Origin of the sequence: Arthrobacter sp. MYb23 (assembly GCF_002979775.1) — a bacterium.
GTDB lineage: Bacteria > Actinomycetota > Actinomycetes > Actinomycetales > Micrococcaceae > Arthrobacter.
This window is the reverse complement of sequence record NZ_PCPR01000004.1, coordinates 225,389-283,059: the sequence shown is the minus strand read 5'-3', so window position 1 is coordinate 283,059 and position 57,671 is coordinate 225,389. Positions and strand designations below refer to the sequence as shown.

The following is a 57,671-nucleotide window of genomic DNA, read 5'->3' as shown; positions in this document are numbered from 1 at the left end:
CGAAGACGTAGCCTGCCAGCGGTTGTCCCACCGCGAGGACCCAGAGGGCCACCGTCAGAGCGGACCGGACACCGGCATCGGAGGTGAAGAGGTACCCGGCCCACGGTGCCGCAATGGCCAGAAGTACGCCGGTGATCACCCCGAACCCCAGGCCCCAACGGATCATGGTTCGGGTTAGTTCACGGACGCGTTGGGCGTTCCTGGCGCCCAGTTCCTTGCCGATCAGGGCCTGTGCCGCGATGGCAAGTGCGTCCAGGGCAAAGGCGAGGAAGGAGAAAATGGTCATGGCCAATTGGTGCGCGGCCAAGTTCACGGCGCCTTGTGCGGTCACCACCAGGACGGTCGCCAGAATGGCCAGGCGGAGGCTCAGCGTACGCAGCATGAGCCACGAACCCACCTTGGTCATGGCCCGGATACCGTGCCAGTCGGGCTTGAGGGACACCCCATGGTGCCGTGCGTTCCGGCTGACCATCACCAAATAGACGGCGGCCATGGCCCATTGTGCGATGCTCGTGCCAATCGCGGAGCCAGTCACGGACATATTCAACCCGTACACGAAGAACAGGTTGAGGACGATGTTCACGGCGAAGCCCGCAGTTGCCACAACCAGCGGCGTCCGGGTGTCCTGCAATCCCCTCAGGACGCCGGTGCCGGCGAAGATGAGAAGCATCGCGGCCAGGCCAGGCATGGACCATCGCAGGTAATCGACGGCGAACTGCCGAACGTCTCCAGTGGCTCCCATGAAGCCGACCAGGGGTTCGGCCGCCACAAAACCAACCACGGCGAGCGCCACTCCGAGCAGCAGTGCCAGCCACACGCCGTCGCGCCCTGCCGCCAAAGCCTTCCCCAGTTTGCCGTCACCGATAGCGCGGGCCACCGCCGGCGTCGTCGAATATGCAAGGAACACCATGAGCCCCACAGCGGTGTGCAGGATGGTGGATGCGAGGCCGACGCCTGCCAGTTGGTCTACGCCCAGGTGCCCCACAATGGCGGAGTCGGCCAGGAGGAACAGCGGCTCGGCAATGAGCGCACCGAAGGCGGGGACGGCCAGGCGCAGGATCTCGCGGGCATTGGAGCGGGTGGATGTGGTTGTGGTTTGAGGCACTAAACAAGCCTAGTCCGCCGATGGCCGGGTACATTTGGCCCGTGTCACATGAGCATCCCGTCACCGTTTCCGTAGCCCGCACCATCCTTCCCGGGTACACCCGGCAAGCCAACGCCTGGGCTCATGCCGGCCAGGAGCTCGCCCGTGAATGGCCTGGATATTTGGGCTCGGGCTGGGTACGCAATGGGGTGGATTCCACGGAATGGCACATGTTGTACCGCTTCGCTGATGCCGATTCGCTGCAGGGGTGGGAGGACTCCGAGGAGCGGCGCTGGTGGATCGATAGCGCCAGGGACATGATGGAGACCACTCGGGTGGAGCGGCACACGGGGATTGAGGGCTGGTTCTCGCGGCCGGGAGATGTCTCGGTGGTGGTGCCCGAAACGGTGGTGCCGCCCCGCTGGAAGCAAGCCGTCAGCATTTTCCTGCCGTTCTTCCCGCTGAGCCTGCTGGCTAATTTCCTGCTGCACCCTTTGACTCAGGACTGGCCGCTGGTGTTCGCGGTCCTGTTGAACATCGTTATCCTCACGCCGCTGATGACGTACATCTTCCTGCCCATCACCACCCGGCTCCTGCAGCCATGGCTTCAGGCGAAGCCCCGCAGGAAGCGCGGGCACAAGCCTGGCAGCTGAGGTTTTGGTCATAAAGAGCCGCAATTAGTTGACACTTCAACTTACCTCCGGAATGGTTGAAGCTATGAACAAGTCCAGCTTGACCACCACAGCCCTGACCATCCTGCGTGTTATTGCAGGATTTCTCTTCGCCGCGCACGGTTGGCAGAAGTTCAACGAATTCACCATTGCCGGAACGCAGGCATCGTTCGCCCAAATGGGCGTACCCGGCGCTTCGGCAGTAGCCCCCATCGTGGCAACACTCGAGCTGGTGGGCGGCATCGCGCTGATCATCGGCTTCCTGACCCGCGTCTTCGCCGCCCTCCTGGCCGTCAACATGCTCGGCGCCCTCTTCCTGGTGCACGCCCCGGCCGGCGTTTTCGTCGGCAACGGGGGGTATGAGCTGGTGCTGCTCTTCGCGGGCGCCGCCTTGGCCCTCGCATTGGCCGGCGCAGGGAGAATCTCCGCCGACGCCGCACTGTTCGGCCGCCCCAACTCCAAGCTGCGCGTCCTGGCTTAAGCGCTACCCCCCGCGTCCGCCGCGCCCGCACCGACGCTCTCTCACGGAATAGCCCCTAAACGCCAACGGTCTCTCACTTCCTTCAGGAAAGTGAGAGACCGTTGGCGTTTAAGCATCGGGACGTGAGAGAGAATTAGCCTTTGACGCCGGTGAGCTCGTTCGGCACGTGCTCCAGCTGAGCGGACTTCTTCACTTTGCCCGACTTCAGATCCACCGCATGGATGGTGCTGGTGGCCGGTTCGGTGACGAACGCCGTCGAGCCTTGAACGAAGAGCGTGGGGCGCGGGTCCTGCCACGTGGTGGACTCTTCCCAAGCGCCCACCACGGGGATGGTGGAGGTGATCGCTCCGGCGATCGGATCGATCACGCGCAAGCCACCGTCAGTGCCGAGCACCAGCGCCTCACCAGCCGGTCCGCGACCCAGGGAACGGAAGGAGTAGCTGGCCCCAAGGTCCACCAACTTCAGCGCGGCTGTTTCGGTGTTGACGAGCGAGATCCGGGTAGGCCGCTCAAGCTCTGCGGCCTTGTCCACTTTGTAGTCACCGAGAATGACGGGCGACTTTTCTGAGCCCGCCTGGTTTCCCATCCGTCCGTAGGCGTCAGGGCTCGCCACCTTGGTGATGGCGCCGTCCTTGTAAATCAGCATTCCGTTTTCGCATCCGACCACCACAGCCTCGTTGGCGGCTACGGCCTCGCCGTGAACACCAGGGCACTCCTCATTGCGCACCACTTCCGTGCGGTCCTGGCCCTTGCCCGCGGAAAGGACTGCGATTCCTGAGCGGCCTTCCTCGTTGCCCAGGGTCACCAGCAGCTTGCCGTCTTCAAGCTCCACAGCCACACCGTGATGCGCCTCGGGCGTGGTGTAGACGTCGGCCGAAGGAAGCTTTCCGTCCTCCACGGCAGCAGCCAGCGCGGAGGTTTCGAAGCTCTCCACCTTGCCGGAACCGTCGTTGAACAGCACGGTCTTGCCTCCGTGCAGCACCACGTGACCGGCCTTGTCCGCCGTAAACGCGAGCTCAGTCAGCTTGGGCTCAGCCACGTAGTGGTGGCTGTGATCACCATGCGGCTCGGTCCAGGCGCCTGCGTCGAAGAGACGGAAGGAGTCGCCTGTGGAGACGAAGACGTGCCGGCCGTCACCGGCGGGGTTCAGGCGGTTGAATCCGGACATTTCCGCACTTCCCACCTGCTCAAGCGAGGTTGCATCGAGAACTGAAATGCCGGCGTCGTGGGTGAAAACGAGGCGCGGCGTCGGCGCGCCGGCCTCCTTTGCGCTGGCCTCCTTTGCGCTGGGCGACGATGCGGCCGAAGGCGTTGCGTCAACTGCATTGCCGGCTGAGCCGCCGGGTGTGGCGCAGGAGGTCAGCAGCAGGGCAGAGAGTCCGACGGCGGCAATCGGCCGGGCGCGGAGGCGGCGCCTTCGCGCGGAGGGGACAGGGGACATGAAGGTGGGGTGATGAGGCATGAGTTAATGATATTGATTCTCATTTATGTGGCAAATCGACGCCAGGTGGCCCAGTCATACTTCACGACATCGAACACAAAACAACAAATACTCCCGTCAATTCCTTGACTGGCGATTTCAAACACTGGTAAACATGTCCCACCGGGCAAGCGTTTTCCAGCAGCTCAACTCACATCCCTCAGCCGGCGGCCTTCCACCGTCACATCACCTTGGATGCGTCTTCCCGGTAAATGAAACGATACAAAGTCCGACCGCGTGGTTGGTACCCACCCCATGCGTCATCAAAGGAGATGTTCGGTGAAACACCCCCCTCAACGCGCGGTCAGAACAGGCGCAACAGCCCTGACTGCCGCCGTCGCCTCGGCCGCCCTGGCCTTAACCGGGCTTCCGGCAGCGCACGCCGAGACGTCACTTCCCCCGACCGGAAGCGGCTTCAAGCTCGACTTCGGCCCTGGCGTCGTGGCCGACGGCTACACGCAAGTCAACGCAGGCAGCGCCTATAGCCCCACCGCAAAGTTCGGTTTCACGGACACCGCCGTCACCTCCGGGACTGACAGGGGCACCCAGGACGCCTTGCGCAGCGACTTCGTCCAAGCCCAGGGCAGCTCCTTTCAGGTAGACCTTCCCAATGGGGACTACACAGTGAAGCTCATCGCCGGCGACGCCGCTGAGGCAACGAACATCGCCATCACGGCCGAGAAGATGGCCAAAGTGCAGGCCACCGACAAGCCGGCCGGCCAGTTCCTGGAGATGGAGTTCCCCATCTCCTTGGTGGACGGTCAGCTCAATCTGGACATCACAGGCACCGCCGCCAAGATCAATTCGCTGGTCATCGCAGCCCGCGCTCCCCGCGCCGCAACAGCGGACCCCGGCGTGTATCTAGCCGGTGACTCCACCGTCCAGACGTACGACCCCGGCTACGCTCCCCAGGCGGGTTGGGGGCAGATGATCGACCGCTACTTGGACGACAAAGTCCCCGTGTACAACCACGCAATCGGCGGCCGCAGCTCCAAGAACTTCATCAGCCAGGGCCGCCTGGACGAGATTCTCCGCGTCATCAACCCCGGCGATTACCTCATGGTCCAGTTCGGCCACAACGACGCAACCATCGGCGTCGATGACCGCTACGCGTCCCCCGCGGACTACAAGGAATACCTCCGAACCTACGTCAATGGTGCCCGCCAACGCGGCGCCACCCCCATCCTGGTGACCCCGGTGGGCCGCCGGGACTTCGACGCCGCCACCGGGACGTTCCGCGTCAGCTTCCCCGAGTACGTGGACAAGATGAAGGATCTCGCCGCCGAAGAGAACGTAGACCTGGTGGACCTGTCCGCCCTCAGCCGCGGCTACTACAACCAAATAGGACCGGAAGAAACCAAATCGGTCTTCCTCCACGTCGACGCCGGCGTGTACCCCGGGCGCCCGAGCGGCACCGCTGATGACACCCACTTCCAGGAATACGGTGCCATCCAGATTGCCCGCCTCCTGGCCGGGGGCATGAAGCAGCTCAGCGTTCCGCTGGCATCGCGCGTCCAGGAGGTCACGCCGCCGTCGAACGTTCCCGCCAAGCCACAAGGCCTGGTGGCCGGCAGTGTCTCCAACGCCGGTGCCCTGCTCAAGTGGCAGCAGGTGGAGGGCGCGGACATTTACAAGATCTACCGCAAGCTCACCTCGGAACCGGACACCGCCTACAGGCTGGCCACCACCTCCACCATTCCCACCACCAACCTCAACGGTCTGGCGGAAGGCACCGCCTACGACGTGCGCGTCGCGGCGATGAACGGCAAAGGCCTGTCCGAGTACAGCGATACCCTGGCGCTGACCACCAAGCAGGCAACGTACAAGTTCGACTTCGGACCCGTCGGCGCCCCCGTGGAGGCCGGCTACACCGAAGTCAACCGCACCATGGCCTACTCTGCCGAGCGCGGTTACGGTTTCAAGGACGTCACGGTCCTCAGCGATCGCGACCGCGGCGCAACCACCACCAACCTTCTCCGGGACTTCGTCCTCAGCGGTGCCAGCTTCGAATTTCAGCTGGACGTTCCCAACGGCACCTACGCCCTGAAGACGTACCACAGCGACTGGATCGGCTCCACGCGCACTGACATCGCCGTGGAAGGCAAGGGCTTCGGTACTGTTACCTCGGGCAAAGCCGCGTCCGCCAGCAAGGTCATCAACGAGGTCCTGGTAACCGACGGTCAACTCAACCTGAGCATCAGCGGATCCGGCCAGCGCCTCAACGGGCTCGAGGTCACTCCGCTCCTGGTGGGCCCAAGCAACCTCAAGACCACGTCCGTTGACGCAGCCGCCCGGCCTCCCGTCGTCGGGCTTTCCTGGGACGCTGTTGGCGACGCCGCCAGCTACCGCGTCTTCCGTCAGGCACCGTTCGAGACGTCCGCGCAGCTGATTGCGGAGAACGTTGCGGAGCCGGCGTATTCGGACACCACCGCTATCGCGGGCTTGCCCTACAAGTACTACGTCACTGCCGTAGACCGCACAGGGTTGGAGTCCGTCCCCTCGAACACCTTGGACGTGCCGCTGATCGACCCCGCAATCGCAGCGCCCGCGGCCCCTGGAAAGCTGAAGACCAAGAAGGTGGAAAAGACCAGCGTTTCGCTTCAATGGGGCGAGGTTAAGGGCTCGACGGCGTATCTCGTCTACCGCTCAACGGCAGCTGACGGGGCATTCACCTACGTAGGTAAAACGGACGACAAGAAGTTCACCGACACCACCGTCCTGACCACCATCAAGTACTACTACCGGATCACGGCCCTGAACGCCGGCGGAGAATCGGCTCCGTCCGAAACCGTCGGCACCGAAGACGTGGTGGTCCTGGACCGCCAGATGGAGAAGCTGGACCGGGCACCTGTCGCGATTCCAACAGCAGAGGGAATCCGAATCGGCTGGCGCATGCTGGGCCTCGATGAAGACAAGATCGGCTTCAACGTATTCCGTGACGGCAAAAAGATCACCGCCTCACCCATCACCAACAGCACGAGCTACCTGGACACCACCGGGACGGCGGCCTCGAAGTACGTGATTAAGGTAGCCGGCGGCGGAAACAGCGGCGAAAAGGAGACCAAGGAATTCAGCCCTCTCGCGCAGGACTACCTTGCCATCAAGCTGGACAAGCCGGCAGACGATTACACCAAGGACGGGCAGCCTTACAGCTACTCGGCCGGCGACGCCACAGTTGCCGACCTTGACGGTGACGGCCGGTACGAGATCATCCAAATGTGGTCTCCGTCCAACTCCAAGGACAACTCGCAGGCCGGCTACACGGGCACCGTTTACGTGGACGCCTACACCATGGAAGGCAGCAAGCTCTGGCGCATCAACCTTGGACCGAACATCCGGGCCGGTGCACACTACACACAGGTTCTGGCCTACGACTTCGACGGTGACGGCAAGGCTGAAGTGGCCATGAAAACCGCCGATGGAACCCGGGATGCTGCCGGGACCGTGATCGGCAATGCCAACGCTGACCATCGCAACAGCACCGGCTATGTCCTCACCGGCCCGGAATTCCTGACTGTCTTCCACGGGCAGACAGGAACCATCATGGACACCGTGGCTTATGACCCGCCGCGGGGCGACGTGGGCGCCTGGGGTGACACCTATGGGAACCGCGTGGACCGTTTCCTCGGCGCCGTTGCGTACCTCGACGGCGAGCACCCGTCCATGATGTTCAGCCGCGGCTATTACACCCGTGCGGTCCTGGCCACCTATGACCTGGTGGGCGGAAAAATCGTGAAGCGCTGGGTGTTCGACTCCAACGTTTCCGGCGATCAGTACCGGAGTATGGGCAACCACAACCTGTCCGTGGCTGACGTGGATGCCGACGGCAAGGACGAGTTCATTTTCGGTTCCATGACCATCGACGACAATGGCCAGCCGCTCTACACCACCGGCCTCGGCCATGGAGATGCCATCCACACCAGCGACCTTGATCCTTCCCGCCCGGGCCTGGAGACCTTTGCAGTCCATGAAGACATGGCATCCAGCGGGAATCTCGGAGCCACCTTCCGTGACTCCGCCACGGGTGAGGTGCTCTGGAGCATTCCGGCGGCCAGGGATACCGGCCGTGGAGCCGCCGGTGATATCGACCCGCGCTACCTGGGTGCTGAAGGGTGGGCGGTCGGCGGCGACGCGGCGTGGAACTCTCCGGTAGGTGAACTTCGCTCGGCCAAGGGTGAGCTGATCTCCACCAACATCCCGGCGGCAAACTTCCTGGCGTGGTGGGACGGCGACCTGCTCCGCGAAATCGTGGACCACGACTGGGACGTTGCCAGCAACACCGGGACACCGAGCATCAGCAAGTGGAACTGGAACACCCAAAGCAGCGATCGTCTGCTGACGGCCTCCGGTGCCCTGACCAACAACAGCACCAAGGGGAACCCGGCTATCCAGGCCGATCTCCTGGGCGACTGGCGGGAAGAAAGCGCCTGGCGGTCCGCAGACAGCACGGAACTCCGGATCTACACCACCACGTCCGGAACTGATGTCCGGCTTCGCACCCTGATGCACGATCCCCTGTACCGGCTTTCGGTTGCGCGCGAGAACGTCGCCTACAACCAGCCGCCGCACCCGGGCTTTTATATCGGCGTGGGCATGGATACCCCTTCCATGCCGAATATTGCATATACGGGAGGTAAGTGAGTCCGGCTCCTCAGTCGAGCACTGCCCCGGCGCCGCTTGGTGCCGGGGCAGTGCTTATCGCGGATAAGTGCTTTTCGATGGTAGAACTAGCCAGATGATGACCATCCTTAATGGAGTCGGCGCAAGCACGGGTAGAGCCCTCGGCGCTGCCCGGCTCATCCACGGTCCCGACGAGTTCAGCCGCTTCCTATCCGGCGATGTCCTGGTGTGCCGCACCACCGACCCCGCTTGGACGCCTCTCTTCGGAATGGCGTCAGCGGTGGTCACGGAAACCGGCGGAATGTTGTCACACGCTGCGATCGTCGCCCGGGAGTTCGGGATACCTGCCGTCCTGGGTGTCCGGGATGCGCTGGACCTGCTCGCCGACGGGGCGCCCCTTGCCATCGACGGAGCCCAAGGAACCGTCACCCTGATGGACGGCAAATGACGCTTCTCACCTTGCACGCTGTCCGCCTGCTGGGTTTCGCTGACACACACTCTGTGGCGGTCCGCTTCTCGCAAGACCCCGGCGTGGTGGAGTCCCAGCTCATCGACGCCGGGGTGAACGGCTTCGTTTCGCACAGCACCTTCGCCGGGATCAGCGGTTGGTCGTTGTCCAGTCTCGGGAGACGCGAAAACGAGCGGTTGTTGGCGAAGGAACTGGACGGTGCGCGCGCACGGGACGCGGTGCAGGCCGTGCACGACGATTTCGCGGACATCAACACCGGCGTCGTGGAGGCCTGCAGTGCCATCCAGCTTCAAAATCCGGCCGCTGAAGGGGCTATGGATGTCCTGATAGGCGCCTTGGCGTCGTGGCGTCCGCTCGAAGCTCAGCTCATTGGTGCGCTCCCCCGCTTCGAGGGCTACTCCGAGCGCCTGCTGCGCGCACTCAAACACGCTGTCCTGGACACATCGTGGCTCACGGCCACGGATCGCGACTCCTTCCACAAGGTCTGGTTCGAACTCCATGAGGATCTCATCGCGACCCTCGGCATCCAACGCCGATAGTCAGGCCGCCCCCTACAGACTTAGTCACGTAACAGAAACCTGGCGACAGTAAGATTCCAAGCATGAGCGATGACGCCGCCAATTCAGTGACCCTCCGCTTCCTCGCGGCTCCCATGGACATCGGACACAGCGGGTCGGTCGACGCCGGCACCGTCCTTGAATGGGTGGATAAAGCAGCCTACGCCGCAGCGGTAGGGTGGTCGAAGTCGTATTGCGTCACCGCGTATGTGGGCAACATCCACTTCACCGATCCGGTGAACAGCGGCGACATGGTGGAAGTGACCTCCACCATCGTTTACACCGGGCGCTCCTCCATGCACATCCACACTGTGGTCAGCTCCCGGGATCCAAAAGGCGGCCCGGAGACGATGCACAGCCAGTGCATGGTGATCTTTGTTGCCGTCGGTCCGGACGGCAAACCAATTCCCGTTCCGCAGTTCGAACCGTCCACGCCTGCGGAGATCGAGCAGCGGGACCATGCCTTGGCGCGCATTGAGGTCCGGGAACAGATCGTCAACGCGATGAACGCGCAGGAATATACCGACGCCGGGACCGCCGAGCGCGTCGTCCTGCGGTTCATGGCCGCCCCCACTGATGTGAACTGGGGCGGTAAGGTCCACGGCGGCATTGTCATGAAGTGGATCGATGAAGCCGCCTACGTTTGCGCCTCCCGCTACTGCGGTATGGACACCGTTGCGGTGTTCTCCGGCGGCGTCCGCTTCTACCGGCCCCTGCTGATCGGGCACGTCGTCGAAGTGGAGGCGCGCTTGGTCTACACCGGTGCCAAGGGAATGCACATTGCGGTTCACGTCCGCTCGGGTGACCCCAAGACCCGGGTCATGAACCTGACCACCTATTGCCTCACGGTGATGGTGGCGCGCGATGAAAGCGGGACGGCAGTCCCCGTCCCCGTCTGGGAACCGGTTTCCGATGAGGACAAAAAGCTGCACGCACATGCGCGCGAACTTCTGGAAATCCGCGGGCGGGCCCCGGGAAACCGGCTGCCGGACCATCTTCAAAACCTCGCTGGAAGCTAGCGCAGACTTCACTCCTGTTTAACTGCCGTGGCTTAGGTGCCGGGGCTGCTTCGCTGTGCCCACCGCTGCCATTCAAAAGTACTAGGAACATCACCGTTCAACGACACGAACCACGTCAGTAGTGCACTTGGACTTCGAGTGGTAGCTGGATGGGGCTGAGGTATGGCTTGAGGGACCTCCAGCAACTGCAGCTAAAGCACACAGGAATTTGCGTCCATAGTTCATTCCAGAACCCGGCTCCGTTGGTGGAAGAGCCGGTATTTTCCTTTCTTCGATAGCTCTTGGACTAAAGAGATAAATCGAACAGAAGTAAGGCTTTTTGGCAGCACCAAGTGGTCGAACAGCCGTGTCCATAAGGGGTCAGTTGTTGTATCAGCGAAAGATGAAAAGTGTACTGAACTATGTCGCCAAAGGTCTAGGTGTCAGAATCGTGGGCGCACCCGGCAGTGGCCGCACCAGTCTCCTCAAGAGCGTCGTTGCGAAACTGGAGGAGGACGGCGCCACGGTCTACACCATGTTCGCTGCGCCGGCTCTTTCCACCGTTCCTTTTGCTGGTGTTCTTTCCCTGGGCTTGGACCTTCGTTCCCGGACTATCGGAATTCTCGGCATCGTGGACCTCCTCTCGGTCCAGATGGCCAGGACCGGGGTTCACCTGATTGCGATCGACGACCTCGAAAATCTGGACCGTGAATCATTGGCAGTAGTCGATGTTTTACGGAGAAGAAACAATGTTCCGCTGATCACCACCATGAATGACCGACCGTTCCAGACCAGAACCTCCGCGTACTTGGGCAGCATTCCAGAAGCGACCGTCTCCCTTGCACCGTTGGAATACGAACAAATCAGCAAACTCATCACAAAAACCCTGGGGCATCCGGCGGAAGTGAATGTGGTGGCACGTGTTCTTACTAAATCCGGCGGCAATTTACGGTTGGCTGTCCGAATCATCGAAACATCCGTCCTCAGCGAGCGCCTGGTGCTCAAGGATGGTTGGTGGTGCATGAATGGCAGCAAGTTGATGAACGAACATCTACACGGGACAGTAGAGGCGCTGCTCCAGGGTTTGCGGCCGGAAGAAGTCCGGGCGCTCAACAAATTGTCCCTTCTTGGTCCCAGCCCCGTTGACCGCCTGGTCGCAGCTGTAGGTGAGGACATCCTCGACAACCTTGAATACAACGGCTTAATCTCGGTCATTGAAGGTCCGGATGAAACTCTCCTTGCTACCGTCTTTCCGCCGATAGTTGACGATTACCTTCGAGCCCACACGCGCAGCTCCCGGAGAATTCTCCAAAGCGCCGTGACCGATCACGTCGATGCGGAACCTGGCGTTCACCCCGTGTCAGCAGCCACAGATGACATTTTGTCGGCTGCCATATCCGTACTTCGCAAGGAGATGGGCAGCAATCACGCAGCTGCCACACGGTACTTTCAGCAGCGCCGCGACGCCTTTGAAGAATCGTGCTACCAGAAGTGGGAGCGCGATCGCACCCTATCCAATGCCGTCGCCATACTGCGTGTCTATTGGGGAGCAACTGCCAACCCGCATCGAATCCAAGAGGTTCTGCGGCGAACCGACTCTCTTTCCGGCGACTCAGGAGATCTCTTCCTGTTCACTATGTCCTTGGCTTGGTGGCAGTTTTCACAGGAGAAAAACCTGCCCGGCGCACTTGCGACCATGCAGGATCTGTCGTCCAAAGAACCGGACCTTCGGCATCAAGCCGAAGCGGTCCTGGCTTTCCTTCGCGCATCCCATGGCAGCAACTCGGGCAGCCAGCATGAGGGCTCCCCTATCACCGTGGAGCCTGGGCCACAAGGCGGCATTATCGCAACCATCACGGGGATGCTGGAGCTCTATCGCCTCCAACCCCTGGACGCGCAAAGCGCCATTGATTCAGCTGAAGGAGCCGCCGTTTACCCGCAATTTGAGTCCTTCATTCGCGGCATGGCAATGCTCTCCCGCGGTGGTGAAGAAGAGGCCCTTGTCATGGCACTCAGCAGCCGGGAAAAGGCCTTACAGGATGTGGACCAGTTCGCGTTCGTCAGCCAGAGTTACATAGCAGCGCTCTCACTTCTTCATCACGGTCTGTTTGATGAAGCCGAATATCTCATGGGTCGCGCCTTTTCCCTGGGTAAACCTGGATTTCTCGTGGACTCACTGCATGTGGCCATGTTGCGGCTCTCCTCACTGCGGGACGCGATTCCGGCTACCTCCGTGGGAGCGACCGCGAGGCCCGGCGGGATGGATAACGGGCCGTTCCCCGGTTTGGGAACGGGCTTGCACGATCTCGCTGCCAGCCGCCCTGCCAGCGCCAAAGCATTCGACGAGCGAGCCAGCCGAATCATGGAAAGGTCCCTTGCCCGGGGCTACGTCTTCGAAGCAATGCATACGGGGATTTTCGCGCTGGGACTCCTCCCCGGCCCGCGTGTCCAGGAGCTTCTCCACAATATTCTGGAGGAGCGCGGCATGACAGTCCACCAACAGCTCCTGACCGTCGCGGGTGCCGCCATAGAGATGGACCTGCCCCGTCTTCGTCACTTGCTGGATACCTACGTGCTGGACGGCGATACGTTTCAAGTGGCCATGGTCCTTCGCGGGGCAGAGCAGAGAAGTCAGCTCAGTGGAGAGCCTGCTGTTGCGAGTGAGATCCGGAGCGCGGCCAAGGATTTTTCCGTGCGCTTCGGCGTGGTGGGGACGTTGTTTGATTTCAAGTCAGAGCCTCCCGGTTCTTCCTTGACCCTGAGAGAGATAGAGGTTGCGCTCGTCGCCGGGCAGCAGAGCAACCAAGACATCGCCGAGGAATTCGGCATCAGCATTCGGACAGTGGAGAGCCACATCTCCAACGCGCTGCGGAAAACCGATACGACTACCCGGAAACAACTCGCCGATCTCATTCGCAATGCGCCGAACTCTTTGGCCTCTGGCGCCATGGAGGCTTCGAAAGCCAACTCATAACGACGTCGCAAGCAGATGTCAGCGTACCCAACCGTTCGGCCCGACGATTCCAGGACTACAAAGTCGTGAACAGTTGATCCGCCAAGACAGGAGACAAAGCATTGCCCCAAGTACTAGTCGTCAGCCGGCACCGGCAGTTCACGGCCCTTATCCATTGGGCTACAAACACGCTGCGGGCCGTTTCAGTGGGCAGCGTAGCGGTAGTGGATGGGACGTTGCCTGAGCTGGAAAACGACGTGGTGGACCTGATCCATGACAGTTACAGGGTGCTTGTCTACGGTGGCGTGCTCCATAGCTCCCGCGTCCTCCGTTTGATGGATCTCGGCGTACGCGGCTACGTACCTGAAACAGCCACGCTGCACGTCCTCCTGACCGCCGTAAACAACATCGCCGCGGACGGGACGCACTTGCCGTTTGATCCTGCTTCCGGCCGGAACTATATCCCCCTCACCACTGCTGAGGAAGTAGCCGCCGATGCCTATTTCCTGAACGACGAGGAACTGCCCCGGGTTGAGGTAGCGAAAAGCCTGGGTATAGCTGACTCAACCCTGCGTAATCAGTTGGCGTCGGTCCGACGCAAACTAGGGATCCCCCCGCAGGCCAGCCGCACCGCGGTGAGCCGACGGTACCGCGCCACCGTAAGGCACGCGGCACCGTCGAGGCAATCGGTTTAGTCCAGCCTTACGCGGCAGGACCAGAACTCAGCTGAAGTTGCTCACCGAGTGGCTCCTCTGTGGCATGCTCCGGAGGGTAGCGGTGGCCGAGTGCAGCAAGGGACCATCCTGAGTCTTCCCACACCCGGGTCTGCAGAATATTTCGGCCATCAATGATCTTCCGTGTTTCCGTTTGGGCTGCAAGACCTTCGGGTGTCAAGGCTTTGAACTCGTCCCACTCGGTGAGGACAAGAATAAGGTCCGCACTCTTTACGGCGTCCTCCATGGATGTCACGTAATGGTGCTGTGGCGATCGCTTGGAGGCGTTGACGTTTCCTGCCGGATCGTACACCGTTACCTCGGCGCCTTCCTCGAACAAGCTATTGGCGATGTCCAGCGCCGGTGAGTCACGAACGTCGTCGCTGTTTGGCTTGAAGGCAACGCCAAGAATGGCGATCTTGCTGTGCGAAAGTGAGCCAAGCATCACGCGGGACAGGTCAACAGCCCGCTCCCGGCGCCTGAGATTGATCTCATCCATTTCATCAAGGAAACGCATGCTGCGCTCCAGGCCAAGCTCGGCCGCACGTGCCTGCAGGGCACGGATGTCCTTGGGCAAGCACCCACCACCGAACCCAATGCCGGCATTCAAAAAGCGGCGTCCAATGCGTGCGTCCAATCCGATCGCATCCGCCAGCGTGCCGATGTCTCCCCCAATGACCTCCGTTATCTCCGAAAAGGCATTGATGAACGAGATCTTTGTGGCGAGAAAAGCATTGGCAGCAACCTTGACCAATTCCGCGGTCTCAAAGTCCGTGACGATCAGGGGCACGTCGCGGCCGAGGGCCCTCGCATAAACCTCACGCAGGGTTAATTCGTCCTCAGGCGATTCCACACCAATAACCAGCCGGTCCGGGGTCAAGGTGTCCACCACGGCGAAGCCTTCCCGGAGGAATTCGGGGTTCCACGCAAGGTTCACTGAGACATCGGGGCGTTTGTTGTCCCGAACCAGGGCTTTCAGGCGCCTGGTGGTCCCTACCGGCACTGTCGACTTCCCGACAATGAGGGCATTCTTGGTGATGTTTCGCGCGAGGGAAATGGTGGCTGCATCAACGAACGTCATATCGGCAGCGCCTTCCCCGGCGCGCTGCGGAGTACCCACTCCGATGAAGTGCACATCCCCCCAAGCTCCCACTTCCTCATAGGAAGTAGTGAAGCGAAGCCGTCCGCTCTTCACATGCTTTCGCAGGAGTTCCGGCAGGCCCGGCTCGTGGAACGGCAGAAGTCCTTCGGAGAGCGACTCGACCCTCAGGGGATCTATATCGAGTCCAAGGACCTCGAAGCCGAGTTCGGCCATGCAGGCGGCGTGGGTAGCACCTAAGTATCCGGTGCCTATGACGGTAATACGCATGAGTTCTCGCTTTTCGGTGTGACAACGATGATCAGAACTGTGGTGGCCGGAAAGGACCGGACCTGTCCGGCTATTTCTTGATGCGGGCACGGATTTCGCGTACCTCCTTCAGGGTCTGGACGCCTTCGGCCAAACTCCGCCTTAGTCGGCGGAACCTGAACGAGGTTTGCTGCCAGTAGCTGGTGTCGCGAAGTTCAAGGTCATGCCAACTGATCGAATCCCGGGACGGAAACAGCGCTTGCCAGAGCGCTGCCGGCTTTTTGGACCAGGGGATTTCGAGAAGATGGAAAAGACGGAGCGTGGCGGACCTTTGCGCCGTCGTCCGCAGTACCCAATCAAAAGGCGGCTCGCCAAGATCCAGTGCCCGCGTCTCCGGCAACATCTCAAACACAGGCCCCAGCGGGCCTAAAGCTCCCAGCTCAATCGCCCGGTCATAGTGCTCCTGCGAGGACGCGGCGATCTCTTGGAGGCCAAAGGTGACGTCTTCGTGAAGGACACCTTTGACTGGGCTGCGGAGTGCGTGCAGGAGTGTGACGAGGAGGCCGTCATTGCGCGAGAGGGTCCAGGCCTGGCGACCTGCGAGCTCAATGCTTTGCCTGGCAACCCAGAGGCGTTCGAAAACCGCTGACTCATCCTCGTAGAACCCCGGAAACCTCCAGTGAACATCGACGTCGGACGGCCACCTTGGGTTGATCAGCGTCGTGGAATGATCCGGGAACGCTTCAGAGACTTCACTGATCCTCGGCTCCCACCCTCGTCGCCCCAGTGCATCCAGCAGGGTCTGTAAATCCGAGCGAAGGAGGAGGACGTCAAGATCCAGCGACGGTCTTACGGGGCGGGCACCGATCAGGGCAGCCGCCGGACCCTTGATGAGCAGCACCCGGATGTTGCACTCCGCCGCTACATGGGAAACCAAAGCAGCAGATAGCAGGACCGACTCGTTGATTCTGAGAACTTCGCCCGAAGGTGCCGCCTGGGCCGGCAACCTCATGGCGGTCAGCAGAAAGGGAAGCGGCGACACAGGCTAGCTCCTGAAGCCGTTCCGGTTCTCCTTGAACCAGGCGTACGTGGACTCGATCCCGTCTTTTAGGGAGATGCGGGCGGTCCATCCGAGCGACTCAAGCTTTCCCACATGCATGAGCTTGCGGGGAGTGCCATCGGGTTTCGTCGCGTCCCACTCAATGGCACCCTCGTAGCCGACGGTGGCGGCAACCAGGCCAGCGAGCTCTTTTATGGTCATGTCTGCCCCGACACCAACGTTCACGTGTTCCGGGCCATCGTAGGTTTCCAGCAGATGCAAGCAAGCATCAGCCAAATCGTCAACGTGCAGAAATTCGCGGAGTGGTGCGCCTGTTCCCCAGTTGGTTACCGAGGCGTCGCCCCGAACCCGGGCCTCATCCAAACGGCGGATCAGGGCCGGCAAGACATGCGAACCCTGTGCCGAAAAGTTATCTCCCGGGCCGTACAGGTTGGTCGGCATAGCTGAAATCCAAGGCAAACCATACTGTTGGCGGACTGCCTTTACCTGCATGATGCCGGCGATTTTGGCAACGGCGTAGGCTTCATTGGTCTCTTCCAAAGGCCCTGTCAGGAGGTACTCCTCCTTGAGGGGCTGGGGTGCCAGCTTGGGGTAGATGCAGGATGACCCCAGAAACAGGAGACGTTCCACCCCGTATTTTTGGGCCGCATCCATGACATTTACTTGAATCCGTACATTCTGGCTGAGGAAATCCACGGGGTACGTCTTGTTCGCAAGAATGCCGCCAACCTTGGCTGCGGCCAGCGCAACATACCGTGGCCTCTCACTTTCGAAGAACGCGAAGACAGCTGCACGGTCCGTAAGATCCAGTTCCTTGGATGTTCGCCCGACGAGGTTCGTGAAACCCTCCGCCGCGAGTTTCCGCCAAATAGCCGAACCTGCCAAGCCTCCATGCCCGGCAACGTAGAAGGTGGAAGATCGATCAAGCCGCCCGGGCCCAAAGGCTGTCATCGAGCAAGAACTTTCCAGGTTTGCAGATCAACGGCGTCAATCCAGGGGTTTCCGCCATGCTGCAAAGCTTTGATATCGGCATCCACCATGAGGCGAGCCAGCTCGGGCGTCTTAATTGTTGGTTCCCAGCCCAGCTTTTCCTTGGCCTTCGAATAATCGCCAATGAGTGCTTCAACTTCAGTCGGACGGAGGTATCGCTCGTCAAAGCGGACATAGTCTTCCCACTTCAGACCAGCGTGTTCAAACGCATTCTGAAGGAAGTCCTTGACGGTAAAGCCTTCGTTTGTCGCCAGAACATAGTCATCGGGCTCATCCACTTGGAGCATGCGCCACATACCCTCTACGTACTCTGCGGCGTAACCCCAGTCGCGGACAGCCTGCAGGTTGCCCATGTACAACTCTGACTGCTTACCTGCCTTGATGGCGGCAACAGCCCGGGTGATTTTGCGAGTCACGAACGTCTCGCCACGTCGGGGAGATTCGTGATTGAAAAGGATGCCGTTGACGGCAAACATGCCGTATGCCTCGCGATAATTCTTTGTCATCCAGTAGCTGTAGACCTTCGCTGCACCATAGGGAGAACGGGGATAGAAGGGAGTTTCCTCATCCTGCGGCGGCGGGGTTGCACCGAACATCTCGGACGACGATGCCTGGTAGAAACGGGTTTCAATACCAGCCATCCGCACAGCTTCCAGGAGCCGGGTGGTCCCTATTCCTGTCGTGTTGCCGGTGTGCTCCGGTTCGTCGAAGGAAACCCTGACGTGGGACTGGGCCCCCAGGTTGTAAACCTCATCCGGGCGGATGTCTGCCAACAGCGTCACCAAGCGGGCGCCGTCGGAAAGGTCACCGAAGTGGAGGAAGAGGCGCGCTTTGCTGTTATGCGGGTCCACGTAAAGGTGATCGATGCGCGAGGTGTTAAAGGATGAGGAGCGGCGGATCAGGCCGTGCACCTCGTAGCCTTTTGAGAGCAGAAGCTCGGCAAGATACGAGCCGTCCTGCCCCGTGATTCCTGTGATTAGCGCTTTCTTAGCCAAGGTTTTTTCCTTCTTGTCGTACAGATAAATGGGGAAAATCTCGTGTCAGCGCGATCGCTTCCGCGATGCCAGGTCGCTCAGCCAGCCGACGAAGCTGTCCACTGCCACCTCTTCGGTCAGCACCCTGTCGCTGTACTGCTGACCAGCAGCTCCGAAGTCTTTGGCAGACTCAGGATTCTCGCGGAGGCGCTCGATGGCGGCCACCAAGTCCCCTGGCGATCCGGACTCAGCACGGATGCCTGCCCCTGCTGCCGATAACTCGTGCGCAGTCGCGCTGCCTGCCTCCGTGGCGGCAATGATCGGAAGGCCTGTTACGAAGTAGCTCGTCAGCTTGCTCGGGACGGACATCTCCTTGACGCCTGGACGCTCGTTGACCAGCAGGACATCGGCCGATCGGAGTGCCTCCGAGTAATCGCGGTCCGGAAGGGGTTCCAGGAACTGGAGCCTGTCTATGCCCGCCCCCTTTGTTTCGAGGATGCGGCGCTGGTTGCCATTGCCCAGCAGGACGAAACGGACGTCGCTTCCGCTATGCCCTGCCAGACGCGCAGTATCAATCAGGTTTTCCAACCCCTGCTTGACGCCCATGTTGCCTGCGTGGAGCGCAACAAAGTCCGTTGCCGCCCAGCCGAGCCGCTTCCGGGCCGCCGATCTGTCGAATGAATGGTGGTGCCGGACGTGAGTCCAGTTGCGAATGACCACCACGCGATGTGCCGGCACGCCGAGGTCATTGACGACGTGCTCGCGAAAACGTTCGTGAATCACACTTACGCCGTCCGCAGCGTTGAGGATCGCGGATTCAAGGCGCTTCATGACCAAAGACAGCGGGGAACGCGTGGCACGCGTCTCTTCGATTCCTTTGCTGTACAGATCCTGAACCCAGATACCAACCGGGATGCGGAAAATGCGTGCCCGCAGAATGGCGAATGCAGCCGAGAACAGGGCGGGACTAACCACCAGAATCACATCGGGCCGTTCCCAGCGCTCAAGCACGGTGCGGACTCCGAAGGTGATTTCCATGAGGAAACGACCCAATCCGTTGGGTCGCCGAGGGACCGTCGACCGTAGACGTTTGACCGGTACGCCGCCGAGGCTCTCCGCCATGGAGAGTCCCTCATAGCCGTCCGCGATCTTCCATTCGGGATAGTGCGGGTATCCGGTCAAAACTTTGACAGTGACACCGCGGCCTGTCAGCCCTTGCGCAAGTTTGGTGGTGTACGGAGCATTGCCGCTGGGTTCCGGTGCGTAATTCAGCCCCACGATCAGCGCTTTCACGAGGCCCCACCGATCCGGCGGAAGCTCATGGCCCGGGCACGCCTCCGGGGCGTCGCATGTTGGTAAGTCACAGGGGCGCCAGAGGCAAACGACCAAGCAGCAACGGTCCGAAAAGGGTGACCGCATGGCCCAGGACGATGCCCGCAATCAAGGCGATTCGTCGTCCTCGTCCAGCAACACCGGGATGCGGCCCACCCGGGATTTCCCGTGCAAGGGGAACAGCAGGGCTTTGAGCCGCTGGCTGGTGTTCAAGGGCATGGGCGTGGCCTGCAATTGTTGGTGAACATGCCACCGCCCTCGTCGTGGTGTCCATTTGTCCTCAGCATTCTGTGATTCGGATACCAGCCGATTCTGGTTGGAGGCTGACACCCCCTAGACCCGAAAATGCCTGCTTCCTCAGTGGTGGAACCCGCATCGCTCTTCCTGGAAGCTGGTTGTCGCCAGCCCGAGCTGCCGCACTATTCCGCTTCCTCCGTGGAGGTCCACAGGGTATTGCGTATGGCTACCCGAAACGTCTGCGTGGAGACGCCGGGAAGAAGCACCGTCGTCGCCGGTTTTGCCTGATACGCAGGTGGCCTTTGCATCCCTACCTAATACCCGCAGACCTCCACGGAGAACCCGGAAATCACCGGTGATCCACCCGGATGCCGGAGGCACCGGATTCCTGCGCTGGCTGTCCTTCAGCGCTTGCCCGGCCGCTGACATCACCACTGAGAAAGCGGGTTTGGGCGGGCCTAGGGGGTGCGAGCCTCCAACCACAATCGGGTGGTATCCGAAAGACAGAATGCTGAGGACAAATGGACACCACGACGACGGCCCCGTCATGTTCAGTACTAACCGCAGGTCACGCCCAGGTACTGGGACTCCGCCGAGGATGAGCCGGTTAAATCTCGCAGGGTTCACCGGCGCCGGCTACGACAAAGGCCGCGGACTACTCTGGCAAGCGGCCTGGTTCGCAGTTCAAAACCTGGTTTTCAGCACGTGGTGGTGCCCGGCGTCATTGCGCGTGCACATACTCAGGGCGTTCGGCGCCTCCATCGGCCACGGCGTGTACGTCCGCCACGGAGTTACTATCCATTGGCCGTGGAAGCTAACCGTCGGAAACGACGTTTGGATCGGCGTTGATGCCTGGATTCTCAATCTCGAGCCAGTCACCATAGGTTCCGATTGCTGCATCTCTCAAGGCGTCTTCATCTGCACCGGCAGCCACTCCTTCGACTCCCCCACTTTTGAGTTCGACAACGCTCCAATTGTGGTTGGTGACGGTAGCTGGGTAGGTGCCCGCGCCACAGTGCTGCGCGGCGTGACCGTCGGCGCTTCCTGCCTGGTGGGAGCTGGAACTTTGGTAGTCAAGGACCTGCCGGACGGGACGCGGCTGCTGGCACCGATGGGCACTGCATTGCCTGCAAGGATGCGCAAGGCGGACGGAGCACCGCTTTGAGCACCCTCATCATCTGGATAGGACTCAGCCTGGTCATCAGTGTGGTTTTTGTCCGCCGTATGCACGTAGTTTTGGCTGCCGTCATCGTGGTGCGAATCCTGGTTCCCGGTGTTGTTCAGAACGAAGTCATGCCGGGTTTGCATCCGTCGACGTACCTGTTCGTGTGCTTGGTCATGGTCCAGCTTGTCTTTACTCCACGTGTCTTCGGACAGGTGATCCGTTCCGCAGGCGTTTGGCCCCAAGCCATTCTTGGCGGCATCGCGGCAATCATGATGACCGACGTCGGAAACCCCGGCAGCGCCGGATTGCTGGACACTGCAATGTTCGTCCTTGGCATCGTATGGGCACCGTATTACGTCTTCGTCTTTATGAGGTATTCACTCCGCTCACTGCCAGGAGCAGGCAAGACCTACCTACTGACATTTACGCTCCTCGCCCTCGCGGAAGCAGTGCTATCGCAACTGCAGGTGGCAACAGGCCGGCCCCTTGTATGGGAAAGCGACTTTTCGAAAATCACCTATCTGACGGACAGGATTGACGACCTTGGTTCCGCCATTGGCACCTTTGGGCACGGCATCCAAGTTGGTGTCTTTTTTGCCGCCACCATACCGCTTCTTGCCTTGCTCAGGTCGATGTTCCTGCGCTTCACGCTGGCGGCAGTCCTCCTCGTGACTGTGCCGCTTGCCTACGGCCGGATGGGCCTTATTCTCACCGTGGTGGGGTTTGTCTTCCTTGTCATCAGTGGAGGCCGAAAGGTACTCCGAACAGTTCTTTTTGCCACGGTCGTCGTCGTAGCACTTTTGACCAGCATTCAAGGAATAGCCGGTGAGCAGCTCCTGCAAAAGTTCGAAGATGACAACGGTTCCGCGGCTCTGAGAGTGGCCGCCGTCGACTGGTTTTGGGAACATACGGCCGATTTCCTGACCGGTGGTTATCCGGGAAGCCGGGATCTCAAGGGAGCAGGTACTTTGGGCTCCAGCCTGGAGAACGGCTACTTCATGATGGCTCTCATGTTTGGAATTCTTGTTGTAGCAGCTTTTGTCGTCTTCATGATCTGCCTCCTTTTGAGCCAGGTAGACATCAGGGAAGGGGAAAGCTGGCCGGGAGTTGTTTCTGCGGTCCTCATCCTCATCTCAATCAACGGCTACAGCTCTATTGGTGCGAATTCCATTGATATTCATCTCTTCTGGTTTGTACTCGCCATGGCGAGTTACCGGTCCTCCCGAAATCCTCAGCTGAAGAGCGCTCCCGCCGGGGAATTATCGACTGGTCTGGCTCGGGGCGGTTCACCTGCCTTTCCTGCACGGCGGGTACTCGCTGGATGAGAGCTCGGATGCCTCATACGGCGAGCACGGACGTTGATCAAAAGCCAAGCCACGCGAGCAGGATCTTCTATGCAGTGGCGGGCACCGCGGTAACCCCGCTCATTTCCTTGGCAACGGCTCCCATCCTGGCCCAAACCCTCGGCGTTGATGGCCGGGGGACTCTTGCTGCCGGCATGGCTCCGATGCTTTTCGCCGTCGCCATCGGAGCCTTGGGCATGCCGGAGGCGCTGACTTTTTATATAGCGAGGCAGGCAAGAGGCGCCCGCAGGGCAGTTAGGCGGGCGTTCGGCATCTTGACGTTGCTGGGCGCCATGGCAGCTGCACTCGTGGCACTGAGTGCCCCGTTACTCTCTGATGGCAACACCGACGTCGAGCAGCTCATCATATTGACGGCCATATTAACTGTTCCCACCTTCTGGGCTTCGATTCCTAACAGCGTCCTGGCCGGTACGCATGCGTGGAAGCGGTCAGCGCTGATGGATTTCGTGCTCTCCGCACTGCGACTGATTCTGTTGTCCGTCCTGGCTATGTCCGGTCTCTTGGTCCCCTTGACGGCAACAATCGTCATGCTGGGGATTCCCTTGCTGAAGGGACTCCTCACTTTGCCGTACCTCGTTGAATACCGGCGGGGATCCCGGAATGCCACCGCCAAGAGGGTCCGTCTGTTCAATTACGGCGGTCGGCTATGGGTCGGCTCGTTGGCTGGCGTTGTGCTGTTGCGGCTCGACCAACTGTTGATGATTCCGCTTGCGGGGCCGGCACAGTTGGGTCTCTATGCCGTTGCGGTGAGTTTGGGCGAGGTCCCGGCTGTGCTGGCCGGAGCTGTGCGCAACGTCGTTTTTTCCTCGGACGCGGGGAGCTCGCACGATCGCGAAGACACGGACCGTCTCCAACAGACGGCACGTCTAACAGCATCGGCGGCAGCGTTGACGAGTATCGGCATCGGTGTCCTCTTGCCCTGGGCAATTCCGACGTTTTTCGGGGCAACTTTTGGCGGCGCGGTCGCAGTCACCTGGGTAATCCTCGCGGGGGTCACCCTTGGTACCACCGGCTCAGTAGCAGGCGCTGGGCTGAGCGCCCGGGGACGGCCGGGCCTCCGGAGCTGGGGAATGGTCTTCGGGGCCCTGGCCAACACGGCAGTCCTCCTCATCACGGTACCCACGCTGGGTGCGATGGGAGCCGCACTGTCCACCCTGGTGGGAAACGTTGTTGCGGGGACCATGAATGTCGTCTGGCTGCGCACACATTTTGGGATGAGCCTCGGAGGCTTCTACGGGCTTAGATCCCATGACTTTCAACTGGTGCTTAAAACGCTTGCAAGAACTACAGGAAAGAAGAAAGTACATGCCTTTTCCAACTAGTCCAGGACGCCATCTCGCCCTGGACAGTGCACTATCCAGAGTGCCACGGTTGCTGTACAAATCAGCGCTGATCTGCCGCTTGCGACTCCGGAACCGCTTCTCCCGAAGTCCAGTGACGGGAACCGCTGGAGTAGCCGTGAGCATGACGTCGTATGGGCGCCGCTTGGGAATCGTCGCCCATGCCCTGGAATCCATTGCCGCAGGCTCTGTGCGTCCGTCCCGTTTGATCCTCTGGGTGGACGAGCCGGATTTTGACGTGTCGGCGTATCCCATGCTCCAGCGTCTGCAACGTCGCGGCCTGGAAATCCTCCGTTGCGAGAACTTTGGGCCGCACAACAAGTACTTCCACTACTGCCGCGATTTCGCTGACCGTGGCCTGTCACTCGCTGTGGCCGATGACGACATCATGTATCCGCACCGTTGGCTTGAAGGCCTCATAAACGCCTCGGGACAGGAACAGATCCCGGGCTACAGGGCACACAGAATCACCACTGATCCTACTTCCGGGGGCCTAACGCCCTACAACACATGGAAACCGGCGCCGGTGGATTCAACCAGCCACGCGAACTTCATGACCGGAGTGGCAGGAATGCTCCTTCCCCCACGGTTTCAGATGGTGCTGAGGGATTGCGGGACTGCGTTCACGGCTTTGACCCCCCGTGCGGACGACATCTGGCTGAATGCTTTGGCGATCCGCAACGGATATCGACGCCGGGTGATTGGCGCGGCCGGGCAGCACCTCACGATTTACCCCCGATCACAGGAGCAGGCCCTGCATAACGAGAACGTGACCGGAGGGGGGAACGACCCGCAATTGGCTGCGGTCTTCGGTCCAGATGACGTCGCCTGCGTCGCCGCCGACCTCGCCGACACGCCATGACGGGAAGCACGTCAGGCGCATCTGCTGGCCCCATGAAAACCGTTCTGGTGCACCCCTTTGGGAACGAGAACGTCCGTCAAACCCTGACCGCGCTCAATGAACACCGCCTACTGTCGGCATTTGTCACCGCGATCGGCTGGACAGAGCCTGAGGCATTGTCCTGGCTCCCGCCCGCAAGGTCACTGGTTGAGCGTCGGCTGTTTCCCATGATCGAACACCACCACCTGCGCGTCGCGCCTAGGAGTGAGCTGGTCCGCAATCTTCTCCTGCGTGCGCAGCCCGCAGCCCTAAGGCGACTTGGTTCAGCATCAGGTCCGCTCTCTGCGCACTGGGTTGCCCGCCAGGTGGAGGCCAAGGCGGTCAAGACCCTCCAGGGCCCCCATCAACCGGATGCCGTCTACGGATACTCAACCTTCGCCTCCCGAGTGTTCAGTGCGGCGCGGGAACGCACCATGGAAACCATCTTGGAAGTTCCCCACGTTCATTGGGCCACCACCAGGCACTGGGCCGGGCAGCTGGAAGGCCTCGCACCCGGATGGGCGATCACGGCGCGCCAAGACCTGACCCGTAGCAAATTCCATGGCATGGAAGACCTTGAGCTCGCGTTGGCCACCCGGCTGATTTCGCCGTCGGCTCAGGTCACTGAGAGCCTGCGTGTGGCTGGCGTAAAGGGCCAGATCCAGGAGATTCCCTACGGCTGCCCCCAGGTGAGCCCCGGGCAGGCCCCTCGGAAATGGGACGGAAATGGACCGCTCAAGGTGTTGTTCGTGGGCCGCATTGTTGGCATGAAGGGGATCGCGGACGTGGTGTCCGCCGCCAAGGTCCTCTCTTCCGCCGTGCACGTTACTGCCATTGGCCAACTGCCTGGCGAGACTTTCCCTGCCCTTGAGGACATGCTCGCAACGGTGGATTACCGCGGGACCATGCCGAGGAGCGAAATCCTTCAGGAGATGCGCAAGCATCACGTGCTGTTGCTGCCAAGCATTGTTGAGGGCCGTTCCCTCGCGGCCTTGGAAGGACTGAGCCAGGGGCTACCCGCGGTGGTCACGGTGGGAAGCGGCGTTGACGACCTTGTGGCCCAGGGCGCCGGTGCAATAGTGGATCGCTTTGCACCCGGGCAAATTGTTGCCGAACTCCAACATTTCCTGGATAACCCTGGACTGGTTGAGCAGCGGAGCGCCAAAGCGTTGGAGATCGCCAGAGCATCGGGCTGGGGCCCATTCCGTGAGGGAATTGCGGAGTTCATGCAAGAAATTGGAAGTGGTGTACGTGGCCAATAGTTCTAAACCCGAAGAGCGACGGTTGAGGATCCTCTTGGTCGCTCACGTCTTCCATCCGAGCGTCGGCGGAGTGGAGATTACCTCCGACATTCTTGCGCGTGGATTTATGAGGCATGGTGCTGACGTAAAGGTCATCACCAACACGCCGGAGGCGGACGAGCCCAGGCGTTTCGCTTACGAAGTCACCAGGCGACCATCCCCGCTCCGCCTGTTCGCATTGATGAGAGGGGCCGACGTCGTCTTTCATAACAACCCGGCCATCTCGCTGTGGTGGCCTCTTGCGCTGATTCGCAAGCCCTGGATGGTCACTCTCAGGATGTGGGTGACCATGCCCGGGCAAAAACTTTCCATTTTGCAGCGACTAAAGTACGCCGCCAAGTACCGAATCATTGGACGGGCGGATGTCATCGTGGCAAACAGCAAGGCTCTGGCGGACCATGTTGAAGGCGACGTTGAAGTCATTCCGAACAGCTATCGGGATGAATTCTTTTCAGTGCTCGACGGCGAGGAACGCGCCCCTTTGGGGATCGTTTATTTGGGCCGTCTCAGTGAGGACAAAGGCGTTGACCTGCTCATCGAGGCAGCGGCAGATCTCAAAGACGATTTCGACGGCGTTTCGCTCACCATTGTGGGTGATGGGACGGCACGTGAACATCTCGAGAACCTCGCAGGCGTGAGTTCTTTGGGTGATTCAGTGAAATTCCTGGGCTCCCAAGGGCCTGAGGAGGCCAACCGGATTCTGAACCGGAATTCCCTTGTGGTGATACCCAGCCGGATGCCAGAGCCGTTCGGAACTGTGGCCCTTGAGGCAGCAGCCGCGGGGTGCGTTGTGGTTTACGCAAACCATGGCGGGCTTCCTGATGCGGCCGGCAAGCAAGCAGTGGCCTTCACACCGCTCGAGTCGACGTCATTGAACGGCGCCCTTCGCGGCCTGCTTGGCAATCCTGAGGATGTGGCCGCACGACGACGGGACGCAGTCGCCCATGCGGACAGGCATAAAGAGAACGTCATGGTGGACCGCTACTACGCGGCGATCGAGCGCACCCTAACGGAGTCCGGCCATGGCAGAAATAGGTAGGAATTCGATGAGAATCGTCCAAGTAGTAACTCTGGTCAGTCCGGACGGGGCCTACGGCGGCCCCGTCCGGGTGGCACAAAATCAGTCGATGGAACTTTCAAAGCGCGGTCATCAGGTGCAGGTATTTGCCGGGGCACGCGGGGCTGTGGACCCGTCGTACTTTGGCCCAGGCGTGAGTACCCGGCTTTTCAAGGCCCGCCGCATCATCCCGGGTACCGGGTTCGCCGGGCTCTGCGCTCCAGCTATGCTCCCGTCTCTATGGCGGGCGCTCAAGGATGCAGATGTAGTCCACCTGCACCTTGCCCGCGATCTGGTGGTGCTTCCGGCCGCCCTTCTTTGCCTGATCCGGGGCACACCATTTGTGGTTCAAACGCACGGGATGATCGACGAATCCGAGAAGAAGCTGGCAAAGATCCTGGACAGGCTGCTGACCCTTCGGGTGCTGCGCGCCAGTCAACGGTGCTTTTGGCTGACGCCCGAGGAACAGACATCCCTTGGAGTTCTTATGGGTGCCGGTCACCGAACTCTCGAACGGCTGGTCAACGGCGTGCCACTGGCCGACGTCGAAATGGTTGGGGGGCGCAGTGGATAAGGGGACGGCACCCTTCGAGTTCCTTTACCTGGCACGGTTGCACAGACGAAAACGGCCCGCTGTTCTTGTCGAAGCCGCCGCCATGCTGGCTCAGACAATCGGCAAGCGCATAGAGGTGGCCTTCGTGGGGCCGGACGAAGGCGAAGAGTCCAGGGTCCGTCAGCAAATTCGGGCAACGGGGACCTCGGACTGGATCCGGGTTGAAGGACCGCTGGAGCCCGGCAGCACTCTTGAGCGGATGCGAAAGGCAGCCGTCTACGTGTTGCCTTCGATTGATGAACCGTTCCCCATGAGCGTCCTTGAAGCAATGTCCGTGGGGGTCCCGGTCATCGTGACCGACAGTTGCGGGCTTGCCCCGTTCATTGCAGACGCGGGAGCCGGACTCGTCTGCGACGCAAGTGTCGAGGGCCTTTCCGCGGCATTACGCCGTTTTGTCGACGAACCCGGTCTCAGAGCCTCCTCGTCGGCGACCGCACTCCACCTCGCTAGGAATCAGTTCTCCATGGAGGTGGTCTCAAAGCAGCTTGAGGAGGTCTACCAAAGCCTGTCCGGCTACACCCTGGGGAGTTTGAATACCTCCCGGAGCATGTGGCCGGGGAACCTGGGAGCTCCTCATTGATACTGATAAAACCGAGGACGACTACGGAGCGCCAACCAGGCGGGGACACGGAGCCGGCTTTGTGCAGCTGCCGTCAAACCCTCAGGCCTCAAAGACAGGTGCAATGACGTGAATCAGTTCTGGCATCGGGCAAAAGCTGTGGCTGAAGTCCCGGATGACGGCGAAGAGCGCCTGGTGGTATTGAACCTGGAACAGGGCTCCCCCCTCGTCCTGCTGGGGTCTGCAGCCGCGATTTGGGAACTCGTTGATGGAACACGCACTGAAAACGACATTCTCAAAGAGTTGACCAACATCTATGTGGGAGCAGCTGAATCTTCCATGGGGGACCACGTGAGGAACTTCCTGGCAGGTCTTTCCTTTCATGGCCTTGCTCAGATCAAAGACAGTCCCTCTAACCATCCCCCGCGGTAACGACGGGCCGTATCAAGGTACTGAGGCACGCCGCTTTCGAGGCTCTCAGTGCTACGTGACAGTACCGAGACTGACACTACAAGTCTTGGAATAGTACGCACCTGGCATGCATGGAGAGGACCACACAATTGCTGCAGGACGATAAACCTCAAGGGATGTCAGGTAATGACCTCCTTTCCGTAGTCCGCTCACATTGGCTCGGGATCCTGCTCATCACAGTGTTGATGGTGGGAGGATCCCTGGGGTGGTACGCCCTTCAGCCCAAGGTCTACTCCGCTGAATCAAGCGGCATAGTAGTGGCAGCGGGGGCCGAAAACCTCGGCATGTCCCTCGCAGGAGACAGCCTCGCCAAGTCCAAAGCCAAGGGCTATCAGTCGGTGGGCGAGTCCATCCTGGTGGCTAAAAGCGTTATTAAGTCTTTGGGGCTGAAGGAATCGGCCCCGGACATCACCCGAGCGATCAGCGTCAGTGTCCCCCTCGATTCGGTGGAGATCCGGATCAGCGCACGGTCATCTGATCCCCAGACCGCCCAGAATGTGGCTGATGCGTGGGTGACGGCGCTGGCGTTGCAGGTCTACGAATTGGACAAGGGAAATGCGAGCCCCGGGACAGAACCGGTCACCAAGATTGTGCCATTGGCCAAGGCGAGCCTGCCATCGGCCCCCGTTTCACCGCTTCTGACGGCCACCCTGGGAATTGGGCTGGCCGCGGGATTGCTCATTGGCCTCGGCTACGCCCTCGCACGAAACCACCTGGATCGCAGGATTCGCGGTGCCAGCGAGATTGAACGCCTCTTCAGCTTGGCGGTCGTCGGTACTTTGCCTCTGGACAAACGGCTCAGCGAAAAATCGAGCGTCCTTGAAAGTACAACGGGAAGTCACCGGGTACCCGGCGGCCATGCCATGGCTGAAGCGTTGAGGGAACTGCGCACCAATTTGGACTTCATTGATGTGGACAACCCTCCCCGAATCCTCCTGATTACCAGCTCTCTCCCGTCCGAAGGCAAGAGCACAGTGACCAGCAATCTGGCTGCGACCATCGCCGCCGCAGGCAGGGACGTCATTGTTGTGGATGCGGACCTTCGCAGACCCACCGTTCATCAGGTTTTCGGTGTCTTGCCCGATGTTGGTGTGACGGACGTCCTTTCAGGCCGGGCTTCCATCGATGACGTACTTCAGGAATGGGGTCCCAACCCCCACCTCCGAATCCTCACCGCGGGTCGCATACCCCCAAATCCGTCCGAGCTCCTTGGGTCACGGGCCATGGAACACCTGCTCAAGGATCTTTCGCAACGAGCTATTGTCCTCATCGATGCCCCGCCTCTGCTTCCTGTTACGGACGCAGCTGTGCTGTCCCGCGTCGCAGACGGCACGCTTGTGGTTGCGAGGGCGCGCAAGACAACCCGGGACACCCTGTACCGGGCGCTCGGCAACCTCACGCGTGTTCGTGGGCGCGTCCTGGGGGTCATTCTCAACTGCGTTGCCACCAAGGGACCCGGAGATCTCAACTACGGCTATTACGGAGCATACGGGAGCGCCGAAGACCCTCAGGATCACCAACCTCCGGTGCCGGCCACCGCAACGTCGGCTCCGCGCAGGACTCTGGAAGCTCTCCCAGTGAATCCCGTGCCTGACAGCCGTGAGGCTTCAACATTCCTGGACTCCGTCAGCAAATGGACTGCTCCCCCGGAAGGATCCAGGGGCAGGCGCTCGGCCCCGCCCAACTAGGTCCTACCAACCCCCAGGGATCGATTGGGGCCGTGGCTACTCCTCCTCTCATCAATCACTGACTGACTGACAACCAGCCCGACGTAGAGCGGCTATGTCACTTTCAGGCGTGACGATCCAGTCCTTCTGTCGTTGCGCCAAGGACATAAGTCCCTCGACGGCTTTTTGGGCTACAACAGCCCTCAGCCAAATTGAGCCAGTGAACCTGTTCACGAGTCAGCATCCGCCTGATCTCCGAGACGTGAGGCCCGAAATTCGGGCGATTAGTCACTGTTGTCTGTTCGTTTCAATCAGCCAATTCGTTCGGAAGTACGCCAGTAGCCGGACTGTCTTGGTACTTATGGACTGCTTCGGGTGACACGGTCACGAAATCACCCTAATTGGGACAAAGTGGATTCATACCGGGATGCCGCGCTGTCCTCCGTAGCGCGACAGGCACGGGGTCCAGCGGCAATGCCGATTTCACGATCAACCTATCCAAAGGTTGAACGTCGTGCAATCGGAGCCTTAGGGATCGCAGCCCACTCCCCAGCCGGGGGAAGGTTTCCGTTTTTTAGCATTACCTCATGGCAAGGAGATCCGATGGAATCAACGATTGGCCGGCGAGCACTTATCGCAAGTGGAGGGTTCGCTTTGGCGGCCGGGGCAGCTTTCGCCGGAGCGGCGCCAGCGGCAGCGGCGACCGCTGTGGCTAAGAGCGCCAGGCGGGTTTACTACGCATCGGACTTCGGAATCGTTCCGAAGGCGACCATGCCGTCTACTACCGATCCGGACGGGCGAAAATTTTGTGATGGCAGGAAGGGACTACCGAATGTCCAGGCGATAGGCGCTCAAGGGACGGCGGCACCTGATCAGTCCGACGAGATCAACGCGTTTCTCCAGCAGATCGCGGACCTCGGTGGGGGCATTGCTGTTTTTGAAGGTAACGCAAGCCAGGTCATCGGTTATGGCGTGAAGAAGCCCATCGTCATGCTCAGTGAGGTGGCAATCTGGGGGCTGGGCTGGAACAAGACGACTTTCATGTTGTTGGACGGCGCGAATTGTTCCGTGTTCGTCAATAAACCCAATAGCAATCTTCACGATGTCCGTGATTTGAGGATCAACGGAAACCGTTGGGGCCAGAGTTTCACGGGCGGTTTGAGCTATACGGGTGCTGGAGCCATGCTGACCGGTAGGCATCCCGCGAATCCTGATAACTGGCAGTTCAATTCGCACGGGATCCTCATGGTCCCTGACTACACCAACCACTCTGTCCCCATGTATACCGATACTTACTCCAACTTTGAAAACATCTTCGTGTTGAACCCCTACGGCAGCGCCGTGATGACAAACAAGATTGGTGGTGAGATACATTTTCGCAAGATCGTCTCCATGCAGGCCGGCGGAAACGGTTTCACCGCCGGCCACGACTCGTACCTTAGCGACGTCACTGTGGCCAATTCTGAGTATCACGGGTTTCTGCAGCAGAGCGGGTCGACGAAGTTCTCTAATACGAAAGCCTTTTGGTGCGGCCAGGTGCTTGAGCGGTGGCAGGTCGGTGGGGGTGGCGCGAAGATACGTCGGGCGGCCGCCGGCTACAAAATTGTGAACGGTGTCTGCGAATTTTCGTCGGCTGAAGCGCAAAACTGCGGGGCTGAAGGCTTCTTAATAGACGGCGGGGAGAGTGTCAACGGGCAGCTCGCTGCGTTCGCAAACAACATGCTGGCTGATGCCAGTGCGGCGTCGAACCCAGATGGATGGGGAGCCATTCCCGACGAATATGCCGACGACACCGCTTGGAAAGGCCAAGCCGCCGCGCCGAAGCCGACGCCAGAAAGCCATCCGGGCGTCCAATTGAAGGGAAGGTCCAAGTACAACAATCTCTCCATAACTTCGAGAACCGCAGGGTCTCAGGGCGGCGGGCTCGGTCAACAGGGCTATGCGCTTGGCGTCGACTACGCCAATGGCTCCATCGATAACAACATCTCAGTTACACATTCCGACGGGTATAACGGACAGCGCGTCAAGGGAATCCTGACCCCGGCTACACCGCAAGGAGCTATTTCGAGCAACTGGATTCTTGCCAATGGCAAACCGTTGGGCACTACTGTGCAATAGACACCGAGTCCCCCTCTATAAATGCCCTCCCTGAAAGCTTGTCCACGACTTTTAGTAGGCGCCGTCTTTGGCGAAGACTGCTCTAACGGTTCGCAGGAGATAGATCATGTCTTGGAACATCGACCAGTTCTCCACGTAGTAGAGGTCCAAGCGAATTGAATCATCCCAGGAGAGATCGCTGCGTCCGCTGACCTGCCATGGACCCGTGAGGCCTGGTTTGACCAACAGCCGGCGGTGGGCAAAGTCATCGTAGGTTTCCACTTCCACTGGAAGTGGCGGACGGGGACCCACCAAACTCATATCGCCCATGAGGACATTGAAGAGTTGGGGCAGCTCGTCAATGGAATACCGACGGATGAACCGGCCTATCTTGGTGATGCGAGGATCATTCTTCATCTTGAAGAGGACGGCATTGCCGTCATTCAGTTCGGCGAGCCGGGGCAATTGCTTCTCGGCATCGATCACCATGGATCGAAACTTCAGCATGCTGAACACTTCGCCGGAACGACCGATGCGGGTCTGCCGGAACATTGCGGGGCCAGAGCTGTCGAGCCTGACCAAAAGTGCAACGACGCACATAGGGAGCGCCAGGATGGTGAGCAGGACCAAAGCAGCACAGAAATCGAATCCGCGTTTTGCGACCGCTTTCAGGCCCTCCAGGTTGGGCGTGGTCACGTGGATCAGCGGCAACCCGGCCAAGGGCTGCATGTGAATGCGCGGACCTGCAACATCGGTCAGTGCTGGCGCCATAAACATCCCAATGTCACGGGCGGTCAAAGTCCAACCCAGTTGCCGCAGCGTCGGAGGATCGACGTCTGCGCCGGATATGGCTACGGAGTCCGCGGCAGCGGCTTCCACCGCTGCCAATATTCCGTCCAGGTCCTTGCCCTTCCCAATGACGGGCAGTTCAAGGCTTTCCGGCCAAGGCCCGGTGGCATCGGAGGTGGTCAGATACGCCGCGACGGGCTGATAACCCGCCGCTGGATGAGCGCGGAGTTGCCGAACAAGGTGGGCTGCACTGGGGGCTCCTCCAATAACCAGAACACGACGAAGATGCTGGCCGGACTTCCGCCGGAGGATGAGGTCCTTCCGCAACGCCCACCGGCCAACGAGCAGGCTGACCATGCCCAACGGCAGGGCAACTGCGACGTAGCCTCTGGCAGTATCGAGCTGGAACACGTAGGAGAAGATGGCTATTCCTCCGAACAGCCACAGTGAAGCAGTGGTCACCCGCCGGTACTCCTCAGTGCCGAAGCCCTGGATCCGAGGTTCCCTGGTCCCCAGCACGCCCAAGGCTGTCCACCACAGGACGTCGAGTACCACACTCACCAAAGGGTATGGCGTCTGAACGGATCCTATGCCCAGTGAGGGGCGCTCAAGACCGAAGCGAAGTAGCTCGGCGATCGCAACAGCCCACGTGATGCAAAGGAAATCCACCAGTAGGACCTTTACCCGGCCGTCATGCTCAAGCATGTCCAGCTTGTCATTTACCTGGCGTGGACTGCTCGCACTTTGGGCGGGTCTATTCATCAATGTCAACACCAAAATCCCATGTGGCTAGCTGTTGGTTCCGGAAGGAGTGAGGAAAACGGAGTTACTCCGCTTGTCTGATTATGGAAGGGCCCGTGACACGAGGTGATCTGACTGCTTCCAAAGTACTAGGGGTGTTGGACCGGTACATCGCGGATCACGACGCTCTGTCTGTTCTGCCCTTCAACACTGAGCCCGTGCCGGAAAGGCCACTGATGGGCCGTGGCCGGAGGGCTACCTTACTGATGTGTCAGATCGACATCTACTTATGGCCGGCGCGGAACGACCTTGGGCCTGTCCATCGATCGGAGGTCAAATTGGGAGCAGTTGCGTACACCTTTGATGTCGACTTCATCCACAGAAATCCGGTGCTCAACAGCGCAGTAATGTCCGAGTGGGAAGGTGGTGCCAAAGCCGCAACACTCGGACAGGTCTACAGTTCGTGGGCATCCTTTTCGCATAATCATCCAAGAGCTGCCCACTGGATAGCATTGGATGCCTTTTTTGATGATGAAGTGCCTCTTCCACTGAAGGTCCGGACTATTGCGGCAACCGGCCGACGCTGCATTGTGTTGGGAAGGGTAAGCCAGGCTCAACGGTTCGCGCTGGCCGCCGAGGGCGCCGTTGCAATCCTGGATGAGGACTCGACGGCCGCGGAGATTCCCCGCCAGATTGAAGCGGTGGTGGTTGGGGCAACCCCCACGCTTCCACCACAGACCAGTATCGGAACAAGGCTTACCGACCGCGAGATCCAAGTACTGGAACTTTTCGCGCAGCGCAGGGCGCTGACAGCTTCCTCGCTGGCCTCGGGGCTGGGACTCAGGACCACCACTGTGCGGGGCCATCTCTTCCGCGGACGTCGTAAGCTCACTGCTGCAGGCCTCAAGTGTGCCACTCGAGGGGAACTCGCGAATGCGCTTCAGGAGATTGGTTACAGCCACACGGATGCTCAATGGCATGCCGCCGGGCGATGGTAAACAGGCCATAAAGGCATATGCCACTTAGGGGTTCGGCGCTCCACCACTGAGATCCTCGCAGCAGAAATGAGCGGGTAGATACCCAGTGGGAGTGCCAATCCAGGCAGCAGTGGGGGTCAGCGGACGGTCTCGCGACACAGCGAACAGCTAACAGCTAGAAGCGAGCAATCAAATGCCCGGCGCAAGGGAATGGCGTTGCCTGGTCTGAGCGCTCAAAGGGGGGCCCACCAATGTTCGTGGCGGGATGCCACGGACCTGCAGGGAGCACCGGGGTTTTAGGCGGAGGCTCGACCAATAGGCCCTGGAACGCGACCTACGGGCTCGGCCAAAGGGCCGAACCCGTAGGTGCGCTCTTTCCGGGCTGGGCGAACACACCCACCACCCGGTAAGACCGAAACAGCAAAGCTGCCCCCATCCGAGGCGGGGGCAGCTGACGTTTCGGCGTCTAGTCGGATTCGGTCAGAACGACACTGATCACGGACACCGTTGTGGTGCCATTGGAGGTCACGGTCACCGTCATGGTGGCGGTGGACGGCCGCTCGCTGGAACTCAGGTTCTGTGTGCTCACGGCAAACCGCGCTACACCATCGGCTCCGGTGACCACCGTGACACTGCGGCTCTGATCCGATTCGGGGCCACCATTGTCAGGCGCCGGGTACGCGTAAATACCCAGGACGTCGCCGTCTTGGTTCTGCCCGGATACGGTGACGGTAACGGTGGCACCGACAACAGGGTTACCGTTGGCGTCCTTTACCGTCACCGGGAAATCGTAGGCCCTCTGGTCCAGGTCGTCTTCGAAGCTCCCGTAGTGGTGGTCGCCCTTCCAGTTGCTGATGACGGTCCCGGTTCCAGGCGTCACAACAACGGGCGGGAGCGAGGCAGCCACCGCCGGGGTCGCCGCCGCTATGGCAATTGCGGGAATGCTCCAGGCAGTCCCAATGACAACCTTTCGCCGGTCAATAGTCGAACTTTTTGCTTTGCCTTTATCCAAGGTCATCGTTTGCTCCTTCAAGCCAGTCAGCACGCTAGCTGACTGAAGTAAATCTTTCGTGGAAATTTCGGTGCAAACGGAACTTATCATTGCGCTCATTCGGCAAAACTTTTGCTGCTTGGGATGTACTATGCAATATTCACTAATTCAACCGGCGAGGCATCCGTCAGAATTCCGTGGGTTCGAAGTTTCTCCACACTGCTCCGCAAATGGGATTCATACCCGGGTGGAAGTCCAATATGAGGAGCGAGCCGATCGGCGATGCCGTCTACATCGCCGGGAGTCGCCAATGCGTGCCAGATTGCAGGCCCAATCCCGGTCAGCCGGATTACGCCCTGGCCGTTCATGACGATGAGTTCCGTGCCGTCTCCGCTTGGTGACGGAATTTCAACTGCGTCGAGAAGATCAGCCCTCTTGAGAACCGTGAAACGAGCGGCATCGAGGCGCGGTTGACCTTCAGACGGCCGTGTACCCCCGCTCAGGACTGAGGTCCACGTCTTGGAGATGGCTGGCCGCTCAAGGAGCCCCGGCAAAACAGCGGCCAAGTCGGCTGCCTCGCTGTACGTCACCCGGACGGCCCCACCGGTCGCATCAAGGATCCCGCAAAGGCGACTCACCGGCTGGGAAACCTCGCCCAGGGACGACGTGTGGGGTGCCAGTTCGATCATCGCTTCGCCATGAGAAAGCGGAGTCACCTTGGGAACAGTGGCATCCGGATTTCTGTCCAGCAGGACAATCAGGGCCAGCGTCGTCGCGGCAGGCGCCACCAGCAGTCCGAGGTCGTCGGGGCTGATCTGACGCTTCGGAGCGTTGGCATCTTCAACTATCAGCGATAGTGGTTTCGGGTACGGAACGATCTTGCCCGAGCCATCGACGGCAACGGTCTCATCCGTCACATAGCCCAGTGCAGCCCCTAGACACCTCGTGGCGGTTGTCTTTCCCATGCCTGAGCGGCCTACAAGGGCAACAGCCCGGCCGGTTTTTCCATCCGCCAGTGCCGCGGCATGCAGCATCACCAGGTCCCCCCTGCCCGCGGTGATGCCAGCCAACGTGACGGCGCTTGTCAGTTCCGAGGCGAATTCCCTGAAGGTCCCGCCGGTCACCAGGGCCGAGCCGACCACCGAGGAGACTGTGGCTCGAAAGGCGCGTTCGTCCGAGTGAGCGGAGCCTGCAACAGAACTACTGACGGCGTGCACAGACTCGCCGGTTTGATCGAGGCAGCGTGACCATGCCAGCCGCAGATCCGCGTACATATCCGGAGTCACCCCCGCCTGCAGCACCACTGAGACGGCCGCCCCCAAGACACGGAGTTTTAGTTCACGCGGTCCCGCAACATTCGCTGATTCTTCCGAGAAATCAACCCCGCTTGTCCTTCCGTGAATGCTGGCTGCAGACCCTGTGGTCATAGTTGTGCTCCTCCTCCTGAAAGTGGTTCCTGGCGAAGTTCTCAGCCTGGGAGACCACCTGTTACGCCGGGGCCGGCGTTGCCACACAGCACAACGGCGTCCTTGATTGCTTGCAATCAATATCACTAAATGAGGCCAACCGTAGGGAATCACTAGTCAGTGGCAATAGCTGCCACCACGTAGGTGTGAAGGGGTTCGACCACTGATAGCCGGCATGGATCAAATAGAGTCAGGTTTTGGATTCAACCCCATGGAACACAATTTTTAGCTTCTTTGCCTTAAACCGGAGAGTGCTGCAGGGAAGCGTCGAAGATTCCTCGTTGAAAAGACTTGAATGAATTTCCGAGTAACCCTAGCCCACCAGGTTTTCGGCGGCGACGTCCATGTGGGCAATAATCGTCTCCCGCGCTTTCGCGGCATTTCCAGTTTCAATGGCAGCCACAATGTCGTGGTGCCGCCCGACGCTCATGTTGCGAGTGGCGCGTTCCAACCCGGCGAACATGATGGACATGCGGATGGAACCCTCCAGGGACTCCCAGGAGTGGAGCAGCGTTTCGTTGCCGGACAGGCGGCAAAGGGTGCGGTGGAACTCGAGGTCGGATTCGATCCGTTCCTCCAGGGACGACTTCGCGGCTTTGTCCATATTGTCGACGGCGGCACGCAACTCTGCGAGCGCGGCCTCCTTGTCAGGCATGTCGCTCAGGGTTCGGGCAGCGAGGGACTCCAGGACTCCACGCACGGCGAAGATGTCCCGAATTTCCTTGACGTCCAGGTGCCGCACCGACATACGGCCGCGTGCGCCGGCAGAGATCAGGCCTTCCTGCTCCAGCTGGCGCAGGGCTTCGCGCAGGGTGCCACGGCTGATCTGAAGCATCTCGGACAGTTCCGTTTCAACCAGATGCTTCCCGGGCTCGAGTTCACCGCTGGTGATCGCCATGCGCAGGGCTGCCAGGGCTTGTTCGCGAAGGCTCTTCTTCTCCAAGCCCAGCAGGGAAGCGGTGATGGCCATGGTGTGTCCTCGGTTCTATGGGCGACTGCTGACTGTCCGGTGTTAACTGTTGATACTACGGGCAGGAGTGCGGGACTGGCAGCGTTAGCCGGTCCCGCACTCCACGTGAAAACCCAAGCTCAGCCGAGTTCCGCCAATACCTTGGCAACGATCCTGTCCACGGACAGTCCGTACCGTTCGTGCAGAGTTGGCAGCGCGCCGGCGTCGAGGAACTGGTCCGGAAGCGCAACAGGAATCACACGCTTGCCCAGGCCGGAGGTGACGACGGCGGAAGCGACGGTTTCGAAGAGACCGCCAACAACCGTGTGGTTCTCAAGTGTGACGGCGAGACGATCGGTATTCAGCTCTGCCAGTACGGTGGCGGAGTCGAACGGCTTGATGGTGGGCGTATGAACCACTGCAACATCCACGTTGTGCTTAGCCAGAGCATCTGCGGCTTGCAGCGCACGCATGGTCATCAGACCGGAGGAAACAAACACAACATCGTTACCGCCCCGCAGGACCTTTGCCTTACCGAGTTCGAACTTGTAGTCGTACTCGTCCAGGACAGTAGGAACGTTGCCGCGCAGCAAGCGCAGGTACGTGGGTCCGTCAGAGGCCGCGAGCTGGGGAACTGCTTGCTCGATGTCCACGGAGTCGCAGGGGTCTACGATGGTCAGGTTTGGCATTCCGCGGAAGATCGCCATGTCCTCGGTGGCCTGGTGGCTGGGCCCGTAGCCTGTGGTCAGACCGGGCAAACCGCCGATGATGTTGACGTTGAGGTTGGGCTCGGCAATGTCCAGGCAAAGGAAGTCGTAGGCGCGGCGCGCCGCGAAGACCGAGTAGGTGGAAGCGAACGGAATCAAGCCCGTCTCGGCCATTCCGGCGGCAGCACCAAACAGGAGCTGCTCGGCCATGCCCATCTGGAAAAACCGTTCCGGGAAAGCTTTGGCGAAGATGTGCATGTCCGTGTACTTCCCGAGGTCGGCGGTCAAGCCAACAATGCGGGAATCAGCCTCTGCCGCTTTGACCAATGCGTGGCCAAAGGGCGCCGCCGCGGTCTTCTGCCCGGGGTCCGCGAAGGACGCGATCATGGCGGAAGTCTTGAGTTTTGGCTTCACGGCGGTGGTGGTTTCGGGGGCCTCAGTGGTGGCGCTCATCAGGCAGCCGTCCCTTCGTATCCTGCTGTTAGCTGTTCGCGGCAGATCTGCCACTCGTTTTCTTCGATGCGCATGAAGTGCGCCTTTTCGCGGGTTTCCAGGAGCGGCACGCCGCGCCCTACTTTGGTGTCACAGAGGATCACTGAGGGCCGCCCGACTGGCGCCGCAACGGCGGCGATGTTGTCGAACGCTGCCAGCAGCGCACCGACGTCGTTCCCGTCCACGCGCTGGGTGTACCAGCCGAACGACTCCCACTTTTCGGTGACCGGTTCGGTGCGGAGCACTGTGTCCGTGGCGCCGTCGGCCTGGAGGGCGTTGATGTCCACCATGGCCGTCAGGTGACCCAGCTGGTGGTGGTGCGCACCCATGGCGGCTTCCCACGTGGAGCCTTCATCCAGTTCGCCGTCGGAAAGGAAGTTGATGACGCGGGATGCGGAGCCCTGCAGACGCAGACCAAGAGCCATGCCGACGGCGATAGTGAGGCCATGGCCCAGCGAACCACCGGAGATCTCCATTCCCGGGGTGTAGGTGGACATACCGGACATCGGCAGGCGGGAATCGTCGGAGCCGTAGGTTTCAAGCTCGGCTACAGGCACAATCCCTGCTTCTGCCAACGCTGCGTAGTGCCCGATTGCGTAGTGGCCCGTGGAGAGCAGGAAGCGGTCACGGCCTTCCCAGTGCGGGTCTTCAGCACGGTACGTTAGCTGGTCAGCGTAGACGGAGGCGAACATATCGGCTGCACCAAGTGCCTGGCCGACGTAGCCCTGGCCTTGGACCTCGCCCATCGTCAGGGCGTTGTGGCGGATGCGGTAGGCGGCGGCGCGGATTCGGTCTATGCGCTCCGTCGTGGGAGCTGACACGGGTGCCGCTTCGGTAGATGAGAGGGTCACTGGTTTCCTTCCGGAGCCGGGCGCGTGCTGGTGGGGAGGACGCGCCCGACGTCGATGGCTGCTTTAGGCGTTTACGGTCTGGGGAGTTTTGCTGGCGGCTTCTTCAGCGAGTGCACGCTCGCGCTTGCCCCAGGTTTCCTTGGTGATTAGTGCTGCCCACAAGCCGATGGCTGCGTAGATGCTGAACAGCAGGGCCGGTCCAATCCAGCCCATGCTGACGAACAGCAGGGTGGTGATGAAAGGCGTGAAGCCGGAGACCATGGCGGAGATCTGGTAGGACAACGATGCGCCGGAGGAGCGGGTCTTGGCTTGGAAGAGTTCCGGGAACCAGGCGCCCTGGGCGCCGGCCAGGGAGTTCTGGCAGACAGCGTAGGCGATGACGATCGTGGCGATGATCAGCAGGAAGACGCCGGTGTTGACCAACATAAACATCGGGATTCCGAAGACCACAGCGAAGGCAGTGGACCAGATGTAGACAGGACGGCGGCCAACCTTGTCCGTCAGCTTTCCCCAGTAGTAGGTGGCGAAGATACCGATGCCGGCCGCGATGCAGAGCGCCACCAGGGTTTCTGTCTTGTCCGCCAGGTTATTGGTGTGCAAGTAGGAAATCATGTAGGTCACGGACACGGCGTAGCCGGCAGTTTCCGCGATGCGGAGGCCAATGCCCCGGACGATGTTGCGCCAGTCGGTCTTGATGACCTCCACGATGGGGGACTTGACGATGTCACCCTTGGCCTTCACGTCCTCAAACACCGGGGACTCGGGAACCTTGGAGCGGATGATCAAGCCAACAGCCACCAGGACGATGCTGGCGAGGAACGGTACGCGCCAGGCCCACTCGTTGCCGAGGCCCACACTGCTCAGGAAGACGATGTTGGCGAGCAGGAGGCCCACTGGGAAGCCGGCCTGCACGATGCCCGTGAACTGACCCTTCTTGCGCCAGGGTGCGTGCTCGTAGCTCATCAGTATGGCACCGCCCCATTCAGCGCCGAAGGCCAGGCCCTGGATGATGCGGACAAGAACCAGAAGTGCGGGAGCAAGGAGCCCCACCTGTGAGTAGGTGGGCAGCAGGCCGATGGCGAAGGTTGCCAGGCCCATCAGGATGAGCGACGCAACCAGCACCGGCTTGCGGCCGAGCTTGTCGCCGAGGTGGCCACCGATGATGCCACCCAGCGGACGGGCGGCGAAGCCGACGCCGAGGGTCGCAAAGGAGGCCAGGGTGCCCGTCACCGGGTCGGCGCCCGGGAAGAACGCTGTACCGAAGTACAGTGCAGCGGCGGTGCCGAAACCGATGAAATCGTAGGTTTCGATGACTGCGCCAACGCCGGAACCGACGGCGACGCGCTTTGCTTCCTTGGTTCCATGAACCGGACCACGCATGGTCAGAGCGTCATTGCTCATGTGTCTTTCCCTTTCAAGAGTGGGCGCTTCTTCGGCTACCCCACTGTCGACAGTCAACATAATACGTCAACTGTGACCGAGGACACCAGCAATGTCAACAGTCAACCTTGAGGGTTGACTGTTAACAGTTAACGCAGATAACGTGGTGTCCATCACTAAGGTCCCTCTCTGGCGAGGGCCCCACTTTGAGGATCAACGACGATGTTTCATCAACGACTCGGCTGCTCGTCCATCAGCTTCCGCCACCAGGATCTGGACACAGCCCTCCACACCATGCGCGGCCTCGGCTTCGAGGAAATAGACCTCGGCGCACTCCCCGGCGTCTGCGACCACGTGCCTTACACACTGGACGCCGAGGCAGTGGAGACGGTTGCCGCCGTCGTCAACAACTCGGGACTGCGCGTCCGCTCGGTCAACGGCGACATAGGGGCTCTGAATGAAACGCCCGACGCCGCTGCTCACATGGCGCGCGAGAAGCACCTGGAGATGCTGCTCGCCTTGGCGGCCAAGACTGGCGCGAAAGCCCTGGTCCTCCCTTGTGGGGCGATAGACCACGATCCCCTCCGAAGCCTCGAAGAGGACGTGGACCTGGTTGCAGCCCAGCTGATCCATGCCGCCGGACGCGCGGCGGAGTTCGGCATTGAGCTCTGGACCGAATCCCTGCACTACTACCGGCTCTGCTGGAACACCGAACGTGCGCAGCTGCTCGCCGACCGCCTTGCGGGATCCGACGTCGGACTCGTCATGGACTTCAGCCACATCGTTGCCTCCGGCGGCGATCCCGTGGACTTCGTGGAGCGATTCGCTCCACGAATCAGGCACGTCCACCTGCGCGACGCCGAGCCAGCCACGGACAACGAGCCAGGAAACATCAACCTCAGCATCGGCAACGGCAAGGGCGACTTCGCTGCCGGGCTGTCAGCGCTGCAGGACGCCGGCTACACCGGCCACTTTTCCCTCGAACTCGAAACGCGGGACGTCACACACGACGAACGCCCGGCGGCTGCCGCCAAGGCGGCCAGCTTCATCACAGACCTCATCTAAACCGCATCACCTCAAATTCAAGGAGCACCATGACCACCACCCAGCGCACCGCCGTCCTCACCGGAGCTACCTCCGATCGCGGCATCGGTCTCACCACCGCCCGCCGCTACGCCAACCAAGGCTGGGGCATCGTCATCCTGGACCTCGACGGCGAGAAATCCGCCAAGGTTGCAGCCGAGATCGCCAACGAGTTCAACGTTCCGGCCTTCGGCTACGAAATCGACGTTGCCAACGAAGCATCCGTCATCGCAGCCCAGGCCGCCGTTTCCGCGGAAGTTGCCGCCGGAAATCTCCCGCCCGTAGGAGCCCTGGCCAACATCGCCGGCATTACCTCCCCCGTCCCGTTCCTGGAAACCACGCTCGAGCTGTGGCACAAGGTCATGGACGTCAACGCCACCGGCACCTACCTGGTTACCAAGGCCTTCCTGCCGGACATGATCGCCAACGGCTGGGGCCGCATCGTGAACATGTCCTCGGTCTCCGCCCAGCGCGGCGGCGGCGTGTTCGGTAAGGTGCCCTACTCTGCAGCCAAGGCAGCCATCCTCGGCTTCACCAAGGCACTGGCCCGCGAAATTGGCGAGACCGGCGTGACTGTCAACGCCATCACCCCCGGCGCAGTGGACACCAACATCCGCGTCGGCAGCACCGACGAGCAGGAAGCCGCCATCAACGCCGGCATCCCCCTGGGCCGCAACGCAACCACCGAAGAAGTGGCCGCCGTCATCACGTTCCTCTCCTCCGAGGACTCCGCTTACCTCACCGGCACCACCATAGACATCAACGGCGGCAGCCACATCCACTAATTCGAGCTGCTCGAAGGGAAACCAGGACCCACCATGACCAGAATCTTCAACGATCCCGCCGACTTTGCCGACGAAGCCCTCGCCGGCTTCTGTGATGCCCATGCGGACCTCGTTCGCCACGTGGAGGGCGGCGCTGCTCGCCGCAACCGTCCGGCAACGCCGAAGGTCGCCGTCATCACCGGCGGGGGCTCCGGACACTACCCGGCTTTTGCCGGCATCATCGGGCCGGGATTCGCTGACGCTGCCGTGGTGGGCAATATTTTCACTTCATCCTCTGCGCAGCAAGCCTATTCAGTGGCGAAGGCAGCCCATTCCGGTGCAGGCGTTGTGTTCACTTACGGCAACTATGCCGGGGATGTCATGAACTTCGGCATGGCCAGTGAGCGCTTGAACGCCGAGGGAATCCCGACCGAGAACGTGCTGGTCACGGACGACATCGCAAGCGCCACGGTGGAGGAGGCCGAGAAGCGCCGCGGTATTGCCGGGGACTTCGTTGTCTTCAAGGTCATGGGGGCTGCAGCCGAGGCCGGCCTGGATCTGGACTCCGTGGTTCGCTTGGGTCGCAAAGCCAACAGTCTCACCAAGACCATCGGCACGGCCTTCAGCGGCTGCACCTTTCCGGGCGCCGGGCAGCCGTTGTTCAGCCTTCCCGAGGGACAGATGGGCCTGGGTCTCGGCATCCACGGCGAGCCCGGACTGTTCGATACCGAGCTGCCGTCCGCCGTCGAACTTGGCCAGGAACTGGTGCGGCGCGTCCTGGCCGAAACACCCGCGGGCAACACCACCCGGCTGGCCGTGATTCTCAATGGCTTAGGTTCCACCAAGCACGAGGAACTGTTCGTTCTGTGGCGAACCGTGGCTCCTTTGCTTCGCGAAGCCGGTTACACCCTGGTAATGCCGGAAGTGGGCGAGCTGGTGACGAGCCTTGATATGGCCGGGGCATCGCTGACGCTGACCTGGTTGGACGACGAGCTTGAGCGGTACTGGACCGCTCCGGCACTGACCCCGGCCTACCGTCGGGGTGCCGTGGGCGTCGAAGCTTCTTCTTCCGCCGCGGATGAGGCGGTGCAGGATGCCATCGCGACGGCCGACTACTCCTCCACAGCCGAGTCCCGAGCCTACGCCACCCAGTGTTTGAAAGCGTTGGACACCACTGCTGCCCTGTTGCGGGTCTCCGAGGCGTTGCTGGGCGACATGGACGCAATCGCGGGGGACGGCGACCACGGGCGCGGCATGGTTCGCGGATCCGCCGCAGCCTACGACGCCGCAACCCTTGCTTTCGAACGCGGCGCAGGAGCCGGCTCGCTGCTGGCGGCCGGCGGAGACGCGTGGGCAGACAAAGCCGGCGGCACGTCAGGCGTCCTGTGGGGCGCAGGACTGCGCGCCTTTGGTGAGCGGTTGGGAGACTCAGAGACCCCGACGCCGGAGGTCCTCGCCGAGTCTGTTCGCGCCTTCACGGACCGCATCGGGAGCCTCGGAAAGGCCGGGATCGGCGATAAGACCATGATGGATGCGCTGCTTCCGTTCGCCTCCTCTCTAGAGGAACGCGTCACCGCCGGTACCCACCCCGAACAAGCGTGGTCCGCCGCGGCAGCCGATGCCACCAAGGCCGCTGCTTCCACCGCGGAACTTCGCCCCCTCAAAGGACGTGCCCGGCCCTTGGCCGAGAAGAGCCTCGGTACGCCGGATCCCGGGGCGACGTCGCTCGCCATGGTGTTTGCCGCCGTCGGGCCTCATTTCACCGCCGTTCCTGTTCCCGCCGCAACAAACAATTAGGAGAATTTCATGCGCATCATTGTTGGCGCCGATGAAGCCGGCGTTGATTACAAGGACCTGATTCTGGCCGACCTCAAGGCCGACTCCCGCATCACGGAGGTCCTGGATATAGGCGTGAACCGCGCGGATGAGGACTTCACCAAACCGTACCCCTACGTTGGCATCACGGCCGGCGAGATGATCCGAGACGGCAAGGCCGACCGGGCCATCCTGTTCTGCGGCACGGGAATCGGGGTGGCCATCGCTGCCAACAAGGTCCCCGGGATCAGGGCCACAGCCGCCCACGATTCGTTCTCCGTAGAGCGGTCAATCCTGTCCAACGACTGCCAGGTTCTGACCATGGGTCAACGCGTGGTGGGCGTGGAGTTGGCCCGCCGGCTGGCCAAGGAGTGGATCGGCTACGCTTTCGATCCCGCATCCGGTTCAGCTGCGAAGGTCAAGGTGCTCAGCGACTTCGAGGGCTGCTGAACAACTACTTGATCAGCGCTGCGGCCTGGTCCATGAGGGCACCGGCTGCTTCAGGGCCGCCGGATGCGGCATTGTTGCCGGACGCCGTGGCGGAAATCAGGACGCCATCCTTGATGGCGTGAGCTGTGTAGATGGCTCCAGTCTTCCCATCCGGCATAACCATCAGGGTTTTGAGCGCTACCGTCCCGGGCACATTGCCCACTCCGCTGATCTTTTCGGTAGTAAGGGTCATGGTGTCCCCCTCCGCTGAAAGCGTCACCTTCTTGCAAGCCTCGATCTGCGACTCACTCTTGTCCAAGCTCGCCTGGAGCAGCCCGGTCTCAACGCCGGAAGTCAGGGCAAGGCTGGTGATGAAATCACCGGTCTTGGACCTTGTGGTGCCTGCAGACGTAGAACCGTCGATGGACTGGTACGCGCCGAGGGTGCCCAGGTTCGCGCACTCTGCCGGTTCGATGGTTGCCTTCGTCAGCACCCGAACTGGTTCAAATTGGGCTATCAGTTCCTGTCCGGAAACGACCGCCCGGCTGGTGCCATCGGATTCCTTGACCTCCCCGACCAAACCTGCAAGTTCTTCGTTGGTGTACTGCTTCGCGGGCGTCGGCGTCGCTGCAGCAGTCTCGCTGGCGGTGGCCGGCGCCGACTCCTGAGACGCCGTGGTGCCACCACCGCACGCAGTGAGAGCCAAAATTGCCAGTGCCGATACCCCGAATACGGGCAGCGTAGTTTTCTTCATGTGTTTCCCCCAATAATTCTTAGTGATGTGCCCGCGGACACGGGCATCACCAACTCTACATTTCCCGGGCCAGGCCGTAGGGAACTAGAAGCCGCCGCCGCCAGCACCCGTTTCGCCGGCCATGTTGGCAAAGCGTGAGTAGTGGCCTTGGAAGGCAACCACAATGTCCTTGGTGGGACCGTTACGGTGCTTGGCAATGAGGATGTCTGCCTCGCCGGCGCGGGGCGATTCTTTGTCATACACATCCTCACGGTGGAGCAGGATCACCATATCGGCGTCCTGCTCGATGGAACCTGATTCACGGAGGTCGGACACCATGGGGCGCTTGTCCTGGCGCTGCTCGGAACCACGGTTCAGCTGTGACAGCGCGATGACGGGAACCTGCAGCTCCTTGGCCAGCAGCTTGAGGGCGCGGGAGAACTCGGAAACTTCCTGCTGGCGGGACTCGACCTTTTTACCGGAGCTCATGAGCTGGAGGTAGTCGAGGATCACGAGCTTGAGGTCGTGCTGTTGCTTCAAGCGCCGGCACTTGGCGCGGATTTCCATGAGGGACATGTTGGGGCTGTCATCAATGAACAGCGGAGCATCGTTCATGCGGCCCATGGTGGTGGCGATCTTGGACCATTGCTCGTCCTTGATGGTGCCCTTGCGGAGATCCTGCAGGCCAATGGTGGCTTCGGCGGAGAGAAGACGCATGGCGATCTCGTTCCGGCCCATTTCCAAGGAGAACATGACCGTAGCCAGGTTGTTCTTGATGGCTGCGGAACGGGCGAAGTCCAGGGCGAACGTGGACTTACCCACGGCAGGACGGGCCGCGATAACAATCATCTGGCCCGGGTGGAGTCCGTGCGTCAGTTCGTCGAGTTCGTAAAAGCCCGTGGGAACGCCGGTCATGCCTTCGCCGCGGTGACCCGAAGCCTCGATCTCGTCCACGGTGGATTCCATGACGTCCTTCAACGCCACATAATCCTCCGCAGTACGCTTCTCGGCCACCGCGTACACCTCGGCCTGGGCCTGGTTGACGAGGTCTTCCACTTCGCCATCCTGGCCGTAGCCCATCTGGACGATCTTGGTCCCCGCGTTAACAAGGCGCCGCAGCACCGCGCGCTCCGCAACGATCTCGGCGTAGTAGCCGGCGTTGGCCGCAGTGGGTACTGTCTGGATGAGTTCGTGGAGGTATGCGGGCCCACCGATCCTGTTGATCTCACCGCGCTTTGTCAGTTCATCCGAGACGGTGACGGCGTCGGCGGGCTCGCCACGGCCGTAGAGGTCAATGATGGACTCATAGATGGTCTCGTGAGCTGGACGGTAGAAGTCGTGTCCACGAACAATCTCCACGACGTCGGCAATGGCGTCCTTGGAGAGCATCATGCCACCGAGCACCGACTGTTCAGCGGGGATGTCCTGGGGAGGTTTCCGGCTCGAGTCCGAAGCGCGTGAGCCCTCGATTGAGTCCAAGTGCGTAACTGACAAAGCCGTCCTCCATTTGTGTGCCGCTGCAGAGATGTATTCCCTGGCGGCCCGTAAAGCGCAGTGCGTGGATACGGGTCCGCCTGATGCATCTCAGGATGTCAGGCAGGTGCGACAGAATAGCCGTATCCACAAGTTATCCACAGTCGAGTCTGTGAACCCGTCACCAGCTGTGACTTTTCGGGAGCCCAGGAACCACGTCGCGGGATATTCGTGCCCAAAATGGACACTTCAGACACGTTACAGCAGGTGCCGAACACCCCTTGTGGATAACCTGTGGAATACCGACCACACGTTGTGCACAGACTGTGCGTTACCCTGTGGATAGAGAAATTCTTTTCGAGGAAATCATGCTCTGACCTGCGAAAACACTCTTCACAAGCTGTGGAGGGAAGAATATTTTGAGTGCAATTAATCCACAGATGCCCCGCCCCCAAGGTCAATCAACTGAAGAAAATCACGCCGTACATGCCTCAAATGTGATGCATCTTACAATCCCGGCCTCAATTTGACAGGGTTCTCTCAGAAGCCTATGCCGAAAGTGGAATGTGCTGTGGATAACGAAGTTCTGGCATAAGCTCTAAGCATGGGGATGAACTTTGGTGACGTGCTGACGATTGTCCTTCCGCTTCTTGTCCTCGTGGGCCTGTTATGGGCACTCACGGCGGCCTTCAAGCCACGAGATACCGGCGTCTCGGACGCTGAGAGGTATCAGCGCGAACTGGCGGCGCGTTCCGCTGCCCACCAGGCGTCCCAGGTACGGGAGGCGCTGGCCCTCCGCGCGCGGATCGATGCCACCACCAAGCCGAGCCAGAACGAGGCCAGCCAGAGGGAACAGGCAGAGAACAGCAGGACGGCCATCCAAGCCCAGGCTGCACGGTCCAACGCTGCCGGCCAAACGGGACACCAGCCCGCCGTGCTCCCCAATGGTCAGCTGAACCCGCAACTCGCCTTCGAGTTACAGAACCTGGTCCGCAGCGGGAAGAAGATCGAGGCCATCAAAGTCCTGCGCCAGGCCACCCACTCAGATTTGCTTACTGCCAAGAACTACGTAGATCGGCTCTGACGACGCCATGGATTCAATCCTCATCCCGCTCCTGATCCTCGTTGCGGTCATTGCGGGCGTGCTCCTGCTTATTCGTTCCTTCACCAAGCGTTCCGCTGAAAGCAAGGCCGATGCCGCAGGGGCGAATGCACCCAAGGATCCGGTGGAGTTGGCCAGAGAATCTGCCGCCAAGCTCAACCAGGAGCAGCACAGGCAGCTTTACTCGCTCATTGCCCAGGGACAGGGCATGGCGGCCATCAAGCTGTACCTGCAGGCGACTGGAGAGGGCCTGCGGGCCTCGCGTAACGCCGTCGGGGCACTGGCGGCGCATCCTCAGCCGTTCACGCCGGAAGCCCCGCCCAAAGACTTGATTTCCGACGACGACGACGGACCTGAACGTTTCCCCTACAGGTACAGGGCAATCGTCAGCAAGGGCGATGTCACGCGGGAAGTAAGCAGCAACATGCTTAACGACGAGATTTACGGTCGTATCCGCACATTGGCCAAAAGCGGCGACGTTGAGGGCGCGGCACTTGCTTTGACGCGCCACTCAGACATCAACATCAAGCAGGCCCGCGAGTTCATTGAACTCTTGGACGACTAAAGCCTAGAAGTCGAACAAGTCTCCCAGGAAGCCTTCCTTCTTCTTGCGCTTGCGGCCGTACTGATCGCGGTTGTAGCCGTCGCGGCGGTCGTTGTCCCTGCGGTCGTAATCGCGCCTGTCCCTATCGTCGTACCGCGGCTGCTGGGGCCGTGACTCGAAGGGGTTGTAGATGGGCGGCGGAGCGATCGGCGGCTGGGGTGGTGCGGCGACAGGCCGGGCGGGGGCGGGAATGGTTTCCGCCGCGACCCGGTCGATGATCTTGTCCAGCTCCCCGCGATCCAGCCACACACCTCTGCACTGCGGGCAGTAGTCGATCTCCACACCGCTTCGTTCGCTCATCACCAGGTCAATGGAATCCACAGGACACTTCATGCATGCCCCAACGATCGGCCCTGGCAATTAGTTCGGGTGTACCAAGGGCCGGAATCAACCAAGCGGCGGCCAACGTACCGAGGCACCCCAATCCCACGACGGCGAGCGTCAAAAGCCGCGACGGACCGCCGTGGCGTTCGCCGCGAGGTGCCGCCGAGCCCGGCGGAGGAAGCTGTCCACGGCCTCCGTCTCCGACTCCGTGCGGAGGATGCAGTGATCCATGATCCCAGCGCGCTCGTCGGTCTCCCACACCCGCCAGCCCGTGCCGTCACGCTCGATCCAGGAGGAACTTGATGAGCGCCCGGTTGCACCGAACCAGTTCGCGGTGGCCAAGCGATGCGTGGCGAGATATGCCGATATCCTCGCCATAGTCAGGGACTCGTCATCCGCCAGCAACTCGTCCAAGTGGTGCTGAGTTGCAATGTCCATGCCCCCATTATCCATGGCCGATCGGCTTGGATCCCCCAGGCAAAGGGAGGCGGGAGGACTATCTGCCTGCTGAGATTCCGGCAAGCAATTGTTCGAACGGCAGCGACTCAAGTGCATCGTTCTTGCGGTGAGGCTGGGATCCGCTCAAGAGCTGCACCAGTTCACCCGCGGCCCGGTCCACGCGCACCGAGAGGGGCGAGGCGCCGTCGTCGGCGTTTCCCCAGTCCTGCGGCCCAGCGAAGATGCCGGTGGCCGCGATCCTGGTGCGCAGGTAGCTGAACAGGGGGCGCATGGCGTAGTCGAGGACCATCTGGTGACGGTCTGTACCGCCTGTGGCGCCCAGCAACACGGCTTTTCCTTCCAGCGACTTCGGGTCCAGGACGTCGATGAACGACTTGAACAGGCCGCTGTAGGAGGCGCTGAAGACGGGGCTGACCGCGATGATGGCGTCAGAATCCTCGACGCCGGCAATCACGTCCGCGAGGCGCGGTGCGGCGTAGCCGGTGACGAAGTTGTTGGCGATATCCACTGCGAGGTCGCGCAGTTCTACGACGTCAATCTTCGCGTCGTACCCGGCCGCGCGCAGTTGTCGCTCGGTGGAGGCGGCCAGCTGGTCGGCCAGCAAGCGGCTCGACGACGGGACGCCGAGTCCGGCGGAAAGTACGGTGATGCGGCGGGTTTCCATGGCATTCTCCTGTTGCTCGTTCATTCAGTTTACATGCGTTTGCATCTAAATCAATGAACAGGGAGCTGCGTCCATGTATTCCCTGGACGTCCTGCCTACCCTTTGAGTTCAGTCAGAAACGCCACAGTGGCCCCGGAAATCTGCTGCTGGGCAACTTCACGATCCACGGAAGGCTCGCCGTCGCCTGGTTGGGCACCGTAGTTTCCGAAGAACGCATGATTCCCGCCTTGCACCTCAACGAAGGACGCATCGAGGGGCAGCAGATCACGGGAAGCGTCGACCTTGGCGGGCGTACTGAGTCCATCTTCCGAGCCGGAGACTGACAGGACCCGCAGACCGGACCGGTCACGCAGGGAATCCAATGGGTAAGAGGCGTAAAGCAGCAAACCGTCTACGTCCTGATTTCCAAGGGCAAAAGAGCTCGCACTGACTCCACCCAGCGAGTGGCCACCCACTGTCCATGTGGAGATTTCAGGATGGTCGGCCATGGCCCCGCGCGCCTGGTTTCCGTCCAACAGGCTCAGGTTCAGGGGCGTCTTGAGAATGACCACAAGAACTCCGGCATCCGCCGCAGGCTTGAGGATGTCCGCATACGCCCGCGCTTCAACGCGGGCGCCCGGATAGAAAATCAGCCCCTTGCTGGCAGACGCCCCGGCCGGAGTCAGAGTGAGGGCCGTCGGCGAATCCACCAAGGAAACCCCGGCAGCGGATCCCGCTTCAGCCGCCCCGGAGGCCTGATAGGCGAAAGGATTCAGCCACACCATCATGGCCACGAGTGCCAGCACAGCAACGCGCGCGGCCCACGCCCCCACAGCTCTGGCTACGGAACGCTTCGGTGACATGGCGCGTCGACGCCATAACAGGACGCCCCAAAGAACTCCGACGACGGCGGATGTCACCAACAGCGACGGCAGGAGAGGATGCCCGCGCAGGACGGCAGGATTCCCCAACAACATCCACAGGGGAGCAAGCGTTAGAGCCGCCACACATGCTGCGGATGCCCAGAACAGGACGGGCCGGCGCGTCACGGGAAGGGCGTTAGGGGAGGAAGTCATACTCCAATAATAGTTCCATCATGGAGATAAATCGTCTTCCGGGGTGCTGATCCCGGACTTACCGCCTCGGTGCATGCTCGGACAGGAAGTCGAAAGTCTTGTCCCGCGCCTCACGAGCCTCAGCAAAGTTCAGATGGAACTGGTACTCATGCGGGAGCTCAGGCTCGTGAGTGGCGGGCCAGAACAGTTCGGTCACCGGAACGCCGGCATCCTTCAGCCGGTTGCTGTACGGAACAGACTGAAGCCACGTGAGTCCGTCACCGTTGCCGCCGCTGATGAACGTGGGAGGGAAGTCGTCGGTCACGAAGTCGATGGTGGACATGGTGGCGCCGGCGTAGGTAGCAGACCAGTCCTTGGTGCCCGTATAGGCCCAGAGGGACGTCTTGAAGCCCCAAGCCACGATTCCATTGAGATCCGCCATGGCCCGAAGATCGTACACGCCGCAGTGCAGGATGGTGGCCGCCAGATCCGACTTCTGGAGCGCGGGCTCAATCCCCATCAGGTTGGCATACTCGGGATTCACGGTGAGCGTGGTCATCTGACTGGCGAGCTGGGCGCCGGCGGAGTCACCGGCCAGGACAATGCGGCTGGCGTCCACGTTCAGCTCGGCGGCATGGGTCTTGATATAGGCGAGGGCTTCATTGATGTCCCGCACCGCCGTGGGGTAAGTAGCCTCAGGGGCAATCGGGTAACTCATGCCGATAGTGGTGTAGCCCTCGGCCGCGATGATCTTCAGATATGGATTCACGTCGCGCTGGGCCCCGGAAATCCAGGCCCCTCCGTGAATCCACACCACAGTTGGAAGTGGGGCTGTGGTGCCCGCAGGACTGAAGACATCGAAGGTGGAACCGGGCTTGTATACGATGCCGTCCCGGGCTTGCAGCGGTGCATCCGGAACATACGGCGTCATTTCGTCGATTGTTGCCTGTGCCCCGCGCTCAAAGACACTACGGATCAGCAGTGCCGAGGGCCACGGGGTGGCCGAAAGTGCCAGCGCGATGATCAGCACCAGCAGGATCGCCAACTCAAGCTTCCGATGTCGTGCAGACCGCTTTCGGGGTGCCCGCGGCGGTGAATCCGCTGCCTCTGATTCAACACTCTTCGTCTTGGCTTGGATCGATTCCAACGGTCCCATCACACACTCCCCCGGTCGGTGCACCTGTGGACCATGCTATGGCGGAAGAGTGTCCCATAGGGCCAGGACACCGCAAGTGAAGTTCGAGCAGAGAAGCCCACGCCGCGCTGCCCCTTCCCAGCGGAGTGCAACCGCACCGACGCGCCCTCACATAGTTTCGGAAAAGGCTTGCATTATGAGTTCAAACTCATAATATGGGATGAGTGATGTGGCCCGCCTCACGGTGCGCATCAGATTCCAGCCTTCAGTGCGGAAGGCCCAACGATCGGATTTCCCCATGTCAGACATTGCTGTTCTGATCAACACAGCTGTCGCGGTTCTGGCCGCTGTTCTGTTGATCGTCCGCTTCCGGGTCAACCCGGTGATATCCCTGATCCTCGCCTCTGTTTACCTCGGCCTGGCGGTGGGTCTCGGTGTTGAAAAGACCGTCAAAACCATCACCGGTGGATTCGGCGAGATCATGGTGGATGTAGGCCTGCTCATCGCGTTCGGCGTCCTGATGGGCTCCATCCTCAACCAGAGCGGCGCGATCCGCCGGCTCGTGGAGCATCTCCTCAAGACCTTCGGCCCCAAGCGACTCCCCTACACCATGGGCCTGGCGATCGGGACGGTGTTGCAGTCAATCTTCCTGGACGTCCTGCTGGTCATCTCAGCGCCGCTAGCCCGCAAGTTGGCACCAAAAATCGGCAAGCTTGGCACGGCACGCATGGCCACGGCCATGGCCATCGCCTTGGAATGCGGCATCGTCTTCACGGTACCCGGCGTCGCCTCACTCGCGCTGGCAGGCCTCTTGAACGTGCCACTCGGCAAGATGCTCCTGTTCGGCTTGCTCCTGGTCATTCCAACCATCATCATTTCCATCGCCATCATGACGTTCTTGTTCCGCCGCGGATTCTGGAACGAAGCCAAGGACGAGGACCATACGTTCGTGGCGGAGGAGGACAGCGAGGGCGAAGAAGCAGCCAACGGCGGCCAGGCACCCGTGGCGCCTGCGGTAACGGAAAAGCCGGGTGAGGCAGCATCCAGCGCCCAACCGTCCGGCAGTACCGTTGCCGTCGTCGAACGCGAACGGAAAGAAGCCCCGCTGATCCTGCTGTTCGCACCGCTGCTGACCTCCCTGCTCCTCATCGGAGCCGGTGCAATCCTGGAAATCCTGGAAATCGAACTCCCCTGGCTCCAGCTGTTGGGCGAGCCCGTGATTGCCCTGCTGATCGGCCTTATCGGCACTTGCCTGGTGACCCGCGCCGCCATCGGACAGAAGAAGGTTGAGGAGGCCATTGCGGTCGGATTCAAGGAGAGCGGTCAAATCCTGATCCTCACCGGCGTCGGTGGATCGCTTGCCGCAACAGTTGCGGCCGCAGGCTTGGGCGACATCCTGGGAGGCTTCTTCTCCGCAAGCACGGTTGCTCCATTGCTGGTGGTCTGGGCCATCGCGGCCGTCCTGCACATCGCCGTCGGGTCCGTCACCCTGTCCGCCATAACTGCGGCTGGTCTGCTGGCCCCCATCGCACCGGCCATCGGATTGGATCCGGTGCTGCTGGCCCTCGCCGCCGGCGCCGGATCGCTCTTCATGGTTCACGTCACCAGCAACACGTTCTGGCTCCTGCAGTCACTTTTGGGCCAGAGTGTGAGAGGTGCACTCAAATCGGTCACGGTGGGAGTGTCCGTAGCCTCCGTGGTGGCGATCCTGCTGATCCTGCCCATGAGCCTGTTGTTCTGACCGGCCCCGCCAACCGCCTACCCACCACGCAGGAAAGAAGACCATGACACACCAAATAATTGCCCCTCTGGACGGCGTCCGGGTCCTGGAACTCGGCAACTACATCGCCGCGCCCACGGCAGGCAGGCTGCTGGCCGACTTCGGAGCTGAAGTCATCAAGGTGGAACGTCCCGGGACCGGCGACGAACTGCGCAACTGGCGCCTGCATAAGGGCAACACGTCCATGCTGTACCGCACGTTGAACCGCAATAAGAAGTCCGTGGTCCTGGATCTGCGCACGGACGCGGGCAAGCAGGCAGTGCTGGAGCTCGTTGCCAAGTGCGACATCCTCCTGGAGAACTTCCGCCCGGGCACCCTGGAAAAGTGGGGTTTGGGCCCGGAAGTCCTCAACGAGGCCAACCCCGATCTGATCGTCACGCGTATTTCTGCCTTCGGGCAGACAGGCCCGCTGTCGGAGCGGCCCGGTTTCGCCGCCGTCGCCGAAGCGTACGGCGGTTTCCGCAACCTGGTGGGCGACCCGGACCGCGCTCCCGTCCGTGTTGGCGTCTCGATTGGAGACTCGATCGCGGGCCTCTATGCCGCTTTCGGTTCCATGATGAGCCTCTACCAGCGTGAAGCACGACGACGGGACTCGGCCGGCGCGGTTCCGCTCACTGAGCGCATCATCGACGTCGCGCTTAATGAGGCCATGTTCTCCATGATGGAATCGCTCATCCCGGACTATCAGGCATACGGCGTGGACCGGCAGCGCGTGGGTGGCCGCATGGAGGGCATCGCCCCTTCCAACGCGTACGTGTGCAAGGATGGCGCGAGCATTGTGGTGGCCGGAAACGGCGACTCGATCTACCAGCGGTACATGCAGACCATCGGGCGCCCGGACCTCGCCGAAGATCCATCCTTGCAATCAAATGCCGGGCGCTGGGCGCAGCGCGAAGAACTGGATCAGGCAATCGGCGACTGGGCAGCCACCCTCTCCGGCGCCGAAGCCCTCGCGGCCCTGGAAGCCGCCGGCGTCCCCGCAGGTCCCATCTACACGGCTGCCGACATCAGCACGGACAGCCAGTACGCCGCCCGCAACATGATCCAGAAGTTCGACGTTTCCACCGGTGAGGAAATCCTTCCCGGCGTGGGCTTCCCAGGCATTGTTCCCGTGATCGGTAACCAGTCACTGCCCATAAGGAACCTGGGCCCGGACCTGGGCGAAAACACCCAAGAAATCCTTGGCGGACTCCTGAACATGGACCCCGCACAGATCAATGCGGCTTCCGGCCGCGAGGAGGCTCTCCGACCATGAACCGCTTCGAAAGCCCCTTGGCCACCACACTGGGCAACGTCATCCTCAGAGACGTCACGCTACGCGATGGACTCCAGCTCACCGGCAAACTCCTGCCTGCCGACCAGAAGATCGAGACCGTCCGCGAGCTGCTTCGCTTGGGAGTGCCAGCAATCGAGCTGGGTTCCATGGCCCGCGCAGATTTGGTCCCCACCATGGCCAACACACTGGAAGTGGTCCAGGCCCTCACCCCCGAGGAACTGGAGAAATGTTGGATCTGGGTGGCAACACCCGGACACGTAGCCAAAGCGTCTGCCGCTGGTGCACGGAATTTCCAGTACTGCCTGTCCGCCTCGGATTCACATAACAAGGCAAATATAGGGCGCACCACTGACCAGAGCCTGGCCGCTTTGCCCGAGGCCATCGAGTACACCCGCGCAGTGAATGGCCACATCCAGCTGTGCATTGCCACTTCCTTCACCTGCCCCTTTGAGGGTTACGTTCCCGAGGAGCGCATCCTCTCCATCGCCAACGATCCACGCGCCGAAGGCACCACGGACATCGTCATCTGCGACACCCTTGGACAGGCAGTTCCCGCGCAGGTATCCCGCCTGATCACCCGCGTGCGGGATGAGTCCCCTTCCCGTCGGATTGTGTACCACGGTCACGACACCTGGGGTTTGGGAGTGGCCAATACACTGGCCGCCATCCAGGCCGGCGCTGCCATGGTGGACGGAGCCCTCGGTGGACTGGGCGGCTGCCCGTTCGCACCCGGCGCCAGCGGCAACACCTCCACCGAAGACATCCTCTTCGCAACCCGCCCCCACTGGCTCACCCCGGATGTCTTTGGCGAACTCGTGGCCCTTTCTGAGAAGTTGTTGGCGGAACTGGGTGAGCCGAACCGTTCCAAGGCAGCCCAGGGAGCGCGTTCCAAGGCTGAGGCTTTTGACTGGGTCATCCCGCCTAGTGCCGGGCCGGCCCCTGGCCGGGGAATCGCGACCGGCCAGTCCACCACTTAGTTCTTGCGGCCGGCTCCGCCCGCGGCCATGAGTTCCAGCCGTCTCAGGGTCTCGCGGTTTCGGACGGAAATGATGGGATCCCGCATGGCCTTGGGCACGATTTTTCCCGGTCCACGCACAGCGTCCTCTGCAATGGAGACACGGCATTGGGAGCCGCCGAGGTCTTCCAGCGTGATCAGCACCCTGGCCTCGCCC

52 protein-coding genes (2 of these 52 running past the window's edge) are annotated in these 57,671 nt (G+C 61.0%); 30 read left to right on the top strand and 22 right to left on the bottom strand.

What is annotated here, in order from left to right:
* Positions 1-1,105 carry the 5' portion of an MATE family efflux transporter gene (locus CQ020_RS07730; RefSeq protein WP_105691288.1) on the bottom strand. It extends 236 nt beyond the left edge of the window, so 1,105 of the gene's 1,341 nt are visible here — the first part of the coding sequence; its start codon is at positions 1,103-1,105; the stop codon falls past the left edge of the window.
* A gap of 41 nt (positions 1,106-1,146) precedes the next feature.
* Here CQ020_RS07730 and CQ020_RS07725 point away from each other — a divergent pair, with 41 nt between their 5' ends.
* Together CQ020_RS07725 and CQ020_RS07720 are read left to right on the top strand one after the other, a co-directional pair.
* The gene (locus CQ020_RS07725; RefSeq protein WP_105691325.1) at positions 1,147-1,737 is read left to right on the top strand and encodes an antibiotic biosynthesis monooxygenase; all 591 of its coding nucleotides are present in this window, start codon (positions 1,147-1,149) and stop codon (positions 1,735-1,737) included.
* 64 nt (positions 1,738-1,801) lie between these two features.
* The gene (locus CQ020_RS07720) at positions 1,802-2,236 is read left to right on the top strand and encodes a DoxX family protein (protein ID WP_105691324.1); all 435 of its coding nucleotides are present in this window, start codon (positions 1,802-1,804) and stop codon (positions 2,234-2,236) included.
* A gap of 133 nt (positions 2,237-2,369) precedes the next feature.
* Here CQ020_RS07720 and aztD read toward each other — a convergent pair whose 3' ends face one another.
* Entirely contained in the window at positions 2,370-3,698 is a 1,329-nt protein-coding gene (gene aztD, locus CQ020_RS07715) for a zinc metallochaperone AztD (RefSeq protein ID WP_258141760.1), read from the bottom strand.
* Between the two features lie 297 nt (positions 3,699-3,995).
* Between aztD and CQ020_RS24650 the strand changes: the two genes are divergently transcribed.
* The 6 genes from CQ020_RS24650 (at position 3,996) to CQ020_RS07685 (ending at position 14,008) form a co-directional block, all read left to right on the top strand.
* Complete coding sequence (locus CQ020_RS24650) at positions 3,996-8,357, top strand: SGNH/GDSL hydrolase family protein (protein ID WP_308727308.1); 4,362 nt, start codon at positions 3,996-3,998, stop codon at positions 8,355-8,357.
* Positions 8,358-8,451: 94 nt separating this feature from the next.
* Positions 8,452-8,784 carry a PEP-utilizing enzyme gene (locus CQ020_RS07705; RefSeq protein ID WP_105691287.1) on the top strand — a complete coding sequence of 111 codons (333 nt, stop codon included), beginning with the start codon at positions 8,452-8,454 and terminating at the stop codon, positions 8,782-8,784.
* Complete coding sequence (locus tag CQ020_RS07700) at positions 8,781-9,344, top strand: hypothetical protein (protein WP_105691286.1); 564 nt, start codon at positions 8,781-8,783, stop codon at positions 9,342-9,344. Before CQ020_RS07705 ends, CQ020_RS07700 begins: the two co-directional genes overlap by 4 nt.
* A gap of 62 nt (positions 9,345-9,406) precedes the next feature.
* Positions 9,407-10,381 carry an acyl-CoA thioesterase gene (locus tag CQ020_RS07695; RefSeq protein ID WP_105691285.1) on the top strand — a complete coding sequence of 325 codons (975 nt, stop codon included), beginning with the start codon at positions 9,407-9,409 and terminating at the stop codon, positions 10,379-10,381.
* Between the two features lie 382 nt (positions 10,382-10,763).
* Positions 10,764-13,334, top strand: coding sequence for a LuxR C-terminal-related transcriptional regulator (locus CQ020_RS07690; RefSeq protein WP_258141758.1), 2,571 nt, complete (start codon positions 10,764-10,766; stop codon positions 13,332-13,334).
* A 101-nt stretch (positions 13,335-13,435) separates the two neighbouring features.
* Positions 13,436-14,008, top strand: coding sequence for a response regulator transcription factor (locus CQ020_RS07685; RefSeq protein ID WP_105691283.1), 573 nt, complete (start codon positions 13,436-13,438; stop codon positions 14,006-14,008).
* Positions 14,009-14,015: 7 nt separating this feature from the next.
* Here CQ020_RS07685 and CQ020_RS07680 read toward each other — a convergent pair whose 3' ends face one another.
* From CQ020_RS07680 to CQ020_RS07660, 5 genes are all read right to left on the bottom strand, one after another.
* Positions 14,016-15,395 carry a UDP-glucose/GDP-mannose dehydrogenase family protein gene (locus CQ020_RS07680; protein ID WP_105691282.1) on the bottom strand — a complete coding sequence of 460 codons (1,380 nt, stop codon included), beginning with the start codon at positions 15,393-15,395 and terminating at the stop codon, positions 14,016-14,018.
* 70 nt (positions 15,396-15,465) lie between these two features.
* Entirely contained in the window at positions 15,466-16,416 is a 951-nt protein-coding gene (locus CQ020_RS07675; RefSeq protein ID WP_105691281.1) for a nucleotidyltransferase family protein, read from the bottom strand.
* A 3-nt stretch (positions 16,417-16,419) separates the two neighbouring features.
* Positions 16,420-17,385: a GDP-L-fucose synthase gene (locus CQ020_RS07670; RefSeq protein WP_105691280.1), complete on the bottom strand. Its 966-nt coding sequence runs from the start codon at positions 17,383-17,385 to the stop codon at positions 16,420-16,422.
* Positions 17,382-18,419 carry a GDP-mannose 4,6-dehydratase gene (gmd, locus tag CQ020_RS07665; RefSeq protein WP_105691279.1) on the bottom strand — a complete coding sequence of 346 codons (1,038 nt, stop codon included), beginning with the start codon at positions 18,417-18,419 and terminating at the stop codon, positions 17,382-17,384. The genes CQ020_RS07670 and gmd overlap by 4 nt, the downstream gene beginning before the upstream one ends.
* 45 nt (positions 18,420-18,464) lie before the next feature.
* Positions 18,465-19,691 (bottom strand): glycosyltransferase family 4 protein, encoded by a 1,227-nt coding sequence (locus CQ020_RS07660; protein ID WP_105691278.1) that lies wholly within the window; start codon positions 19,689-19,691, stop codon positions 18,465-18,467.
* Between the two features lie 384 nt (positions 19,692-20,075).
* Between CQ020_RS07660 and CQ020_RS24015 the strand changes: the two genes are divergently transcribed.
* From CQ020_RS24015 to CQ020_RS07605, 12 genes are all read left to right on the top strand, one after another.
* Positions 20,076-20,255, top strand: coding sequence for a hypothetical protein (locus CQ020_RS24015; RefSeq protein WP_146116615.1), 180 nt, complete (start codon positions 20,076-20,078; stop codon positions 20,253-20,255).
* A 310-nt stretch (positions 20,256-20,565) separates the two neighbouring features.
* Positions 20,566-21,132 (top strand): DapH/DapD/GlmU-related protein, encoded by a 567-nt coding sequence (locus CQ020_RS07655; RefSeq protein ID WP_105691277.1) that lies wholly within the window; start codon positions 20,566-20,568, stop codon positions 21,130-21,132.
* Complete coding sequence (locus tag CQ020_RS07650; protein WP_105691276.1) at positions 21,129-22,457, top strand: O-antigen ligase; 1,329 nt, start codon at positions 21,129-21,131, stop codon at positions 22,455-22,457. The genes CQ020_RS07655 and CQ020_RS07650 overlap by 4 nt, the downstream gene beginning before the upstream one ends.
* An 8-nt stretch (positions 22,458-22,465) precedes the next feature.
* A complete protein-coding gene (locus tag CQ020_RS07645; protein ID WP_181151802.1) occupies positions 22,466-23,818 on the top strand; it encodes a lipopolysaccharide biosynthesis protein in 1,353 nt (450 codons plus the stop codon).
* A gap of 136 nt (positions 23,819-23,954) precedes the next feature.
* Positions 23,955-24,698 (top strand): hypothetical protein, encoded by a 744-nt coding sequence (locus CQ020_RS07640; RefSeq protein ID WP_146116614.1) that lies wholly within the window; start codon positions 23,955-23,957, stop codon positions 24,696-24,698.
* 32 nt (positions 24,699-24,730) lie between these two features.
* Positions 24,731-25,978 (top strand): glycosyltransferase family 4 protein, encoded by a 1,248-nt coding sequence (locus CQ020_RS07635; protein ID WP_181151801.1) that lies wholly within the window; start codon positions 24,731-24,733, stop codon positions 25,976-25,978.
* Positions 25,968-27,056, top strand: a complete 1,089-nt coding sequence (locus CQ020_RS07630; RefSeq protein WP_146116613.1) for a glycosyltransferase family 4 protein — start codon at positions 25,968-25,970, stop codon at positions 27,054-27,056. The genes CQ020_RS07635 and CQ020_RS07630 overlap by 11 nt, the downstream gene beginning before the upstream one ends.
* A 7-nt stretch (positions 27,057-27,063) precedes the next feature.
* Complete coding sequence (locus tag CQ020_RS07625; protein ID WP_181151800.1) at positions 27,064-27,648, top strand: glycosyltransferase; 585 nt, start codon at positions 27,064-27,066, stop codon at positions 27,646-27,648.
* Entirely contained in the window at positions 27,641-28,267 is a 627-nt protein-coding gene (locus CQ020_RS07620; protein ID WP_181151799.1) for a glycosyltransferase, read from the top strand. The genes CQ020_RS07625 and CQ020_RS07620 overlap by 8 nt, the downstream gene beginning before the upstream one ends.
* A 108-nt stretch (positions 28,268-28,375) precedes the next feature.
* Positions 28,376-28,678, top strand: a complete 303-nt coding sequence (locus CQ020_RS07615; RefSeq protein WP_105691269.1) for a PqqD family protein — start codon at positions 28,376-28,378, stop codon at positions 28,676-28,678.
* Positions 28,679-28,833: 155 nt separating this feature from the next.
* A complete protein-coding gene (locus tag CQ020_RS07610; protein WP_105691268.1) occupies positions 28,834-30,405 on the top strand; it encodes a polysaccharide biosynthesis tyrosine autokinase in 1,572 nt (523 codons plus the stop codon).
* Positions 30,406-30,987: 582 nt separating this feature from the next.
* On the top strand, positions 30,988-32,502 hold the full coding sequence (locus CQ020_RS07605) for a hypothetical protein (RefSeq protein WP_105691267.1): 1,515 nt from the start codon (positions 30,988-30,990) through the stop codon (positions 32,500-32,502).
* Positions 32,503-32,553: 51 nt separating this feature from the next.
* Here the strand turns inward: CQ020_RS07605 and CQ020_RS07600 are convergent, their stop codons facing one another.
* Complete coding sequence (locus CQ020_RS07600; RefSeq protein WP_258141756.1) at positions 32,554-33,975, bottom strand: sugar transferase; 1,422 nt, start codon at positions 33,973-33,975, stop codon at positions 32,554-32,556.
* Between the two features lie 152 nt (positions 33,976-34,127).
* Here CQ020_RS07600 and CQ020_RS07595 point away from each other — a divergent pair, with 152 nt between their 5' ends.
* On the top strand, positions 34,128-35,009 hold the full coding sequence (locus CQ020_RS07595) for a hypothetical protein (protein ID WP_258141755.1): 882 nt from the start codon (positions 34,128-34,130) through the stop codon (positions 35,007-35,009).
* Positions 35,010-35,454: 445 nt separating this feature from the next.
* On the opposite strand, the gene CQ020_RS07590 is transcribed toward CQ020_RS07595, so the two are convergent.
* The 6 genes from CQ020_RS07590 to CQ020_RS07565 all read right to left on the bottom strand — a co-directional run bounded on the left by CQ020_RS07590 (position 35,455) and on the right by CQ020_RS07565 (position 41,845).
* Positions 35,455-36,006, bottom strand: coding sequence for a transcriptional initiation protein Tat (locus CQ020_RS07590; protein WP_105691265.1), 552 nt, complete (start codon positions 36,004-36,006; stop codon positions 35,455-35,457).
* A 122-nt stretch (positions 36,007-36,128) separates the two neighbouring features.
* The gene (locus tag CQ020_RS07585; protein WP_105691264.1) at positions 36,129-37,406 is read right to left on the bottom strand and encodes a hypothetical protein; all 1,278 of its coding nucleotides are present in this window, start codon (positions 37,404-37,406) and stop codon (positions 36,129-36,131) included.
* 352 nt (positions 37,407-37,758) lie between these two features.
* Entirely contained in the window at positions 37,759-38,415 is a 657-nt protein-coding gene (locus CQ020_RS07580; protein WP_105691263.1) for a GntR family transcriptional regulator, read from the bottom strand.
* Positions 38,416-38,534: 119 nt separating this feature from the next.
* Positions 38,535-39,554, bottom strand: coding sequence for a transketolase family protein (locus tag CQ020_RS07575; protein ID WP_105691262.1), 1,020 nt, complete (start codon positions 39,552-39,554; stop codon positions 38,535-38,537).
* On the bottom strand, positions 39,554-40,444 hold the full coding sequence (locus tag CQ020_RS07570) for a transketolase (RefSeq protein WP_105691261.1): 891 nt from the start codon (positions 40,442-40,444) through the stop codon (positions 39,554-39,556). The genes CQ020_RS07575 and CQ020_RS07570 overlap by 1 nt, the downstream gene beginning before the upstream one ends.
* A gap of 63 nt (positions 40,445-40,507) precedes the next feature.
* Positions 40,508-41,845, bottom strand: a complete 1,338-nt coding sequence (locus CQ020_RS07565) for an MFS transporter (protein WP_105691260.1) — start codon at positions 41,843-41,845, stop codon at positions 40,508-40,510.
* Between the two features lie 201 nt (positions 41,846-42,046).
* Between CQ020_RS07565 and CQ020_RS07560 the strand changes: the two genes are divergently transcribed.
* From CQ020_RS07560 to CQ020_RS07545, 4 genes are read left to right on the top strand one after another with little or no spacing between them, the layout of a single operon-like run.
* Positions 42,047-42,889, top strand: a complete 843-nt coding sequence (locus CQ020_RS07560) for a sugar phosphate isomerase/epimerase (RefSeq protein WP_105691259.1) — start codon at positions 42,047-42,049, stop codon at positions 42,887-42,889.
* Positions 42,890-42,918: 29 nt separating this feature from the next.
* A complete protein-coding gene (locus tag CQ020_RS07555; protein WP_105691258.1) occupies positions 42,919-43,692 on the top strand; it encodes an SDR family NAD(P)-dependent oxidoreductase in 774 nt (257 codons plus the stop codon).
* A 33-nt stretch (positions 43,693-43,725) separates the two neighbouring features.
* Positions 43,726-45,468 (top strand): dihydroxyacetone kinase family protein, encoded by a 1,743-nt coding sequence (locus CQ020_RS07550; RefSeq protein WP_105691257.1) that lies wholly within the window; start codon positions 43,726-43,728, stop codon positions 45,466-45,468.
* A gap of 9 nt (positions 45,469-45,477) precedes the next feature.
* Positions 45,478-45,936 (top strand): ribose-5-phosphate isomerase, encoded by a 459-nt coding sequence (locus CQ020_RS07545; protein ID WP_105691256.1) that lies wholly within the window; start codon positions 45,478-45,480, stop codon positions 45,934-45,936.
* A gap of 4 nt (positions 45,937-45,940) precedes the next feature.
* Here CQ020_RS07545 and CQ020_RS07540 read toward each other — a convergent pair whose 3' ends face one another.
* Together CQ020_RS07540 and dnaB are read right to left on the bottom strand one after the other, a co-directional pair.
* The gene (locus CQ020_RS07540) at positions 45,941-46,669 is read right to left on the bottom strand and encodes a hypothetical protein (RefSeq protein ID WP_105691255.1); all 729 of its coding nucleotides are present in this window, start codon (positions 46,667-46,669) and stop codon (positions 45,941-45,943) included.
* A gap of 84 nt (positions 46,670-46,753) precedes the next feature.
* Positions 46,754-48,142: a replicative DNA helicase gene (dnaB, locus tag CQ020_RS07535; protein ID WP_017197290.1), complete on the bottom strand. Its 1,389-nt coding sequence runs from the start codon at positions 48,140-48,142 to the stop codon at positions 46,754-46,756.
* A 589-nt stretch (positions 48,143-48,731) separates the two neighbouring features.
* Here dnaB and CQ020_RS07530 point away from each other — a divergent pair.
* Positions 48,732-49,205 carry a hypothetical protein gene (locus CQ020_RS07530; protein ID WP_105691254.1) on the top strand — a complete coding sequence of 158 codons (474 nt, stop codon included), beginning with the start codon at positions 48,732-48,734 and terminating at the stop codon, positions 49,203-49,205.
* Positions 49,206-49,212: 7 nt separating this feature from the next.
* The gene (locus CQ020_RS07525; RefSeq protein ID WP_105691253.1) at positions 49,213-49,788 is read left to right on the top strand and encodes a hypothetical protein; all 576 of its coding nucleotides are present in this window, start codon (positions 49,213-49,215) and stop codon (positions 49,786-49,788) included.
* A gap of 3 nt (positions 49,789-49,791) precedes the next feature.
* Here CQ020_RS07525 and CQ020_RS07520 read toward each other — a convergent pair whose 3' ends face one another.
* The 5 genes from CQ020_RS07520 to CQ020_RS07500 form a co-directional block, all read right to left on the bottom strand.
* Entirely contained in the window at positions 49,792-50,148 is a 357-nt protein-coding gene (locus tag CQ020_RS07520; protein WP_024818788.1) for a zf-TFIIB domain-containing protein, read from the bottom strand.
* 120 nt (positions 50,149-50,268) lie between these two features.
* Positions 50,269-50,589 carry a hypothetical protein gene (locus CQ020_RS07515; protein ID WP_105691252.1) on the bottom strand — a complete coding sequence of 107 codons (321 nt, stop codon included), beginning with the start codon at positions 50,587-50,589 and terminating at the stop codon, positions 50,269-50,271.
* 58 nt (positions 50,590-50,647) lie between these two features.
* Positions 50,648-51,274, bottom strand: coding sequence for an FMN reductase (locus CQ020_RS07510; protein WP_105691251.1), 627 nt, complete (start codon positions 51,272-51,274; stop codon positions 50,648-50,650).
* A 95-nt stretch (positions 51,275-51,369) separates the two neighbouring features.
* Positions 51,370-52,329, bottom strand: coding sequence for an alpha/beta hydrolase (locus CQ020_RS07505; protein WP_105691250.1), 960 nt, complete (start codon positions 52,327-52,329; stop codon positions 51,370-51,372).
* Positions 52,330-52,387: 58 nt separating this feature from the next.
* On the bottom strand, positions 52,388-53,464 hold the full coding sequence (locus CQ020_RS07500; protein ID WP_105691249.1) for an alpha/beta hydrolase: 1,077 nt from the start codon (positions 53,462-53,464) through the stop codon (positions 52,388-52,390).
* Positions 53,465-53,741: 277 nt separating this feature from the next.
* Here CQ020_RS07500 and CQ020_RS07495 point away from each other — a divergent pair, with 277 nt between their 5' ends.
* From CQ020_RS07495 to CQ020_RS07485, 3 genes are read left to right on the top strand one after another with little or no spacing between them, the layout of a single operon-like run.
* Positions 53,742-55,184 (top strand): GntP family permease, encoded by a 1,443-nt coding sequence (locus tag CQ020_RS07495; RefSeq protein WP_105691321.1) that lies wholly within the window; start codon positions 53,742-53,744, stop codon positions 55,182-55,184.
* A gap of 43 nt (positions 55,185-55,227) precedes the next feature.
* Positions 55,228-56,478: a CaiB/BaiF CoA-transferase family protein gene (locus CQ020_RS07490; RefSeq protein ID WP_105691248.1), complete on the top strand. Its 1,251-nt coding sequence runs from the start codon at positions 55,228-55,230 to the stop codon at positions 56,476-56,478.
* Positions 56,475-57,476 (top strand): hydroxymethylglutaryl-CoA lyase, encoded by a 1,002-nt coding sequence (locus CQ020_RS07485; protein WP_105691247.1) that lies wholly within the window; start codon positions 56,475-56,477, stop codon positions 57,474-57,476. Before CQ020_RS07490 ends, CQ020_RS07485 begins: the two co-directional genes overlap by 4 nt.
* Here CQ020_RS07485 and CQ020_RS07480 read toward each other — a convergent pair.
* Positions 57,473-57,671: the 3' portion of an SRPBCC family protein gene (locus CQ020_RS07480; RefSeq protein WP_105691246.1), read on the bottom strand. The gene runs 251 nt beyond the window's last position; only the last 199 of its 450 coding nucleotides appear in the window; its start codon lies off the right edge, out of view; it ends in the stop codon at positions 57,473-57,475. The genes CQ020_RS07485 and CQ020_RS07480 overlap by 4 nt on opposite strands.

What these genes read in the sequence shown, in the direction of transcription:
- CQ020_RS07720 (WP_105691324.1), top strand. Translation starts at nt 1,802, where the DNA reads ATGAACAAGTCCAGCTTGACCACCACAGCCCTGACCATCCTGCGTGTT.
- aztD (WP_258141760.1), bottom strand. Translation starts at nt 3,698, where the DNA reads ATGCCTCATCACCCCACCTTCATGTCCCCTGTCCCCTCCGCGCGAAGG.
- CQ020_RS07705 (WP_105691287.1), top strand. Translation starts at nt 8,452, where the DNA reads ATGATGACCATCCTTAATGGAGTCGGCGCAAGCACGGGTAGAGCCCTC.
- CQ020_RS07700 (WP_105691286.1), top strand. Translation starts at nt 8,781, where the DNA reads ATGACGCTTCTCACCTTGCACGCTGTCCGCCTGCTGGGTTTCGCTGAC.
- CQ020_RS07695 (WP_105691285.1), top strand. Translation starts at nt 9,407, where the DNA reads ATGAGCGATGACGCCGCCAATTCAGTGACCCTCCGCTTCCTCGCGGCT.
- CQ020_RS07690 (WP_258141758.1), top strand. Translation starts at nt 10,764, where the DNA reads ATGAAAAGTGTACTGAACTATGTCGCCAAAGGTCTAGGTGTCAGAATC.
- CQ020_RS07680 (WP_105691282.1), bottom strand. Translation starts at nt 15,395, where the DNA reads ATGCGTATTACCGTCATAGGCACCGGATACTTAGGTGCTACCCACGCC.
- CQ020_RS07670 (WP_105691280.1), bottom strand. Translation starts at nt 17,385, where the DNA reads ATGACAGCCTTTGGGCCCGGGCGGCTTGATCGATCTTCCACCTTCTAC.
- CQ020_RS24015 (WP_146116615.1), top strand. Translation starts at nt 20,076, where the DNA reads ATGCCTGCTTCCTCAGTGGTGGAACCCGCATCGCTCTTCCTGGAAGCT.
- CQ020_RS07655 (WP_105691277.1), top strand. Translation starts at nt 20,566, where the DNA reads ATGAGCCGGTTAAATCTCGCAGGGTTCACCGGCGCCGGCTACGACAAA.
- CQ020_RS07645 (WP_181151802.1), top strand. Translation starts at nt 22,466, where the DNA reads ATGCCTCATACGGCGAGCACGGACGTTGATCAAAAGCCAAGCCACGCG.
- CQ020_RS07635 (WP_181151801.1), top strand. Translation starts at nt 24,731, where the DNA reads ATGAAAACCGTTCTGGTGCACCCCTTTGGGAACGAGAACGTCCGTCAA.
- CQ020_RS07625 (WP_181151800.1), top strand. Translation starts at nt 27,064, where the DNA reads ATGAGAATCGTCCAAGTAGTAACTCTGGTCAGTCCGGACGGGGCCTAC.
- CQ020_RS07610 (WP_105691268.1), top strand. Translation starts at nt 28,834, where the DNA reads ATGTCAGGTAATGACCTCCTTTCCGTAGTCCGCTCACATTGGCTCGGG.
- CQ020_RS07605 (WP_105691267.1), top strand. Translation starts at nt 30,988, where the DNA reads ATGGAATCAACGATTGGCCGGCGAGCACTTATCGCAAGTGGAGGGTTC.
- CQ020_RS07600 (WP_258141756.1), bottom strand. Translation starts at nt 33,975, where the DNA reads ATGCTTGAGCATGACGGCCGGGTAAAGGTCCTACTGGTGGATTTCCTT.
- CQ020_RS07590 (WP_105691265.1), bottom strand. Translation starts at nt 36,006, where the DNA reads ATGACCTTGGATAAAGGCAAAGCAAAAAGTTCGACTATTGACCGGCGA.
- CQ020_RS07585 (WP_105691264.1), bottom strand. Translation starts at nt 37,406, where the DNA reads ATGACCACAGGGTCTGCAGCCAGCATTCACGGAAGGACAAGCGGGGTT.
- CQ020_RS07580 (WP_105691263.1), bottom strand. Translation starts at nt 38,415, where the DNA reads ATGGCCATCACCGCTTCCCTGCTGGGCTTGGAGAAGAAGAGCCTTCGC.
- CQ020_RS07575 (WP_105691262.1), bottom strand. Translation starts at nt 39,554, where the DNA reads ATGAGCGCCACCACTGAGGCCCCCGAAACCACCACCGCCGTGAAGCCA.
- CQ020_RS07565 (WP_105691260.1), bottom strand. Translation starts at nt 41,845, where the DNA reads ATGAGCAATGACGCTCTGACCATGCGTGGTCCGGTTCATGGAACCAAG.
- CQ020_RS07560 (WP_105691259.1), top strand. Translation starts at nt 42,047, where the DNA reads ATGTTTCATCAACGACTCGGCTGCTCGTCCATCAGCTTCCGCCACCAG.
- CQ020_RS07555 (WP_105691258.1), top strand. Translation starts at nt 42,919, where the DNA reads ATGACCACCACCCAGCGCACCGCCGTCCTCACCGGAGCTACCTCCGAT.
- CQ020_RS07550 (WP_105691257.1), top strand. Translation starts at nt 43,726, where the DNA reads ATGACCAGAATCTTCAACGATCCCGCCGACTTTGCCGACGAAGCCCTC.
- CQ020_RS07545 (WP_105691256.1), top strand. Translation starts at nt 45,478, where the DNA reads ATGCGCATCATTGTTGGCGCCGATGAAGCCGGCGTTGATTACAAGGAC.
- CQ020_RS07540 (WP_105691255.1), bottom strand. Translation starts at nt 46,669, where the DNA reads ATGAAGAAAACTACGCTGCCCGTATTCGGGGTATCGGCACTGGCAATT.
- CQ020_RS07530 (WP_105691254.1), top strand. Translation starts at nt 48,732, where the DNA reads ATGAACTTTGGTGACGTGCTGACGATTGTCCTTCCGCTTCTTGTCCTC.
- CQ020_RS07525 (WP_105691253.1), top strand. Translation starts at nt 49,213, where the DNA reads ATGGATTCAATCCTCATCCCGCTCCTGATCCTCGTTGCGGTCATTGCG.
- CQ020_RS07515 (WP_105691252.1), bottom strand. Translation starts at nt 50,589, where the DNA reads ATGGACATTGCAACTCAGCACCACTTGGACGAGTTGCTGGCGGATGAC.
- CQ020_RS07510 (WP_105691251.1), bottom strand. Translation starts at nt 51,274, where the DNA reads ATGGAAACCCGCCGCATCACCGTACTTTCCGCCGGACTCGGCGTCCCG.
- CQ020_RS07505 (WP_105691250.1), bottom strand. Translation starts at nt 52,329, where the DNA reads ATGACTTCCTCCCCTAACGCCCTTCCCGTGACGCGCCGGCCCGTCCTG.
- CQ020_RS07500 (WP_105691249.1), bottom strand. Translation starts at nt 53,464, where the DNA reads ATGGGACCGTTGGAATCGATCCAAGCCAAGACGAAGAGTGTTGAATCA.
- CQ020_RS07495 (WP_105691321.1), top strand. Translation starts at nt 53,742, where the DNA reads ATGTCAGACATTGCTGTTCTGATCAACACAGCTGTCGCGGTTCTGGCC.
- CQ020_RS07490 (WP_105691248.1), top strand. Translation starts at nt 55,228, where the DNA reads ATGACACACCAAATAATTGCCCCTCTGGACGGCGTCCGGGTCCTGGAA.
- CQ020_RS07485 (WP_105691247.1), top strand. Translation starts at nt 56,475, where the DNA reads ATGAACCGCTTCGAAAGCCCCTTGGCCACCACACTGGGCAACGTCATC.